Here is a 57671-nt window from a genome sequence, read left to right as displayed (position 1 = left end):
CACGCAAGGTAGGCGCGGCCGCCATCGCCCTGCTTTCGCCCGACAAACGCGACTCCACGCGCCACGCTCTTGATCAGGCGATAAACCTGGGTATCCAGTCACACTCGTCGATAAACCATGGCACGGACGCGCGATGAGCAAACCCTCCGGGAATCACTCAACTCTCAACATGCGTAGCATGCTGCCATGTCTCTCTGCGAGCCTCGTGCTTGCCGTAACCGCTGTGGTGTACTGGCCGGCCGTCCACGGGCAATTCGTCTGGACCGACATTCCGGATTTTGTCGAGATGGGGTGGCTACGCGCAGGCGACGCATGGAAGCACTTCATTTTCAGGGATTTCAACTATTGGGTAGATTACTTTCGCCCTCTGGTTGTGGGGCTCTTCACACTGCAGCTGCGCCTGTTCAATGGTCATCCCGCCCCCATGCATGGGGTGTCCATCGCACTGCATCTGCTCAATACCTCGCTGGTGGGATTGCTTGCATGGCTATGCAGTTCCAACGCAACCCGGGGAATGAGATCTCGAATCGCATGGCTGACTGGATCCATGTCGCTTTACGGACTTCATCCGGTGCTGGCCGAGTCGGTTTCCTGGATCGGATGCCAGTTCGATCTGGTCGTCACACTGTTCATGCTGCTGGGATTGCTGCTCAACGCATGTATTCGGCGCGCCGGCCGGCGCGCCATCGCGGTAGCCGCCTGCTTCCTTCTTGCAGCCTGCGCGAAAGAATCCGCCGCCGCGTTTCCGCTCACCCTTGCGGTGTTTGAATGGGGTCGGCAGACCTGCGCTCCGAGCGATACGTTCAGCGCACGGTTTCAAGCCTTTGTTGCGCGGCACTGGCAAACCTACCTGGCGCTATTGGCTGCGGTTGTCGCCTATCTCGCGTTCCGCCGCTGGGGATTGGGGCAAATTATTCATGGCGCATCGGCGGGAACATCGTCGGCGTTCTCGTCCTTGCAGGAAACCTGCTTCACCTACCTGCACTACTGGAGCATGTTGCTTGTGCCCATGCACGGCATGGCGCCCAATCACGATTTCAGCGCCACGCAATTCACCGCGGTCACGCCCATGTCTCTGCTCATCGATGCGGCGGCGATCGGCCTAGTGGTATCCAGCACCTACCTGGCGATTCGCCGCGTCTCACCGGTTGCGTGCATCGTCACAGCCATGACGGTAACGCTGTTGCCAGTCTTGCGCATACTTCCAGCGGCCTTCGCGCCCAGTCTTTACCACGAGCACTATGTCATGACCTCGCTCGCGGTCGTCTGCGCCATGCTGCCGCTTGTGCGTCTGCCCACGCTGCCAAAGCTAGCCGAGGTGAAGCTGCTTCGTCCCTTGGTCGGCGTCGCCTTGTGCTTCTGGTTTATCGTCTCGATCATCGATATACGGATGATCATTCCGTTATGGGCCAACAATATTTCTCTCTGGCAATGGGCTTTGGCCACCGCGCCCGATTCGGTAACCGCCAAGGATGAACTGCTGGCTTCCTATATTTACGCCCGCGACTACCGGCATGCGCAGCGGTTGGCCGACCTGATTCTGGCCGAACACCTGCCTTGCACCAATTGCATGCTCAACGCAGCCACGCTTGCCCTGGCAGAAAACCAGCCATTGCGGTCGCAAACGGCACTGGATGCGCTAAGAAATTTCAAAAATCTCAGGACCGACCCCCAGTTGTTTGGCCAGTACCTGATCTTGCGCGGCAGGACGTCGGGGATGGAGGGCAGGCTGGCGGATTCCGAGGCCGATTTGCGTCAAGCCGTGACCTTGCTGCCGTTCGATGCCAAACCTTCCATGTACCTGACCATGATCCTTGCGCTTGAGGGCAAGGAGGAAGAGGCCCGCGCAGCCGCCGCCACGAGCGTTGCGCTGTCCCCGCCTGAACAACGCGACGTCATCAGGCTGTCGCTGGAAAAGGCCATTTCGCGGAACCTCAAGCTGGCACCGACGCCTGGGCAAAAATCATCAAAGTAGCGCCCCACCCGCAAAAGCTTACTTGGGTCATGGACTCATGAGGGGCAATACTCGCTTCACATGATGCGTCGCTTTCTTGCCCCATTCCGTGCAAATGGATGTGCGGTGAATTTCTGCGCATCGCCTAACTATTTTGTACCCTGGCTTGCGCCTTCGGCGGTCCACTTCTTCAACCATGCGTTCACCGTGTCGTGCCAAAGCACGCTGTTCTGCGGCTTGAGCACCCAATGATTTTCATCGGGGAAGGTGAGGAATTGGCTGGGAATGCCCCGCCGCTGCAGTGCCGTGAACGCACCCAGTCCCTGGGTGATCGGAATACGATAATCATCGCCCGAGTGGATCACCAGCATCGGCACACGCCAATCTTTCACGTGGTTCAGTGGGTTGAATTTCTCGTAGTTTTCCGGCACGTCGTATTGCGTGCCGCCATTTTCGTGCTCTTCAAACCACAACTCGTCGGTGGCGTAATACATCATGCGTGCATCGAACACCCCATCGTGATCGACCAGGCACTTCCAAGGCTTGTTCCAGACTCCGGCAATCCAATACGTCATGTAGCCGCCGTAACTGGCGCCAAGCGCGCAGGCTCGATTCGCATCGAGGAAGGCGTATTTATCCAGCGCCGCCTGCCAGCCTAGCTTCAGGTCCTGCAGGGGCTTGCCGCCCCAATCTCCTGAAATGGAATCGGTGAAGGCCTGCCCATAACCAGTCGAGCCATGGAAGTTGACGGTGACGACCGCGAAGCCCTGTCCCGAGTAGGTCTGCGGATTCCAGCGGTAACTCCAGTCGTTGGTCATCGCCCCTTGCGGGCCACCGTGGATGATAAAGGCGACGGGGTATTTGTGGCCGGATTTGTAATCCGCCGGCTTCACGACATAACCCTGCACCGTCTCGTTGTTCCAACCCTTGAAGGTGAAGAACTGCACATCGCCCATCCTGGACTTCTTCAGGCGTGCTGCATTGAAATGCGTCACTTGCTTTAAGTCGCTGCCATCCAAATCCGCGGTGTAAAGATCGGCGGGATGCTTGAGATCGTCGCGCGCCAGCAAGATACGCTTGCCCGCGATGGAATACCCCTCCACAGAACCCTCGCTGACCAGCTTTTTAACCTTGCCACTGACAACGTCGATGGCAAACAAAGGATGTTGCCCCTCATCGTCGGCGGTAGCGAACAAGGTCTTTCCATCCGCGCCGACCTGCATGCTGCCGGGAGAACGATCCCAGGAAGGATCCACCTCACGCCTCACGCCGGTTGCCAGATTAAGCGCCATGATGGCGAAACGGTCAGCCTCGAAGCCCGGGGTCTTCATCGCCAGGTAGTAAAGCGTCTTGCCGTCCGGAGATGGCACTGGATAAGCGTCCCACGCCTTGTTGTCGGCGGTGAGGTCGGTAGGTGCCGCGGAACCGTCGGCGGGCACTTTGTAAACATCGAAGTTAGTCGACCATGGTTCGCTGTTGCCGGCGATGCGTACGCCGAAGTACACCGTCCGGCCATCCGGCGAAAAGGCCCATTCGCTATCGTCGCCGAACGGCTTGCTCGGCACATCGCCATCGATGCCGCGTGACAGCAGCGTTGGTTCTTCCGGCAACTGCCCGTCCTCTCCAAAACGCGCGATGTAGAGTTGGTCGCGGCGGCCATCGGCCCAGGTGTCCCAATGCCGCACAAAGAGCTTGTCATACAGCGTGCCTGAGGCCTTGTTCGCAGCGCGGCCATCGAGGCGCTCCTTGGTGCACGCCAGGCCGCGGCAATCGGTAAACACGGCATAAGCCAGCAGCACGCTTTTGCCGTCCGGCGACAGCTTGTAGTCGTCAATATCCAACGGTCCGTGACTTACCTGCACGGGGGGCTTTGTCGCAGCCAGGTTAAGGGCGCCTTTGATCGACTCAAAATCCAGCCGCCATAGCTGCGTGACGCCCGAAGCGGACGCCGTGTAATAAAGGCTATGCCCATCGGACGACCAGCGCGGCGACGAGGCGCCCTTGTCCACCACCTTTACCGGCTGGCCGCCATGCGCCAGATCCAGAACTTCGATCGCGTTGATGCCTTTGTTGGCGGCATAGTCGGTGCTGCGTACGCCAAACGCGGCATAGCGCCCATCGGGCGACAGCTGCGGGTCGCTGACCCGATCCATCATCACCAGGTCGCGCACATTGAAGGGATGCGGCTCGCTGCTTTCAATCGGAGTGCCGCCGGCTGGCAAATCCGACGCCGCGGCTGGCACTGCCAGCGCCAGCAGCAACGCGGCAATCAGAAGCTTCATGGTCGACCCCTTGCGATTGGCAAAGGGTCACAGTACGAGCGTATCCCGGGCGGATCAAGCTTGACGGCAAACCGTGAAGCGTGTCACGCCCGCCTTTGGGAACTGGTACGGAACATGCCTGCCTTTAGTTTAACTTCAGGGGGAATCCAACCATGTCACGCCAGGGCAGTTCCGCCGGCTTTACCTTGATCGAGCTGATGATCGTGGTGGCAATCATCGCGATCCTCGCCGCCATTGCCATCCCGGCTTACCAGAATTACCTCATTCGGGCACAAGTGACCGAAGGCATCACCTTCGCCGACGCCGCTAAAACAGCCGAGTGGGATTTCCTTTCCAACACCGGGCGTTTTCCTGCGAATAACGCTTCGGCAGGATTGGCCTCCGCAACGTCCATCGCCGGCAAATATGTATCAAGCCTCACCTTGGCCCCCGCCGGCCAAATCACCGTGACGTTCAACGGACCGCAAGCAAATGTCGCGATCAACAATCAGACATTGGTCTTTTCAGCCATCACATCCGCCAATACCATCAATTGGACCTGCACCAACAGCACCCTAAGCAACGTGTACCTGCCGTCAACCTGCAGGCGCTAAACCTTGCGCACAAACTGAACCAGACAGATAAAAACTGACAAAAAGTGTCAACCCGTGACAATTTCTGACCAAGGCTCATTCGGGCCAGTCTCTTTGGCCGGATTTCCTTGCAAAACCTTGACGTACGTTGCTTGTCGGGTTGCGTGACCCAAGCCACAATGGCAATCGCCCGGTACATCAACCGATGCATCGAGGGCGAACATGGCACACAAGGTGCATCGATACCGCGAGCTTCCTGGTCGTTCCTGGCTAAGGATGAGGGTCCGATCCCACCTAGGGGGATATGGGACTGGGGCTCAGGGGGCATCACTACGGTTAGCTAACCAAGAGGAACCATCATGAAGAACGTCCAGAAAGGCTTTACCCTGATTGAACTGATGATCGTGGTCGCGATCATCGCCATTCTCGCTGCTATTGCGATTCCGGCCTACCAGAACTATCTGATCCGCGCCCAGGTCTCTGAAGGCATGGTGCTGGGTAGCTCCCAGGAGACGGCGCTGGCCGAGTTCTATCAGAACACGGGCCGTTTCCCCGGCACTGCGGCGTCCGCCGGCCTACCCGCTAACGCTGGCAGCACCACGGGCAAGTACGTGACGGGTGTAACCCCGACGAGCGCCGGCATCATCGAAGCGACTTTCGGTGGCGCTCAGGTCAATACCGCGATCTCTGGCGACGTGCTGGCCCTGTCGCCGGTCACCAATGGCGGCACTGTTGCATGGTCCTGTGATGTGGCCGCCACCACGGTTCCCAGTAAATACCTGCCGACCAGCTGCCGTACCGGCGGTTAATATTCCACCATCTAGGGTAGTCGAAGGGCCGCCTCGCGCGGCCCTTCTTTTTTCGGAAGGCCGTGATGCAAAACCGCTACACCCTGAGGCCACTGTACTTGCTGCCAGCACTGCTTGCGCTGGCTTTTGCCATTTATTGGCCGGGACTCCGGGGCGGGTTTCTGTTCGACGATTTCGCCAACTTGCCCAGCCTAGGGGACACCGGACCGATCGATAACTGGCCCGCGTTCTGGCGCTATATCACCTCCGGAACGGCCGACCCGACCGGGCGTCCATTGACGCTGCTTACCTTTCTGCTTGATGCGCACAGCTGGCCCGCCAACCCGTTTCCATTCAAGCGGACCAATGTGATGCTGGGCGTGCTCAACGGCGCGCTGCTGTTCTGGTTGCTACAGAAACTTGGCCGCCTGCTTTTTCCGGACGTCGATCGGCGCCGCACGGACATGGCCGCGCTGTTTGGCGCTGGCTTTTGGCTGATGCATCCGTTGTTCGTCTCCACCACTCTGTACATCGTGCAGCGCGAAGCCATGCTGCCCGCAACCTTTACGCTGCTCGGCCTGTTGTCATGGCTCCATGGCCGAGCCGAATTGCAATGCGGGCGGACCGTTGCCGGTATCGTCTGGATCGGAACTGGATTGGGCATCTGCACAGCACTCGCCATGCTGAGCAAAGCCAATGGCATCCTGCTTCCGGCATTGGCGCTGGTGATCGAATACGTCTTGCTGCGCACCGCATTGAACGAGCATACGCGCAAGCAAAGCAGCTTCTATAACAAAACCATGTTTCTGCTGGCATGGGTGCCCACACTGGCAGTGGCTTGCTATTTGTTTCACGAAGGATGGAACGGTCTCGTCCACGGCATCTCATCGGCGCGCCCATGGACGCTGGGCCAGCGCATGCTTACCGAGCCGCGCGTCCTGCTGGATTACCTGGATTTGCTTTGGTTTCCCCAACCGTTCACGCCAGGACTCTTCAACGACCATATCCAAGTGTCCACCTCCCTGTGGTCGCCACCGACGACAGTACCGGCGCTGCTGGGGGTGGTTGGATTGATCTTCGTCGCCTGGAAATGCCGCTACCGGCGGCCCGCATTGGCGGCGGCGCTGTTGTTCTATTTCGTCGGGCAGTCGATCGAGTCCAGCACCGTTCCGCTGGAGCTGTATTTCGAACATCGCAATTACTTACCCGCCATGCTGATGTTCTGGCCATTGGCGTTGTGGCTGTGCAACGTAGGCCCAGTCGCCCTGAGCGCTGATAGAAGCGTACAAGTCCGCCCCTGGAGCCCAGACAATGCACCATCCGCTCCATTGCACGCGTCGACTTCAACGCCCGAAAACCGTTCGCGAAAGGAGTGGCACAAGGCCAAGTTGATGCTCGCCATCGTCGTGCTGCTGGGCTTGGGCCTGATGACCCACATGAACGCCCAGCTGTGGGGCGACACCCACGACCAGGCACTGCTGTGGGCTGCGCTCAACCCCGACTCCCCTCGCGCGCAAGCCAACGCTGCCGCCGCGGAGAGGATCGCCGGACACCCTGAGCTCGCCGTCGTACGTTTGCGGCGACTACTGACGAAGGAGCCGGATCAAGTACAGCTGGCCTTGAACCTTTTCAGCGCGGAGTGCCAGACGGGCCAAGTCGACTCGAGCACCATCATCGCCTCCCGTACCGCCTTACGCATCAGTCGCGATACGGGCAACGTATTGGTCCATTGGTTTGATGGGCTGATGGCACAAGTCGCACGACCGCCATGTCCGCAGGTTACCTTGCAAACGGTCGCCGAACTGCTTGATGCTGCGCAATCCAATGCCTATCTGGCAGCAGATACGGGGCGTTCACAGGATCTCCTTTACTTGCAGGGCCACCTGGCATTGTTGCGGGGAGACCCCAACGCCGCGCTCGCAGATTTCAACCAGGCACTGGATCTACAGCCGCGCGTCTCCACTGCGCTAGCGCAAGCAGCACTGCTGGGTTCCATGGGATTCCCGCGACAAGGACTCGCACATCTTGATCATTACGAAATGGTCAAACATCTGGCCAAACCCGCAGCTTTCGGCATGCCACGCCTGCATGCGTGGGTATTGGAAAAGCAGCTGTATTGGCCTAAAGAACTGGCGCATCTGAGCGCTACACTAAGCGGCGACGCCACCGCGCAGGCCCCCAGCAAAAAATGATATTCGCAAACCTAAGGAAGTCGCCCTTGTCGCGCACGTGGATCGGTTGGTGCGGGCTATGCATCGCACTCGCATTCACCTGCGCCGTATATTGGCCAGGCTTGTCGGGCACATGGCTTTTCGACGACTACCCCAATATTGTCGAAAACGAAGCTGTGCAGCCCAACCATGCGGACCTGCCGTCACTGGTCAATGCGGTGATTTCCTCACCCGCCAGCGAATTCAAGCGACCGCTCGCGTCGCTGAGTTTTGCCGTGAACTATCTTGCGACCGGCCTCGATCCGTATTGGATGAAGCTAACAAATGTTGTCATCCATTTACTGAACGGACTGCTGGTTTTTTTGCTGGCGCGCCGTCTGTTGTGGGCCGTGCACGAGCAGCAAAGAAACAGTACATCGACAAGCGGGGATTTTCGAAAACGCGAGGACGCGGCCTCGGATAAAGACGCAAGACAAACCGGCCTTACGGCCGCACTGATCGCCGCAGCGTGGATGTTATTGCCGATCAACCTCACTGCCGTGCTCTATGTCGTGCAGCGTATGGAGAGCATGGCGAATCTGTTCGTACTTCTAGGGTTGATCGGCTACGTTGCCGGCCGCTATCGCATGCTGGGGCTGCTTGCCTTGGGTTCGAGAAAGCCACCCGAATCACTTTCACGAGAAAATAGGGAGGGCTGGAAAGGATTCATGCTGTGCGCGATCAGCATCACGCTACCCACCGCGCTAGGCGCGACGGCCAAGGAAACGGCGGTGATGCTCCCTCTGTATGCGATCCTGATTGAATGGTCGCTGTTCCATTTCAGGATGCGAACCCACGGAACCGATCACCGATTAAGCGTCCTGTTTGCGGTGGTACTGGTGCTTCCGATGATCGCGGGCCTGGCATGGTTGCTTCCGCACGTGCTCCCCCCTGCCAACTGGGCCACCCGCGACTTCACCCTCGGCACACGACTGCTGAGCGAAACCCGTATCGTCATCGCCTACATCGTCTGGACGCTGCTGCCTGAGCCGCAGATGCTTTCCTTCTACCACGACGATTTCCACATCTCGACGGGACTGTTCACGCCCTGGACAACCTTCACCAGCATCGTTGGACTGGTTGTACTAATAGCGTTGATACTCTGGCTTCGCAGGCGCCGTCCGCTGGTCTCGCTAGGCATTGCCCTGTTTCTTGGCTGCCAGCTGCTTACAGCGACTATTTTGCCGCTCGAATTAATTTATGAGCACCGTAACTATTTCGCCAGCTTTGGCTTGATGCTAGCGATAGTGCCGTGGCTCACAGCCCTTTCTTCAGGGTCAGCGCCGTTTGCGTTGCCGCGTCGCGCCCTGCTGGCTAGCCTACTGTTGCTCTGGTCCGGCGAAACGTTATTCACCGCCATGGCATGGGGCAATCCACTGCGTCTGGCCCAGGCACTTGCTGCAAGAGCACATGAATCGCCTCGCGCCCAATACGAATTGGGGCGCACTTACATCATTTATTCGCAATACGATCCGCTATCTCCCTTCGTACAACTGGCTTACGCTCCGCTTGAGCGTGCCGCCGCACTTCCCGGCTCATCGATCCTGCCCGAACAAGCGCTTATCTTTCTGAATGCGCGCATGCATAGGCCACTGAAAGCCCAATGGTGGAACAGCATGATTGTCAAACTGAAGTCACACAAACCAGGCGTGCAGGACGAAAGTTCGCTGGGAGCTCTGACGCAATGCGCAACGCGCCATGAATGCGATCTGCCTAAGCAACCAATGACAATGGCCTATCTCGCAGCGCTTTCTCATCCCAATCCGAGCGCGCGCCTGCTCGCGATGTATAGCGACTATGCTTGGAACGTGCTTGGAGATCACACCCTCGGCCTACGTATGATCGAATCGGCCGTTGCAGCCTCACCCACCACCGCCGCCTATCGCATCACCGAGGCGCGCATGTATATCGCGCTGGGCCAAAGGGTACAGGTGGACCAGGCCATCGGCGCTCTCGAAAAACTAAATATCGGGGGTAGCTTGACCTCCGAGATCAGTGAGCTGAAACATGCTTCCGAATGAAATGGGAGCTCACGTCGCATTTCACGCACGGAGTACTAGCGCCCACTGTATGGCGTTGATTCCAGAATGAAAAACCCCATCGCCCGAAATACGTTCCACACCAGCGTCGTATTGGGCTTACGCCTCCTCGTACAGGCCGGGATACTGTTACTGGTTACCCGACTGCTTGGCCCTAATGACTACGGCCCTTTTGCCGGCATCACCGCGCTCGCGGTGATGCTTGGCACATTGTCGACACTTGGCACTCACATCGTACTGCTGGCGACCATCTCTCAAAATCCCGCCAAGCGTTCAGACATTCTGCCATTCGCCGTCACCACGACACTCCTGTGCGGCAGCATTTTATTTGCCGTATACACGCTTATAAGCCCTATTGTTCTGGGCAGATACAACCTCGACATCGGTGCTAGGTGCGCCATCGGCATAGCGGAGTTGCTAATCCTTCCGCTATTGACCATCCCCAGCGCAGAGCATCAAGGCCATGGCCGCATTCCGCTTTCGCAGGCACTTCTTAGCCTTCCTCTCGTGTTGCGCCTGGCGGTAGTACTCGGCGTGCTCCTCTTGCATGCACACTCGCCCGTAACAACTTACGCCTATGGCTACCTGGCCACCGCGATATTGGCACTGACCATCGCGACATTCAGCCTGCATGACGCGTGGCCGCCGATTTCAAGATGGCGCATGCCGACCACGTCTGAACTGAAGCATTCGGCTGGTTATGCGGTGCTCAACATAACGGCTGCCGGCCCCACCGAACTGGACAAGACGCTTGCACCACGCCTGTTGCTTCCCGTCACAGCAAGCGTCTATTCCGCCGCGGCCCGCGTGGTTGGCTCCCTCACTGTGCCGGTGATCGCGATGATGCTGTCGGTGATGCCAAGGTTGTTCCGGGACAGTCAGGTAAGTGGTCGGCAAACGCAGCGATTTCTGCTACAGGTGCTTGCGGCAGCACTCGGCTATGGCCTATTGCTTGGGGCCGCGCTCTGGCTGACGGCACCCGTCTTTACCTGGTTGTTTGGCTCCAACTTCGCGGGCATGCAGCGTGCCGTTCGCTGGCTATGCGTAGCGGCCCCAGGAATGAGCTTGCGTATCGCGTTGGGAACTACACTCATGTCCCTGCAGCACCCGTGGCTTCGGGCCACATTTGAGCTTGCAGGACTGGCGATACTGTTTATCGCAGCAACGATGTTGGCACCCCGATATGGTTTAGCGGGCATGGCACTCACCCTGGCATGCTCCGAGTGGGGCATGGCGATTTTCGGCAGCATCATTCTGGCAAAGGTTCGGCAGCATCCTATAGCTTCGCCATAAGCCGGTATGCGGAAAAGAGATCAAAACCCTGCTCCTAGGAATTGCAAAGCCGGCTATACATGTTGATGTAGCTTTGCAGCGCCGATTCCTGATTGAAGCGCTGGAGCGCCGCTTCCCGTCCGGCCCGACCCAATTGAAGGCCAAGCTCCCTGTTGCTTCCGATGCGCTCGCACAATCTCACCATATCCAAAGTATCTTCCTGTTCCGCGAGAAAACCAGTAACGCCGGGGATTACGATGTCGCGAATCCCGGTCACATCGAACGCCACCACGGGTTTCGCACACGCCATCGCTTCAAGCGCGGTATAGCCGAACCCCTCATAACGACTCAAACTGACCAGCATGTCCGCCGCATGGTACTCGGCTACCAGCTGTGCTAGCGACAAGCCGGTCTTGAAGGTCACGCCCAAGTGCATCTTGCGCTGCTCGGCCCGCAGCCCGCCTATAACGGTTATCGAAAACTGCTCGCCCAGTTGCGCGCGCAGTTGGGGAAGCAGATCCATGCCCTTGCGCTTTGAGCTGTTACCCACGATAAGGATGCGTGTCGTAGCGTCATGCGCGCGGTACGTTTCTCCTGGCTTGAACAGGTCTGTATCGACCCAGCCATGAATCAGCCGAAGCCCAGGCAAGGTAAATCGGTGGGAAAAATCTGCCGCCGCCGATGGCGTCATCGCCACCACTGCTGCGGCATGGGCGAATGACAGCCGCTCAAAATGACCGATCCAGTTATTGTGATAGATCGACTGAAGCCTTGTTTTCCAAGATGGGAAGCCATTGCGGTAAACGCAATGGAACGCCGTGATGACCAATGGCAAACCATGATGATGAAATACAAATCCGTTCCAGCTGTTCGCATGGACAAGATCCGTACCCGCAGGTGGATTAATGCGTCGCAACGCCCACGGATACAACTCAAAACGATGGTCAAACCATTGCAAACAGGCATCTATGCCATGTTCGCGCAAACCAGAAACAAGCCTCTCTACGTAAACGTCGCTACCGCTACCGGCACGCACCGTAGGAAACCATATGCGCATGTTCGAGCCCATGAGTTTAGTTTGCCGCCCTACGGAACGCTTCGGCCATGACCATCGCCGCTGTCGACCAGTCATGAGTGGGAGACCTCGGACTGGGCCGTGGCATTGTCAACACGGCGTCCAGTCCCTGACCTATCCCGAGCGGGGTAGGTTCAACGTAAACCGCACCGGGACCCCCGGCTTCTTTTAGCTCTGGCATATCCGTCGCAACGACTGGACAGCCATAGGCAAGCGCCTCGCTTACAGGTATGCCGTAGCCCTCATATACGGAGGGGAAGACGAAGGCATCGGCCAGCATGTATAGCGCTACAAGTGTGCGATCCTCGACATAACCCATCGGCTTTATCCACGCCGATTGCATCAGTTGAGCATCTTTGCGCGATTTGCCCCCCCACCCCGCAGCGCCGGCCACGACCAGCTGATGGCGAGCGAGATGCCCTTGCTCTTTTTGACTCGCCAGCGCATGGACGACTGCACCAAGGTTCTTGCGCGGCTCCTGCGTACCCACGGTCAAAATGTAGGGTTTGCTCACATCAAGCCTTTGGAGCGTCCGCTCCGCCTCCTCCTTCGTCGGCAAAGCACCGCGAAACGGGATGGCAGGCAATGCCACGCCATCGGCCGGGCGTCCAAATGTCGACTGAAGCCTCGAAGATGTCCCGTGTGAAATAGCGACTCGATAATTTGCCGAATGTACGGCCTGCGCAAACCAAGCCCGGTAGGCGAAGCGCGTCAGCGGCGCCATGGTCTCGGGCGCAAGAAGATGATTCAAGTCATAAATAGTAGCCACGCACGGCACGACTCCGATACCCAAGGGAAGCAAGGTGTTGGCGGCCCAAAAAACGTCGAGCTCATCCTTGCGCGCCAATGCCCCCATTCTGAAACGCGTCCAAAATACGGTTGGCAGCCTGCTCCAAACGGGGTGCGCATCGCACCGCAATACCCAACGCTCGGAAGGCAAACTCAATTTGAAGCCGGATCGCGTATAAAGGAAAAACTTCGCCGCGGGAAGCTCGGCATCGAGTGGCGCAAGCAAGTTGTAGATGTAACGACCTATGCCGCTCATCCCGCCACGCAAACGACTGGCGTCGATACCTATCCTCATAAGCTTCTGGGAGTGCCTCGTCAGATTCGATAATCCAGCGTGATATCCATTTCATGGGCCATCCGATTCGCCCTATCAAAGATATGCGCATATACGATGAAATGGCGCGACCCTCGGGTATTCAAGCTCCTGGTAATGCGGCTGCGGATACGTGCCGAAATAGTGCGTGATGCCAACCGCCACGGTGCCGATCTCAGACACCGCAGCGACCAGGTTCGGTCCGAGAACGGCAGCATGCGTGTCAGGCTCATTCAACCCTTGCCGCCGCTTTATTGCCAGCGAGCCCTTGGAATATACGCGCGTATCGCTCGCTGACCGATTTCCAGTCAAACCGCGCGCATAACGACGCCCTGACCCCAGCCGCCACAACTGGGGTCGAAGGATCGGTCAGCACGGCACTGACGGCTTTTTCTATGTCCGCAACCGAACCCGGCGCCACCAGGCGGGCATTCATCGGTCCAAAGACGCTGCGCACCGCCGGCAAGTCACCTAACACGACGGGACAGCCACAACCGGCAGCTTCGACCGAGACCAGCCCCAGACCCTCTTGGTCTCCCGAAATAGCCTTTACGAACGGTGCAACAAATACCGCGGCACGCCGATACAAGGCTGGCAACTCCGGCTGTGGCACAGCACCCAGGAAGCGGACTTTGGTGAGAAGATCCAGCCGCCGGACTTGTTCAACCAAGGCTTCTTGCTCCGGACCAAAACCCACAATCGTCAGATAGGCCGTAGGATGCGCCTGCAGAATGGCCGGCATGGCATCGATCAGATGGCGAAGCCCCTTTTTCTCCACAAGCCGTCCGACAAACAGAATTTCATCGCGCGAGCGCTGCACCACCGGGTCGGGCGTGAAGAGTTCCGATAGATCCACACCCATCGGCTGCACGCTGACTTTGTTCGCATCTGCGCCGATGACCTTTAACTCGCCGCGCATGGGTTCGCTGACGACCGTGACCGCCGCCGCCTTGCTGACCACAAATCGCTTGAAGGCATTAAGCGCCCTTCCCTGCAACGCAAACAAATCGGCGCCATGGGAAGTAACCAGAAACGGCGGGAACCCGCGCGACAAACCGCTTACGAAGGTCGCAACCAACCCCTGTGGGAGCAACCAGTGCGCATGCATCACGTCAATCCGACGCCTGCGAACCAGGCGCCAGGCGTGCCATGCCTGGGCCAGCACGAAAGTGGGAAGCAGCAGCGTCTTCCAGCGATGGCGGCGCAAGTTGGCGATGATGCCGCCATCGTTTACGAGCGTCTCCAAGCGGCGAGGCGCATAGCGATAGCGAATCACTTCCACGCCATCGAGCATTTCGCGCGCAGCGGCGCCGGGCGCACCAGGCACCAGGGCAATCACGTGGAAGCTCCCGGTCAGGCGTCTGGCAAGCTCGTGCACGAATCCCGGCTCCGGATCGCCGTGCCAACGCGGATAAGTCGAAGCGAGCACTAGGAGCGTCGGCCGGTTGGGGCGGGACGCTTCAGGCATCACGTCGGTAGGTCAGCGCAGTAATCTGCTCCGACACCAGCCCAATAAGAAACACGATGACCGCCGCACTCCACATGAGGGTGCTCATGTTGGTAAGCCTGCCCTCTCGTACGAACGTCCAGGCATAATTGGCACACCCCAACAAGAAGAAAATCACGCTCGCCGGCACGAATAGCTTAAGCGGCGAATAGAGCGTGGCGATCTTGAAGATGATCAACAGGAAGCGCAAACCATCACGCAGTGGCTTGATGTGGCTTTTGCCGATGCGCTGGGCCGCCTTGATATCCACGTACGCCACCGGATAGGCACTACGGAAAAATGCCATGGTGCTGGTGGTCGGGTACGAAAAGCCGTTCGGCAGCAGGTATAGAAACTCGCGAAATCGCTCCGCGCGCACGGCGCGGAAGCCCGAAGTGAGATCGGCCACCACGTGCCCGGTCATGCGCGAAGCCAGCCAGTTGTAGAGCGTATTGGCCAGTCCCCGCCCCACGCCGGCCTGGCTGCCCCAGTCGCGGGCGCCCACCGCCATGTCATAGCCCTGGCCCAGCTTTTCGACCAGCCGCTCGATGTCGGCAGGGTCGTGCTGGCCATCGCCATCCATGAAAATCAGGATGTCGCCCGTGGCCACCCGTGCCCCACGTTTGATGGCCGCGCCATTGCCCATCGAATACGGCGAGCTGAGGCACTGGACCCCATGCTTAAGACATAACGCGCGCGTGTCGTCGGTCGAACCATCATCCACGACGACGATTTCCGCTTCCGGCTGCGCCGATCTAAGGCGCGGCAATAGCGTGGCCAATGCAGGCGCTTCATTCTTGGCCGGTAAGATGATGCTGAGCTTATTCAAGCAGTTGGCTTCCCCAATTGACGCATGATCATAGCGCGTCATGGTCGCTTCACCTATGACGCCACGGTAACAACTAACACCTCGGCGGGGAATCGTGGACTGATTCTCGGCCTCCGCTTGCCTGCCCTTCCTTGACTCCGCCGCCACCCCCCGACTGGGGGCCCAGCAGGCGGATAGCCTACGATCCCAATGTGCGCTAAATTCGAAGCCAATCAGGGGCCTTAGGCAAATTTCGTATGTCATCGCAGCCGCAACCCACCACCCAAGGTTTGTCGGGCATGGCCCGTCGTCTGGTTTCCGAAGGGTTGCTACCCGAGGCCGACGCCCGCAAGGCGGTTGCCGACTCGGGCCAGCAGAAGAAGACGCTCACGGCCTGGCTGCTGGACCAGGGCCTGGTCGACAACGCGCGCCTGGCCCAGATCGCCTCGGCTGAATTCGGCATGCCGATGATGGACGTCAGCGCATTGGCACCGGCGAGCATGCCGCTCAGCCTCATCAGCCAGGAACTGATCAGCAAACACCAGGCCCTGCCCCTGCTCAAGCGCGGCAAACGGCTGTTTGTCGGCATCGCCGACCCCATGCAACTGCATGCCCTGGACGAAATCAAATTTCACTCCAATTGCATGGTGGAGCCCATTCTGGTGGAGCGGGCCCAGCTAGTCCGGGCCATCGACAGCGCCATCAGCACCATCAACCAGGTGGCTCCCGATCTGGGTGGTGGCGAACTGGAGGAACTGGCGCTTGAGACCGTCGACGAGGATGGAGAATCCGCCGGCACGGGCGTCGATGTGGGTGCCGACGATGCGCCGGTCGTTAAATTTGTTAATAAAGTGCTGGTCGACGCCATCCGCCGTGGCGCCTCGGACATCCATTTCGAACCCTTTGAAACGCAATATCGCGTTCGTCTGCGCATGGACGGCATGCTCAGGGCGGTGGCCAGCCCGCCCATGAAACTGGCCAATCGCATTTCTTCGCGCCTAAAGGTCATGGCCGGCCTGGACATTGCCGAGCGGCGCATACCGCAGGACGGCCGTATCAAGCTCAACCTGTCCAAAAGCCACGCGATGGACTTCCGCGTCAGTACGCTGCCGACCCTGTTCGGCGAGAAGATCGTGCTGCGTATCCTCGACAGCTCGTCGGCCAAGCTGGGCATCGACAAGCTCGGCTATGAGGAAGTCCAGAAGCAGCTTTACATCGACGCGATTCACAAGCCTTACGGCATGGTGCTGGTCACCGGCCCTACCGGCTCGGGCAAGACGGTGTCCCTGTATACCGCCCTCAATATTCTCAACACGGCCGAACGCAACATCTCCACGGTCGAGGATCCGGTGGAAATTCGCGTCGAGGGCATCAACCAGGTCCAGCAGAACGTCAAGCGCGGCATGACCTTCGCCGCGGCCTTGCGCTCCTTCCTGCGCCAGGACCCTGACGTGATCATGGTGGGCGAAATTCGCGACCTGGAAACGGCTGAAATTGCCATCAAAGCGGCGCAAACCGGCCACATGGTGCTTTCCACCCTGCACACGAACGACGCGCCGCAAACGGTTGCGCGTCTCATGAACATGGGTATTGCGCCTTACAACATCACCTCCTCGGTGACCCTCATCATTGCCCAGCGCCTGGCCCGCCGCCTGCACAGCTGCAAGAAGCCGATGACTTTGCCGGCGCAGACCCTGCTCAGCGCCGGATTCACCCAGCAGGACATCGACGAGGGCATGACCCTCTACGAAGCGGCCGGTTGCCCCGACTGCAACGAAGGTTACAAGGGCCGCGTAGGCATCTACCAGGTCATGCCCATGGTCGAGGACATCCAAAAAATCGTGCTTCAAGGCGGCAACGCGCTGCAGATTGCCGAAGTGGCGCGTTCCATCGGTATCAACGACTTGCGCGCGTCGGCGCTGCTGAAGGTGAAGTCCGGGGTGACTAGCCTGGCGGAAATCGACCGCGTCACCAAGGACTAACCCAGGCTCAGGCTGCCCTGGAACCATTCTCGTGCTGGACTTGCGTCGGAGACCACGAAAATGGCGACTGAAAGTAACGTAAGCTTGACGTTGTCCCGCCTTTAGCACCCGCGACGGCGCCGGACCGGATCATTTTGGGGGAACAGACGCATGGCCACGGTTACCGCTGCCACCAAGAACACCCGACAGCAGGGCGCTCAACGCGCGCAGGTCAGCCAGATGCCCACCTATGAGTGGGTGGCGCTGGATAAACGCGGCAAGCGCATGAAGGGTTCGATGCCTGCGAAGAATGCTTCGCTGGTGAAGGCCGAGTTGCGCCGCCAGGGCATGAACCCGCAGACGGTGCGCGAGCGCAACAAGCCGATGTTTGGCGGCTCGGGTTCCACGGTCAAGCCGCGGGACGTGGCTATCTTCAGCCGCCAGATCGCCACGATGATGGCATCGGGCGTGCCGATGGTGCAGGCGTTCGACATCATCTCCGACGGGCAGAAAAACCCCCGTTTCAAGACCATGCTGGTCGACGTCAAGCAAAGCATCGAGGGTGGCTCCACGCTGCATGAGGCGCTGGGCCAATACCCGGTCCAGTTCGACGAGCTTTATCGCAACCTGGTTCGCGCGGGCGAATCGGCGGGCGTTCTGGATACGATTCTGGATACGGTCGCCACCTACAAGGAAAAGACCGAAAGCATCAAAGGCAAGATCAAGAAAGCGCTCTTCTACCCCATCATGGTGATGGTGGTCGCCGTGGCCGTGATCATGATCATGCTGCTGTTTGTGGTGCCGGTCTTTGCCAAGACCTTCAAGGACGCCGGCGCCGAGCTACCCGCCCCGACCCAAATGCTGGTGAACATGTCGCAGTTCATGCAGCAATACTGGTTTATGCTCCTAGTGGTGATTGCCGGCAGCATCGTGGCGCTCATCATGGCCAAGAAGCGGTCGGTGAAATTCGCCCATTTTCTTGACCGCTTGACGCTCAAGCTGCCGGTCATGGGCAACATCCTCCGGCAATCGGCCGTAGCGCGTTTCGCCCGTACGCTCGGCGTCACCTTCCGTGCAGGCGTTCCCCTTGTGGAGGCCATGGACGCGGTGGCAGGCGCTACCGGCAGCATCGTTTATGCCGAAGCCGTGCACCAGATGCGCGACGACGTCGCGGTCGGCCATCAGCTGCAGCTGGCCATGCGCCAGACCGGGCTGTTCCCCAACATGGTGACCCAGATGGTAGCCATCGGCGAAGAATCGGGCGCACTGGACCATATGTTGTTCAAATGCGCGGAGTTCTATGAGGAAGAGGTCAGCAACGCCGTTGACTCGCTCGCCTCGTTGCTCGAGCCACTGATGATGGTGATCCTGGGTACCCTGGTGGGCGGCATCGTAATCGCTCTGTACCTGCCGATCTTCAAACTCGCCGGCACGTTCTAATCCATTACCAAGCGCGCCACATGGTTGCCGTCCTGCGGCAATAATGTGGCGCGTTTTTCATGACCAGGATCCGGGCATGCCCGATTTGCCGTTGACAGGGTGGATAGTTGTCGCAGGCGTGCTTGGCCTGCTGGTCGGCAGCTTCCTCAACGTCGTGATACTTCGCCTGCCGGCGCGGCTGGAAGCGCTCTGGCGCCGGGAGGCCCGTGATGTACTGGGCCTGGATGCCGCACCCGAATCGTTGCCGCCGGGGATTGTGCGCGAATCCTCGCACTGCCCGCATTGCAAGCATCCGCTGGCCGCTTACGACAACATCCCCCTTTTCAGCTGGCTGTTGCTCAAGGGCCGCTGCCGCCATTGCAAGGCGCCGATATCCATCCAATATCCGCTGGTGGAGCTGATGACGGGCGTGCTCAGCGCCGTCGTGGTCTGGAAATTCGGTCCCAACGGAACCGCCCTGGCGGGGCTGCTCCTCACCTGGGCGCTGGTCGCTTTGTCGGGCATCGACCTTCGTACCCAGTTGCTGCCGGATCAGATAACGCTGCCGCTGCTGTGGGTCGGCCTGCTGCTTAGCCTGGATCATGTTTTTGTCGAGCCGAAGCTTTCCATCCTGGGCGGTGCGATCGGCTATCTGAGCCTGTGGAGCGTGTATTGGGCATTCAAGCTGCTGACGGGCAAGGAAGGCATGGGCTTTGGCGATTTCAAGCTGCTCGCCGCGCTCGGCGCCTGGATGGGGCCGCTAGCGCTGCTGCCGATCATCCTGCTTTCTTCGCTGATCGGCGCGCTGGTCGGTGGCACGATGATCGCGCTGCGCAAGCACGGCCGCGACGTACCGATGCCGTTTGGCCCGTTCATCGCCATGGCCGGGTGGGTATGGTTCATCGCCGGTGAACCGCTGTGGCACGCTTACATGAGCGTGACCGGACTAAGGTAACCCAGCGCATGCCTTTCACCGTGGCCCTTACGGGCGGCATTGCTTCCGGCAAAAGTGTGGTGGAGCGCTGCTTCAGGACGCAGGGCGTGAATGTGTACGACGCCGATCACGCCGCGCGCGTCGTGGTGGAGCCGGGCAGCCAGGGCTTGGCGGCGATCGTCGCCGCCTTCGGCGAAGACGTCCTGAACGCCCAGGGTCAACTCGACCGCCCCGCCATGCGCCAGCGCGTGTTTGCCGACCCCACGGCGAGGCGAACGCTGGAGGCGATCGTGCATCCGCGCATCCGGCAGTGGATGCTCGAGCACGCGCAGGCGGACGAAGGGCCCTACGCCATCCTTGCCATTCCGCTGCTGGCCGAGAACATCGGCCACTACCGCTGGGTGGACCGGATTGTGGTGGTGGACGTACCCGAGGCCATCCAGGTCCAGCGCCTCATGGCGCGCGACGGCGTCGACGAGACGCTGGCCAGCCGCATCTTGGCCAGCCAGGCCACGCGCGCGGCCCGCCTGGCGCTGGCCGACGACGTGATCGACAACAGCGGCCCGGACACCGCGCTGGACCCCCAGGTGGCCGCCCTGCACCGCCGTTACCTGGCATTGGCGGCCGCCAGGGGCTGAAATCGGCGGCTTGGGCCTGCGGTTCCGTAATGACTTGGACCGGTTAAACTTGGGGGTTCCCGCCACCCTCGTGCGAATGTTGATCTGATGTCCACCCAATCCGCCGCCAAGCCTGCCGACACCCCCGAGACCGACGCGCCGCGCGATTTCGTCCGCCAGATCGTTCGCGAAGACCTGGCCCGGGGCAAGCATGCGGCTATCCGCACCCGTTTCCCGCCCGAGCCCAACGGCTACCTGCACATCGGCCACGCCAAGGCGATCTGCCTGGACTTTGGCATCGCCCGCGAATTCGGCGGCTGGTGCAACCTGCGCCTGGACGACACCAACCCCGGCAAGGAAGACCCGGAGTTCGTCGAGGGCATCAAGGATGACGTACGCTGGCTCGGCTACGACTGGCATGACCTGCGCCACGCGTCGGACTATTTCGAGGTGCTGTACCGTGCCGCGATCAAGCTGATCGAGGACGGACACGCCTACGTGGATGACCTGACTGCCGAGCAGTTGCGCGAATACCGCGGCACCCTCACCGAACCGGGCCGCAACTCACCCTTCCGCGAACGCAGCGTGGCCGAGAACCTGGACCTGTTCACCCGCATGCGCGCGGGCGAGTTCGCCGACGGCAGCAAGACCCTGCGCGCCAAGATCGACATGGCCTCGGGCAACATCAACCTGCGCGATCCGGCGATCTACCGCATCCGCAAGGTCACCCACCAGAACACCGGCGATGCGTGGCCGATCTACCCGATGTACGACTACGCGCACTGCCTCTCGGACGCGCTGGAAGGCATCACCCACTCGCTGTGCACGCTGGAATTTGAAGACCACCGCCCGCTCTACGACTGGTTCGTGGACAACGTGGATCTGCCCAATCATCCGGAGCTGTGGCAGCACATGCGCGACAAGGGTTTCCGTACGGAACCGGCCAAACCGCGCCAGATCGAGTTTTCGCGCTTGAACTTAAGCTACATGATCACCAGCAAGCGCAAACTGGCGCAGCTGGTGAACGATGGCCTGGTCGACGGCTGGGACGATCCGCGCATGAACACCCTGCGCGGCCTGCGCCGCCGCGGCTTTACCCCGGGCGGCATCCGCCTGCTGATCGAGCGCTTGGGGGTCAGCAAGCAGAACAGCGTCATCGACTATGTCATCTTCGAAAACTGCGTACGCGAAGATCTCGATGCCAGCGCGCCGCGCCGCATGGCGGTGATCGATCCGGTCAAGCTGGTCGTCACCAACCTGGCCGAAAGCCACGAGGAAACGCTGACTTTTCCCAATCATCCCAAGGACGAAAGCGCCGGCATGCGCCAGGTACCGTTCACGCGCGAGGTGTGGATCGAGCGCGAGGATTTCGCCGAGGTGCCGCCCAAAGGTTTCCATCGCCTCAAGCCCGAGGGCGAGGTGCGCCTGCGCGGGGTGGGCATCGTCAAGTGCGAGCACGTCATCAAGGATGCCGCCGGCAACGTCACGGAACTGCATTGCACGCTCGATCCGCAATCGCGCTCCGGCATGCCCGGCGCGGACCGCAAGGTAAAGGGCACCATCCACTGGGTCAGCGCCCGCCACGGTATCGCGGCTGAAATCCGCCTGTACGACCGCCTGTTCAACGTGCCCACGCCGGACGACGAAAGCGACGGCAAGACCTGGATCGAGCACATCAACCCTGAGGCCAAGCGCATCGTGCGCGGCTGGCTGGAGCCGTCCGCGGCGCAGGCCGCGCCGGAGCAGCGCTACCAGTTCGAGCGCCTGGGCTACTTCGTGGCCGACCGCATCGATCATCGTACCCAGGCGCCGGTGTTCAACCGCACCGTCACCTTGCGCGACACCTGGACCAAGCAGGCATGATGCTGCCGCTGCAGATCCACCTCACCTTGCCACCCTGGATCGAAGAGGTTGCCGATGCGCAAAAGCGCTATCTCTCCGACGAGGAGCGCGTGGGGCTGGCGATCGAGCTGTCGCGGCGCAACATCCAATACGGTAGCGGCGGCCCGTTCGGCGCGGCGGTGTTCGACGAGTACGGCCGGTTGATCGCCGCGGCAGCCAACCGCGTGGTGCCGCAGAGCTGCTCGGTCGCCCACGCCGAAATACTCGCGTACATGGCCGCCCAGCAGCGGCTGGCCAGGTACCGCCTCAACGAGCAGGGCGGCCACTACACCCTGGCCACCAGCGCGCAGCCCTGCTGCCAATGCTATGGCGCCACCGTATGGGCCGGCATCGATACGCTGCTGATCGGCGCGCGAGCCGAAGACGTAGAAACGCTCACCGAATTCGACGAAGGTCCGCTGCCCGCCGACTGGATCGGCGAACTGGAACGGCGCGGCATCGCCGTACGCCGCGACATCCGGCGAGAAGAGGCACGCAACGTGCTGGCCGCGTACGGCGCCACCGGGGCCAGCTATTGAACCGCCTGCGCGCCGCCTTGCCGCTGCTGCTGCTGATCGCCGCGGGCATTGTGCTGGCCTTTTCCGGCGTGTTCGACCAATGGCATCCGGAACAACTGGTGGCGCACCAGCAGGAAGTCCGCGCGCACATCAACGCCGACCCGTGGCTTAGCCGCCTGCTTTACATCGGCCTGCTGACGCTGGCGACCTGCACCGGCATTCCGGTGACCATCGTGCTGATTCTTGCCGGCGGCTTCGCCTTCGGCGTCGTGGAGGGCACCACCTATTCCTCGATCGGCTTGACGCTGGGCTCGCTGATCCTGTTCCTGGCCAGCCGCTATGCCTTCGGCGCCGGCAGCAAGCATCCCCCCGCCATTGCCGAGAAGCTTCACCATGGCTTCGAGCGGCATCCGGTGAGCTATACGCTGTTCCTGCGCCTGGTGCCGGTGGCACCGTTCGGACTCATCACCGTCGCGCTGGCCTGGTTGCGCTGCCCGCTATGGCTATTCCTCGGCGCGACCTGGCTGGGCGGCACGATCATGCTCGTATTCGAAACATCCGTGGGCGCCGGCCTGGGCCAGGCTTTCAGCCACGGGCAGCGGATCGGTCCGGGCCTGTTGTTCGATCCCGGCGTGATCGGGCCGCTTGCCGCGCTGGCCTTGCTGTCGCTGGTACCGTTGCTGTTCGATCGGGTCCGCACCTTGCGGCATGCAGCGGCGGAGCCCTCGCCCAAGAAGCCGCCTTCGCATTGATCGCGGCAAACATGTCAAAGCCTCCGTGCACCCGCGTGACTTGGTGCACCGCGACAAGTTTTGACAGCGCAATGCAGCGCTAAAAATTTCCCCTGCCGGCGCCGATCCAATGGCCGCCATCGCAACCTGCGCGGCTTGTGCAGCTTGCTTGCGGCCTCGCTTGATCGGAATCGTCGCGTCGTTTTTCGCCGCGCCAAACACGCGCAAACCTTTCCTCCCGCGGCGCCTTCTTTTTTGCATCGCGACATGGAAACGCGCGAATGCGCCCATCACGTGCGCGCATTTTTTTATCGGCTTCCACGCAAATCGCGCGCGACTATTCTTGCCAGCGCGACTTATCTCCGATAGTTTAGTGGTAGCGCTAACATTTTTACTGCGGATAACCCATGAGTCTTGTGGCAGGAATCGACGTCGGCACCCAGAGCGTCAAGCTCGTCGCTTACGATGCGGCGTCGCGTCAGGTGCTTGCCACGCACAGTCACGCGCTGGATCTGCTCGCCGGCGACGACGGCAGCCGCGAGCAGCAGGCACAATGGTGGATCGACGCGATCCGCGCCTGCTTCGCGAAACTGGACGCCGCCTTGCGCGCGCGCATCGTCGCCATCGGTGTATCCGGACAGCAGCACGGCTTTGTGCCGGTCGACACCAACGGCAAGGTGCTTGCTCCGGCCAAACTCTGGTGCGACACCAGCACCCAGCGCGAATGCGACCAGATCATGGCCGCCGCGGGTGGCGCGCAACGTTGCGTGGAACTGGCCGGCAATCCGATTCTCACCGGCTACACGGCGTCGAAACTGCCGTGGACGCGCAAGCACCGGCCAGACGTCTACAAACAGTTGGCCAGCATCATGCTGCCGCACGACTACGTGAATTTCTGGCTCACGGGCGAGCGCTGGATGGAATACGGCGATGCTTCGGGCACCGGCTGGCTGGATGTGCGCACGCGGCGCTGGTCGCCGGCGATGCTGGCCGCGACCGATCCGGATCGCGATCTCGCCGCGTGCCTGCCGCCGCTGGTCCAAGCGAATGCGAGCTTTCGCATCGCGCCCGCCATCGCCGACGAACTTGGCCTGCCCCGGGATGCGCACGTCTGCGCCGGTGGCGGCGACAACATGATGGCCGCCATCGGCACCGGCAATGTCGTGCCGGGCATGTTGAGCGTGAGTCTGGGCACCTCCGGCACGCTGTTCGCGTATGCTGATCGTCCGGTCATCGACCATGATGCCGGCTGGGCGGCGTTCTGCTCGTCCACCGGCGGCTGGCTGCCGCTGATCTGCACGATGAACTGCACCGTCGCCACCGAAGCCGTCGCGCGCGCCTTCGGCTTCAGCGCGCGCGAGGGCGACGGCGTGATGGCCGATACCACGCCCGGCGCGGCGGGCTTGGTGATGCTGCCGTTTCTCAATGGCGAGCGCACGCCGGATCTTCCGTTCGCACGCGGCAGCCTGCACGGCATGGACCAGACCAACTTCACGCGCGGCAATGCGTATCGCGCGGCGATGGAAGGCGCCACCTACGCGCTGCGCAACGGTTACGACGCGTGGTCCAAAGCAGGCATGCAATGCAACGCCATCCGCCTGACCGGCGGCGGCAGCCACAGTGCCGCATGGCGGCAGATGGTGGCCGATATTTTCGCGTTGCCGGTGCAAGTGCCCGTGCAGGCCGAAGGCGCCGCCTTCGGCGCCGCGTTGCAGGCGCTGTGGGCGTATCAAAGCGCCAACCGTCAATCCACGGACCTTGCCGCGCTCGCACGCGAGCATGTCCTTATTGATCCGGCGCTTTCGGCCCAGCCGGATGCACACAACGTCGCGGCCTACCGCGATCACTACCGGCAGTTTCTGCGTCACCTGGAAAGCAGCACGTCGTTTTACGCGAATCGCCAGCCCTAACGTGCCTTCTGATTCGCGACACCTTGGCTCCACTTATTCATCGATCAGGATTCAAACGTCATGAGCACTCCCTTCATCGGAAAACGCGAATATTTCCCCGGCATCGGCCGCATCCCCTTCGAAGGCCGCCACTCGGACAACCCGCTGGCTTTCAAGCACTACGAGGCCAACCGCAAGATCGGTGACAAGACCATGGCCGAGCACCTGCGTTTCGCAGTGTGCTACTGGCACAGCTTCTGCAACGCCGGGCACGATCCGTTCGGCCCGGGCACGCGCAACTATCCCTGGGATGCCCAGGCGACGCCGATCGCGCGCGCCGAAGCGAAGGTCGATGCGGCGTTCGAATTCTTCACCAAGCTCGGCGTGCCCTATTACTGCTTCCACGACATCGACCTTGCGCCCGATGCCGATGACATCGGCGAATACGAGAAGAACCTCAAGCACATGGTCGCGCTCGCCAAGGAGCGCCAGCAGGCCAGCGGCGTGAAGCTGCTGTGGGGCACGGCGAACCTGTTCAGCCATCCGCGCTACATGAACGGTGCGGCGACCAATCCGGATTTCGCCGTGGTTGCGCGCGCGGGCGTGCAGATCAAGGCCGCGCTGGATGCGACGGTCGAACTCGGCGGCGAAAACTACGTGTTCTGGGGCGGCCGCGAAGGCTATGCGTCGCTGCACAACACGCAGATGAAGCGCGAACTCGATCATTTCGCGCGGTTCCTGACCATGGCGCGCGACTACGGCCGCAGCATCGGCTTCAAGGGCAATTTCCTGATCGAGCCCAAGCCGATGGAGCCGATGAAGCACCAATACGACTTCGATTCCTCCACCGTCGCCGGCTTTCTGCAAGCGCACGGCCTGGAGAAGGATTTCAAGCTCAACATCGAAGCCAACCACGCCACGCTGGCCGGCCATACCTTCGAGCACGATCTGCAGGTCGCCTCCGACCACGGCATCCTGGGCAGCATCGATGCCAACCGCGGCAACGCACAGAACGGCTGGGACACCGACCAGTTCCCCACCGACCTGTACGACACCGTCGGCGCGATGATGGTGGTGCTGCGCCAGGGCGGGCTCGCGCCCGGCGGCCTGAATTTCGACGCCAAGGTGCGCCGCGAATCCACCGACGCGGACGATCTGTTCCTGTCGCACATCGGCGGTATGGATGCGTTCGCGCGCGGCCTGGAAGTGGCGCATGCGTTGTTGACCAAGTCGCCGTGGGAACAGTGGCGCACCGACCGCTACGCCAGCTTCGACCAGGGCGCCGGACGCGACTTCGCGCAGGGTAAGCTCAGCCTGGCCGATCTGCACGCACTGGCCGTGAAAAACGGCGAACCGGCCAAGCGCAGCGGCAAGCAGGAGCGCTACGAGAACCTGATCAATCAGTATCTCGCGCTTTGACGCCGGCATGGCGCCTCCCCGGGCATGCTCGGGGAAGCGCGCAACGGGTGTGCGATGGATCGCGATAAAACACACCCATCGGGGACATAAAAACATGGACATGAGGGGAACAGCGGCATGAACGACATCGTGCTCGACCGCGCACTGCCTGCGCGCGAGGGAGAGAACACGCGGCTTATCGTGCAGATCAGTTGCGTCGCCACACTGGGCGGATTCCTGTTCGGCTTCGACAGCGGCGTGATCAATGGAACCGTGGAGGGCTTGAAGACCGCGTTCCATTCCAGCGATACCGCCATCGGCTTCGAAGTCGCTTCCGTTTTGCTCGGCTGCGCGCTCGGCGCATTTTTCGCCGGACGCGAAGCCGACCGCTGGGGACGGCGCGCGGTACTGATCGTGTCGGCCGTGCTGTTCCTGTTTTCGGCGCTGGGCGCGGGCGCGGCGACCGGCGCATCGCTGTTCGTCGCCGCGCGCATCGTCGGCGGCCTGGCGGTGGGGGCGGCCAGCGTGATCGCGCCGGCCTACATCGCGGAAGTGGCGTCGGCGCGCTATCGCGGACGCCTGGCGACGGTGCAGCAGATCGCCATCATCAGCGGCTTGTTCTGTGCGTTCTTGAGCAATTATCTCCTGGCCAAGGCGGCCGGCGCATCGACCGACGCACTATGGCTGGACCGGGCCGCATGGCGCTGGATGTTTTGGGTACAGGTGCTGCCATCGGCGCTGTTTTTCGTATCGCTGCTGTTTATTCCCGAAAGCCCCCGCTACCTGGTGGTGCGCAAGCGCGACGGCGACGCGGCCAACGTGTTGAGCCGTCTTTACGGCGATGACCAGGCACAGGCCAAGCTCGCCCAGATCCGCGACTCGCTGGCGCAGGACCGGCATCGCCCGCGCCTGTCGGACCTGCGGGACAAGGTCAGCGGCAAACTGCGCCCTATCGTGTGGGTCGGTATCGGCCTGGCCACCTTCCAGCAGCTGGTTGGCATCAACGTGGTCTTCTACTACGGCGCGGTGCTGTGGCAGGCGGTGGGTTTTTCCGAAAACGACGCGCTGCTGACCAATGTGCTTTCCGGTGCGCTGAGCATCGGCGCTTGCCTGATCGCAGTGCTGCTGATCGACAAGGTCGGCCGCAAGCCCCTGCTGTGGGTCGGCTCCCTCGGCATGGCGGTGTCGCTGATCCTGGTCACCGTCGCGTTTGCCAACGGCAGCATCGATGCGCACGGTAAGCTCGCGCTATCGCACGCCATGGGTACGCTGGCACTGGTTGCGGCGAACGTCTACGTGATCTTCTTCAACATGTCGTGGGGCCCGGTGATGTGGGTGATGCTGGGCGAGATGTTTCCCAACCAGATCCGCGGCTCGGGCCTGGCGGTGGCCGGCGCCGCGCAATGGACGTCGAACTTCGCCATCACCGTCACGTTTCCGATTCTGCTGGCAAGCATCGGCCTGGCCGGCGCCTACGGGATATACGCGGCGGCGGCGGTGGTTTCGGTGTTTTTCGTGCGGCGCTGCGTGCACGAAACGCGCGGCAAGGAACTGGAACACATGGAAGGCTAGCCCGATGCGCTGCCGCACCGACGATGCCGTGACCGCCCGCTGGGCCACGCCGGGTGATTCATCCGCCCGGCGACTTGCCCGCGGGCGCGGGGGCGGCGACCGAATCGCGCAGAATCAGCTGGTGCGCGACCACCTGGTCAACCACCACCTTGGTGTCGTTTTCCTTGCGGCGGATGGTGCGCAGCAAGATCTCCAGCGCCGAATCGGCCATGGTCGAAATCGGCTGGCGCACCGTGGTCAGCTCCGGCCACACGGTGGTGGCGGCCGAGGTGTCGTCGAAACCCACGATGGAAAGATCGCGCGGCACGTCCAACCCGCGCCGGTGTGCGACCGAGATCGCCGCGGCCGCCATGTCGTCGTTGCTGGCGAAGATCGCAGTGGGCGGCTTGCGCAGGGCGAGCAACTTTTCCACCGCGGGCAGCGCCGAACGGTAGGTAAAGTAGCCCTGCTGCACCAGCGCCGCATCCGGCGCGATGCCGGCGTCCTTCAGGGCCGCCTGATACCCTTCGTAGCGCCGCGTACTGGCCGTCTGGTTGGGATGGCCCTTGATGAAGCCGATGCGCGTATGGCCCATCTTGATGAGGTAATCGGTCACTTCCTTGCTGGCGAGGAAATCGTCGATGCGCACGCTGGAGATGTCGTGATTGAACCGTCCCGACGCGATCGCCACCACCGGTACGCCGGCGCCGACCAGTTCCTCGATCACCGCCTTGGATTCGCACAAGGGCGGCGGCAGGATCACGCCGGCCACGCCCCTGGCCAGCGCCCGCGCAGCCTTGCGCTCGCCGCCGGCGTCGAGCTCGTCCCAGTCGTCGATCACCAGTTGCGCCGCCGCGCGCGCGGCGCTGTGCAGCGCACCGAGCAGCAGTTCGCGCAGGTAGGCCGCGCTGGGGTTGGTGTAGATCAGCGCGATGCGGGCGTCCTGCGCGGCGGCCAGCGAACTGGCGGCCAAGTTGGGGATGTAGCCCAGCTCCTGCACCGCCTGCATCACCCGCTCGCGGGTGGTGTCGCGCACCTTGCTATGGCCGTTGATGACGCGCGACACCGTCATCGGCGATACCTTGGCCAGCGATGCCACTTCGTCGATGGTGACAGCGAAGCCCTTGCGGCGAACCGATTTCCTGCCTGTCTTCTTCAATGCCGTTTTCCTTCACGTGGGGCCGCGACCATCGTCATCATCGCGCGGTCGCTTCGCAAATCGATATCAGCCGTGACTTCGGACCGGATATGAACGCATTTTTACACATGTTAGCGGTAACAGGCGCACGGCATGACAACGCCAGGCGCGGCAGGTCCGCGTTGGCCACGCCCATCTGGCGCATCCTCGCAGCGGCGATGGCGGTGGCCCTGTTCGCCCTCTTCGCAGGCTCCGCGCACGCCGAGGATGGCTACGACCTGTGGCTGCGCTATCGACCGCTGCCGGCACAGCAGGCAGCGGCCTATCGAAGCCATGCCTCGCAGCTGGTGTTCGGCGCGGCCTCGCCCACGCAAACCGTCACCCGGCAGGAACTGCTGCGCGGCCTGGGCGGGCTGCTGGGTCGGGCGCCTGCGGTGTCCGATTCCGTCACCCGCGACGGTGCCATCCTCATCGGCACCCCGGCTTCCTCGCCGCTGATCCAGCATCTGCAACTGGACACCCGATCCCTGGGCAAGGAGGGCTATCTGATCCGCAGCGTGGTCGTCGATGGCCATCCGGCAACCGCCATCGTCGGCAACAGCGACGTGGGTGCGCTATACGGCGCATTCCGATTCCTGCGCCTGCTGCAGACCGCCCAATCGATCGAGCACCTGGACCTGCATGACGCACCGCGCCTGAAACTGCGTGTGCTCGATCACTGGGATTACCTCAACGGCCAGGTGGAACGCGGCTACGCGGGCGCGTCGATCTGGGATTGGTGGAAGCTGCCCGACTGGCGCGATCCGCGCTACACCGACTACGCCCGCGCCAACGCCTCGATCGGCATCAATGGCACGGTGGTCAACAACGTCAATGCCGGCGCGGAAATTCTCACACCGCGCTATCTGCAAAAAGTCGCCGCGTTGGCCGACGTGTTCCGCCCGTATGGCATTCGCGTCTACATCAGCGCCCGCTTCAGCGCGCCGATGGAGATCGGAGGGTTGAAGACCGCCGATCCGCTCGATCCGCAGGTACGGCAGTGGTGGCGGAACAAGGCCGATGAGATCTACAAGCTGATCCCCGATTTCGGCGGTTTCCTGGTCAAGGCCAACTCCGAAGGCCAGCCCGGTCCGCAGGACTACAAGCGCACGCACGCCGATGGCGCCAACATGCTGGCCGACGCCCTGGCCCCGCACGGCGGCGTGGTGATGTGGCGAACGTTCGTCTACTCGCCCAGCAACGAAGACCGCGCCAAGCAGGCCTATGACGAATTCAAGCCGCTCGACGGGCAGTTTCGCCCCAATGTGCTGCTGCAAACCAAGAACGGACCGATCGATTTCCAGCCGCGCGAACCCTTCAGCCCGTTGTTCGGCGCCATGCCCAAGACGCCGATGATGATGGAGCTGGAGATCACCAAGGAATACCTGGGCTTTGCCACGCACCTGGTGTACCTGGGCCCGCTGTTCGAGGAAGTGCTGCGCGCCGACACCATGACGCACGGCAAGGGCTCGACCGTAGCCAAGGTGATCGAGGGTTCGCTGGATGGCCAGACGCTGACCGGCATGGCGGGCGTGGCGAACATCGGCACCGACCGCAACTGGTGCGGATCGATCTTCAACCAGGCCAACTGGTACGTGTTCGGCCGGCTTGCGTGGAACCCCGACCTCTCCTCGCGCGCCATCGCCGAGGAATGGGTGCGCATGACCTTCAGCAACGACGACGCTTTCATCCATCCGGTCGTGGACATGATGATGGGTTCGCGCGAAGCGGCGGTCGACTACATGACCCCGCTGGGGCTGCATCATCAGATGGGGCCCGGCCATCACTACGGGCCGGCACCATGGGATGCCAGCGAAGCACGCGCCGACTGGCGTCCGGTCTACTACAACCGTGCCGACCGCAACGGCATCGGCTTCGATCGCACCCGCAGCGGCAGCGATGCGGTCGATCAGTACGCGCCGCCGGTCGCCGCGCAATTTAACGACGTAAAGCAAACACCGGAAAATTTGCTGCTGTGGTTCCACCACGTGCCCTGGGACTACCGCATGCGCTCGGGCCACACGCTGTGGTACGAACTGGTGGCGCACTACACGCAGGGCGTTGAAGACGTCAAGCAGATGCGCCAGACCTGGGCGCGTCTGGACGGCTATATCGATCCGCAACGCTATCAGCAGACGGCAGCGTTCCTGGCGATCCAGGAAAAGGAAGCGCAATGGTGGCGCGACGCGTGCATCGCCTACTTCCAAAGCAAATCCGGCCTGCCGCTGCCGGCCGGCTTCGCGCCGCCGCAGCACTCGCTGCAGTATTACGAGTCGCTTAAATTCGACAACGTGCCCGGCTTCTCCGCATGGTAATCCGCACCTTGCGTGCCAGGGCGAAGCGCCGCCGCGTTGCCTGTGCGGCACTCGCGCTGTTGTGCGCCGGCACATGCGTGGCACGGGCCGGCGATGCCGCTGCGTTGCTCAATCCGCTATTCCAGGACCATGCCGTACTGCAGCGCGATCGCAGCAATCCGGTGTGGGGCAACGCGAAACCCGGCGAAACGCTGACGATCACGATCGCCGGCAAGACGATTCGCGCGCGTGCCGACGGCAGCGGACGCTGGCAAGCCTTCCTGCCCGCACTGGCCGCCGGCGGCCCTTACACGCTCAGCGTGCGCGCCGATGACGGCAGCATGCAAAGCATCCAGGATCTCCTGGTCGGTGACGTCTGGCTTTGTTCCGGGCAGTCCAACATGGAACTGCCGGTCGAGCGCACGCTGGATGCCGCAGCGGAAATCCACAATGCCTCCAACGACCGCATCCGCATGTTGACCGTCAGCGACGTCAGCAGCGCTACGCCGCTGGAGCGCATCCCCGCTTCCGATCACTGGCTGGCCGCCACGTCCGCCAACGTGGCAAGGTTTTCCGCCACCTGCTACTACTTCGCGCGCGAATTGCAAAAGACCACGCCGGTGCCGATGGGTCTGATCGTCTCCTCCTGGGGCGGTTCGCGCATCGAGCCGTGGATGAGCGCACAAGCGCTGCGCAAGGTCGGCGGCTACGACGAAGCACTGGATCTGCTTGATGCCTACGTGAAGGATCCGGTGCGTGCCAGCATGCAATGGGATCGGCAATGGAAAGCGTGGTGGCTCTCGCGTCCGGGTCAAACCGCCGCCAACGCGCCATGGAATCCCGCGCACGCGGACGAACAAGGTTGGCAATCTGCGCCGATCGATCGCGGTCCCTGGCAGCATTGGGGCATGCCGGAACTGGCCAATTTCACCGGCATGCTGTGGTATCGCACCACGCTAACGCTCAGCAAGCAGCAGGCCGCGCAAGCATCGGCGTTATCACTCGGCACCGCCAACGAAATCGACCAGACCTGGATCAACGGCCATTGGATCGGCACGGCCTACGGCGGCGTGGCGCGCACCTATGCCCTACCCCCTGGCGTGCTGCACGAAGGCGACAACCTGATCGCCGTCAACGTGCTCAACACCTATCGCGACGGCGGTATCTATGGCCCGGCCGATCAACGGGCGCTACGTCTGCGCGACGGCACCAGCGTGGCGCTTGGCGCTTGGCAATACCGGGTGGTGCCGGCATCGTTCGGTGCGCCGCCGCGCGTGCCATGGCAATCCACCTCAGGCCTGACCACGCTGTACAACGGCATGATCGCGCCGCTTGGCCACTATGGCTTGCGCGGCGTGCTGTGGTACCAGGGCGAATCCAACACCGGCGATGCAGGCAGCTATCGCAAGCTGCTGGAGAGCCTGCGCGAGGATCTGCGCACACGCTTTGGCGCAAACTTGCCGTTTCTGATCGCGCAACTTTCCAGCTACGGCGCACCGCCCACGCATCCGGGCGAAAGCGGCTGGGCGGATGTGCGTGAAGCGCAACGGCTGGTCGCGGCGGAAGATGCGCATTCGGGCCTGGCCATTTCGGTGGACATCGGCGAACGCTACGACATCCATCCGGCCAACAAACAGGAACTGGGTCGCCGCCTGGCGCGCGTCGCGCGGCATGTCGTGTATGGCGATGCGCAGCCGCCGTCGGGCCCGATTCCCACCACGGCGCAACGCAACGGTGACGACGTCACGCTGACGTTCGCCGATATCACCGGCCATCTGGTGGCCTACAGCGCGGACGCGCCGATCGGCTTCGAGCTGTGCGGCAAGCAACCCGGCTCCTGCCATTACGCACAGGCCCAGATCCAGGGCAGTCACGTTGTGCTGCACGCCAAGCTTCCGGCCGACAGCATTGTGCGCGTGCGTTACTGCTGGGCCAACAGTCCCATCTGCACGCTTTACGACGACGCCGGCCTGCCTGCCGGTCCGTTCGAACTGTCACTCACCTCACAGCCTTCCACCCGGTGAACCCAACCATGAGCACCTCGTCCGCTTCCACTACTCACAGCTCGCCGCGCGATCGCGAAATCGTCGCTGCGCGGGTCATCGTCACCTGCCCCGGACGCAACTTCGTCACGCTGATCGTCGAAACCCGCTCGGGTATCACGGGCCTGGGCGACGCCACGCTCAACGGACGCGAGCTGGCCGTCGCTTCTTACCTTGAGGACCATGTGGTGCCAAACCTGATCGGCCGCGACGCCGGCCGCATCGAGGACATCTGGCAGTTCCTCTATCGCGGCGCCTATTGGCGGCGCGGCCCGGTGACGATGACTGCCATTGCCGCCGTGGACGTGGCGCTCTGGGACATCCTGGGCAAGTTCGCCAACATGCCGCTCTACCAATTGCTGGGTGGGCGCTCACGCGAGGGCGCGCTGGTGTATGGCCATGCCAACGGCCGCGACATCGCCGAAACCAGCGATGCGGTAGGCCGCTTCATCGAGCAAGGTTTTCTTGCCGTGCGCGCGCAATGCGGCGTGCCGGGCGTAAAGAAGGCTTATGGCATTTCCAGCGGCAAGGCCTATGAACCGGCCGAAAGCGAACTGCCGGTCGAAACCGTGTGGTCCACGCCCAGATACCTGGACATCGTGCCGCAGCTGTTCGAGCGCCTGCGTGCCGATCACGGCACGGATGTGCATCTGCTGCACGATGTTCATCATCGCCTTACACCGATCGAAGCCGCACGCCTCGCGCGCAGCCTGGAACCATACCGCCTGTTTTGGATGGAAGATGCGACACCTGCGGAAAACCAGAAATCCTTCGAGCTGATTCGCCAGCATTCCACCACGCCGCTGGCGGTGGGCGAAGTGTTCAACTCGATCTGGGATTGCAAGCACCTGATCGAGAACCAGCTGATCGACTACATCCGTACCACCATCGTGCACGGCGGCGGCATCACCCATCTGCGCCGGCTGGCCGATTTCGCGGCGCTGCATCAGGTGCGCACGGGTTTTCATGGCGCCACCGACCTGTCGCCGGTGTGCATGGGCGCGGCCCTGCATTTCGATACCTGGGTACCCAACTTCGGCATCCAGGAATACATGTTCCACAGCGACGAAACGGACGAAGTGTTCCCGCACGATTATATGTTCCGCGACGGACGCCTGCACTGCGGCGAAGCGCCAGGCCATGGCGTCACCATCGACGAAAAACTCGCCGCGCGGTTTCCCTATACCCCCAAGCAATTGCCCATCGCGCGCCTGGAAGACGGCTCGATGTGGGATTGGTAAAAAAGGACAGCCATGGCCACGCTACGCATCAAGACACTCATCGCCGCTCTTGCGCTCACCGCCGCCGCGCTTCCCGCGTGGTCGCAGACGGCCGTCTACCAGGATCCGAGCCGCAGCTTCGAGGATCGCGCCGCCGATCTTGTCGCGCACATGACGCTCGCGGAAAAAATCTCGCAGATGCAAAACACCGCGCCCGCGATACCGCGCCTGGGCGTGCCCGCCTACGATTGGTGGAACGAGGGCCTGCACGGCGTGGCGCGCGCCGGCCAGGCGACGGTATTTCCCCAGGCGATCGGGCTGGCAGCGACCTTCGACACCACGCTGATGGGCAACGTCGCCACCACCATCAGCGACGAAGCGCGCGCCAAGTACAACGATTTCCAGCGGCGCGGCATGCACGCCCGCTACGAAGGACTGACGTTCTGGTCGCCCAACATCAATATTTTCCGCGACCCTCGCTGGGGTCGCGGCCAGGAAACCTACGGCGAAGATCCCTTCCTCACCTCGCGCATGGGCGTGGCCTTCGTGCGCGGCATGCAGGGCAACGATCCGAAATACCGCAAGCTCGACGCCACGGCCAAGCATTTTGCCGTGCACAGCGGCCCGGAATCGGAACGCCATCGCTTCGACGTGCATCCCAGCGAGCGCGACCTCTACGAAACCTACCTGCCCGCATTCCAGGCCCTGGTGCAGGAAGCGAAGGTGGACGCGGTCATGGGTGCGTACAACCGTGTCGACGGCGAACCTGCCGCCGCCAGCCAGCGCCTGCTTGAGGACATCCTGCGCAAAGATTGGGGCTTCAAGGGCTACGTCGTGTCCGACTGCGATGCCATCGAAGACATCTACCTGCGCCACAAAGTCGTGCAGACCGCCGCACAGGCTGCCGCGATGGGCGTCAAGCACGGCGACGATCTCAACTGCGGCACCACCTACTCCGCACTGGCCACGGCCGTGCGCGAGGGGCTGGTCAGCGAAGCGGACATCGATGCGTCCGTCAAACGCCTGATGTTCAGCCGCTTCCGGCTCGGCATGTTCGATCCGCCCGCGATGGTGCCGTGGTCGAGCTTGCCGTATTCGGTCAACCAGGCGCCGCAACACGATCAACTTGCGCGCCGCGCGGCAGACGAATCGATCGTGCTGCTGAAGAACAACGGCCTGTTGCCGCTTTCGCACAACCTGCATCGCATTGCGGTGATCGGCCCCACCGCCGACGACGTCAAGGCGCTGCTGGGCAACTACAACGGTACGCCGGCCGCGCCCGTCACCATCCTGCAGGGCATCCGCCAGGCCATGCCCAACGCGCAGGTGACCTACGCGCAGGGCGCCGAACTGGTGCAGGGCTTCCACCAGCCTGGCACGGCCAAGCCGAGCCTGGACCAGGCACTGGATGCGGCGCGCAAGTCCGATGTGGTGATCTTCGTCGGCGGCTTGACCAGCGACCTGGAAGGCGAGGAAATGAAGGTCAATTATCCTGGCTTCGCCGGTGGCGATCGCACCGATATACGCCTGCCCGCCACGCAGCAGAAGCTGCTGGAGGCGCTGCAGGCCACCGGCAAGCCGGTGGTGCTGGTGTTGACCACCGGTTCGGCGCTGGCCGTGGACTGGGCCAAGCAGCATATTCCCGCGATCGTGGTGGCCTGGTATCCCGGCCAGCGCGGCGGCAATGCGGTGGCCGATGTGCTGTTTGGCAACACCAACCCTGCCGGCCGGCTGCCTGTCACTTTCTACAAGGCCGACGAAAAACTGCCCGCGTTTGACGACTACAGCATGCAGGGCCGTACCTACCGCTACTTCAAGGGCGAGCCGCTGTATCCGTTCGGCTATGGCCTGTCTTACACACAATTTGCCTACTCGGATCTGCAGCTGGATCGCACTTCGGTAGGCGACGATGGTCATCTGCATATCACGCTGAAGGTCAAGAACAGCGGCCAGCGCGCCGGCGACGAAGTGGTGCAGCTTTACCTCAGCGCGCAGGGCGAACCGCATGCGCGCGCCATCAAGCAGCTGCGCGGTTTCCAGCGCATTCATCTGCAAGCGGGCGAAACCGGGAACGTATCGTTTGACATCACCCCCCGGAACGACCTCAAGTACTACGATGACGTGCAACATGCCTACGCGGTCGATCCGGGCCATTATCAAGTGCAGATTGGTGCTTCCAGCGCGGACATCCGCTTGAGCCAGGACTTCACCGTCCACGAATGACGCAGGCACAGCATGCATAACCCATCACATCCGCAAACGCGCAAGCATCGCTGCGTTTTCTTCGGCGAATTGCTGATGCGCCTGTCGCCGCCCGGCCATGAACTGCCGCTGCAATCGCCGCGCATGGAGGTGCACTTCGGCGGCGCCGAAGCCAACGTCGCCACCTCCATGGCCATCCTCGGCCACGATTGCGCGATGGTCAGCGCATTGCCGGACAACGTACTCGGACGCGCCTGCGCGGGCGAACTGCGCCGCCATGGCGTGGACACCACGCATCTGCATTACGCCGAAGGCCGCATGGGGCTGTATTTCCTGTCGCCCGGCGCCATGCACCGTCCTTCCGAAGTGCTCTACGACCGCGTCGATTCGGTGTTCGCGCGCACAGGCGCCGATGCCTACGACTGGTCACGCCTGCTCGCGGACGCGCAAGGCCTGCATCTGTCGGGCATCAACCTGGCGCTGGGCGATGCGACGGCGCAGGCCGCCCTCGCTGCCGTACAGGCAGCGCACAAGGCCGGTGTGCCGATTTCCTTCGACTGCAATTTCCGCAGCAAGCTGTGGGGTTCGCGTATCGAACAAGCGCCTGCGCTGCTGAGCGAGATCGCCGCACAAGCCGACCTGATCTTTGGCAACGACCGCGACATCGCCCTGATCCTGGGCCTGGATTTTCCCCACGCCGACGCAACCGACCGCTTCCGCGCCGCAGGCACCGCCGCGTTTTCGGCCTGGCCGCGCTTGCGGCGCATTGCCGCCACCGGGCGCCACCTCCACAACGTATCCGATCAAGCGCTGTTCGGCCTGATGGCGACGCGCGATCGCATGCTGCAAACCAGCACGCACGCGTTGACCGGCATCGTCGATCGCATCGGCGCGGGCGATGCGTTTGCGGCCGGTTTCCTCCATGGCCTGGCGCGTAAGATGAGCGACGAAACCACGCTCGATTTCGCCATCGCCGCAGCCTGCCTGAAGCACGCGATTCCCGGCGATGCCAATCTTTCATGCGAGGCGGACGTGCTTGCCCTGATGGCGCAAGGCGGTTTCGAGGTGAAGCGCTGATGGCTTGCGGGTCTACGCGGCGCCTGTCGGAACTGTCACTGGCGAGCCTGCCCGCCGCGGTGATTCGTCCGGCTTATGAACCTGCCCGCACTCGCATCGGCATCGTGCACATCGGCGCGGGCGCATTTCATCGCGCGCACCAGGCGGTGTACATCGACGACCTGCTCGCGGACCGCCCGGACTGGGCCATCTGCGGCGTATCGCTGCATAGCGCCGACGTCAGCAACGCGCTGATGCCGCAGGATGGTCTCTATACCTTGCTGCTGCTCGGGCAAGAGACGCGGTTGCGCGTGATCGGCTCGATCCGCGAACTCTTGTGCGCGCGCGAAGAACAACCCGCCGTGCTGGCCCGCCTCGCCGACCCGGCCGTGCGCCTGGTCACGCTGACCATCACCGAGAAGGGCTATTGCCTGGCGGGCGAGGATCTGGACACCGCACATCCGGACATCGCGCACGACCTCGCCGCGCCGGAAACGCCGCGCAGCGCGATCGGCTACCTCGTTGCCGGCCTGCGCACGCGGCGGCGGCTGGGCATGAATCCGTATACCGTGCTCAGCTGCGACAACCTGGCCGACAACGGTCACCGCCTGCGCCGCGCGGTGTTGCAGTATGCGCAGCACGTCGATCCCCGGCTGGCGGACTGGATCGACGCGAAGGTCGCGTTTCCCTGTTCGATGGTCGATAGCATCACCCCGGCCACCGACGATGCCTTGCGTGAACGCATCAACGCCGAACTGGGTTGCGAGGATGCCTGGCCGATCCAGCGCGAGACCTATACCCAGTGGGTGATCGAGGACCGCTTCTGCAACGACCGTCCGCCGTTCGAGCGCGTCGGCGCGACGATGAGCCATGACATTGCCGGCTATGACCGCGCCAAGTTGCGCCTGCTCAATGGCGCGCATTCGAGCCTGGCCTACCTCGGCTCGCTGATGGAGCTGGAAACCGTCGGCGACGCCATGCAGCAACCGCAGCTGGCCGGCTTTGTGGAGCGACTGATGCGCCACGCCATCGCACCGGCGATCGTGCTGCCTGCGGACATGCGCGCCGATACGTATATCGACGCCATACTCGCGCGCTTCCGCAATCCCGCCATCCGCCACCGCCTTTCGCAGATCGCCTGGGACGGTTCGCAGAAGCTGCCCGTTCGCCTGCTCAGCACGATCGGCGACGCACTGGCCGCCGGCAAGCCGATCGATGCGCTATGCCTGCCCATCGCGGCGTGGATGCATTACGTGGGCAGGCAGGCGCGCCACGGGGTGGCGCTGGTCGATCCCCTCAACGACACGCTGTCGGCCATCGGCCTGGCCTGCACGGGCCAGGCGCAGGGGGACGTGGATGCGTTTCTCGCGCTCGACGCGGTGTTCGGGCCACTGGCCCACCAGGCGCGCTTCGGCGAGGCGCTGAGGGCGGCCTACGCGCGGCTGGGCGAAGCGACACCGACCCCGGTGTCGCGCGCGCTCGCCGCCTTCGACGCCTAAAGCTTGTAGGCGCGCTTGGGCAGATTGTACGCAAGGTCAACGGCAAGTTCGGCCGCTTCGTCCTCGTCCAGACGGTGCTCGGTCACCAATTTGGCCAGGAAGGCGCAATCGACCCGGCGCGCCACATCATGGCGCGCCGGAATGGACAGGAACGCGCGCGTGTCGTCGTTGAAGCCGACGGTGTTGTAGAAACCCGCGCTGCTCAGCGTCCATTCGCGAAAACGCCACATGCCTTCGGGCGCGTCGTGGAACCACCACGCCGGCCCCAGGTGCAGCGCCGGGTAATGGCCGGCCAGCGGCGCCAGTTCGCGGCTGTAGCTGCTCTCGTCCAGCGTGAACAGGATCAGCTTGAAATCCGGTGCGTTGCCGAAGCGATCCAGCAGCGGCTTGAGCGCGTTGACGTACTCGGTGCGCAACGGAATGTCGGCGCCCTTGTCGCGGCCGTAGCGTTCGAACAGCGTGCGGTTGTGGTTGCGAAAGCACCCGGGGTGGATCTGCATCACCAGCCCGTCGTCCATGCTCATCGCTGCCATTTCGGTGAGCATCTGAGCTCGGAAGCATTCCGCTTCCTGCGCGCTGAACGTGCCGCTCACCACCTTCCCGAACAGCCTGGCGGCGTCCGCTCTGGACAGATCGGCCGTCGCCGCGGTGGGGTGCCCGTGGTCGGTGGAGGTGGCGCCGGCCTGGGCAAAAAAGGCGCGCCGCTGCCGGTGCGCACGCAAATAGCCATCCCAGTGGTGGACATCCTCGCCGGTGATTTCGCCAAAGGCCTGCAATGCAGCGGTGAACTGCTCGTGTTCCGGATCGATCACCGGATCGGGCCGGTACGCGGTAATCACGCGTCCGCCCCAGCCGCTGGCACGGATCGCTGCGTGGTGTTGCAGTGGATCGAGCGGCGATTCGGTGGTCGCGATCAGCTCGATGTTGAAGCGCTCGAACAAGCTGCGCGGAAGATATTCCGGCCGCTGCAGGGCCGCGGTGATGTGATCGTAGTACTGATCGGCCGTGCCCGCATCCAGGCGCACGCGCAAGCCGAACACGTCATGGAACACATGGTTGAGCCACATCGATGACGGCGTGCCACGGAACAGGTGGAAATGATGGGCGAACACGCGCCACGCCTGGCGCGGATCGACGTCGTTGCGCGATCCGTCCACGCGCGCAATGCCCAGCGCGTCCAGCGATATGCCCTGGCTGTAGAGCATGCGAAACACATAGTGGTCGGGTACCAGCAACAATTGCGTGGCATTGGCGAATGGCTGGTTGCCGGCGAACCACGCCGGATCGGTGTGGCCGTGCGGACTGATGATCGGCAACTTGGCGACGTGCGCGTACAAGCGGCGCGCGATCGCCCGCTGCGTGGGCTCGGCCGGAAACAGGCGGTCGTCGTGAAGCGTCAGGGGATGCGTTGCAGAATTCATAAGCATGTCGTCAAAAAAGGGGATGTAATGCCTTGGAGTAAAGTGTAAGCCCGGCCCGAGGCACGTTCAGCGCAGCGTTTTTGAAGCGGCCGGCCCATCGTCCAGCCGTACCGGTTCCATGCGCGGAACCAGCAACTGCACCACCGCAAGCGCAACGAAATAGGCCATGCCTGCAAGCAAAAACACCGGAACGTAACTGTGCGTGGTCTGTAACAGCACGCCGATGACGGTGGAAATCAGCATGCCGCCCACTGCACCGGCGAAACCGCCGATGCCGACCACCGAAGCCACTGCTTGACGCGGAAACAGATCGGAAGTGAGCGTGTACACGTTCGCCGACCAGCCCTGATGCCCTGCCGTGGCCAGCCCCACCAACGCCACTGCCAGCCAAAGATGGCTGGCCCGGGCCGCAAACATCACCGGTACCACCGCCAGTGCGCAAGTCAGCATGGCCAGCTTGCGCGCGCGATTGACGCTCCATCCGTGCTTGATTAGCCTGCCCGCAAACCAGCCGCCCGCCACGCTGCCCGCATCGGCAAGCAGAAAGATCACGATCAGCGGCAACCCCAGGTCCAGCAGGGTGAGACCATAGGTCGCATGCAGGAATTTCGGCAGCCAGAACAAAAAAAACCACCAGATTGGATCGGTGATGAACTTTGCCGCCACGAACGCCCATACCTGCCGGTAACCAAGCAGCCGCGACCACGGCACCCGCGGCCCCGCCACCGGCTCCTGCCCGATATACGCGCGCTCGGCCGCAGACAACCTGGGCTGATGGTCGGGAGTGCGATAGGTGACCAGCCACACCGTCACCCACATTGCGCTCAGCACGCCGGTGAAAAGAAACGCGGCCTGCCAGCCCCAGCGCGATGCGACGAACGGAACCACCAGCGGCGCGACGATCGCGCCGATGTTCGAGCCGGCATTGAACACGCCCGCGGCCAGCGCGCGCTCCTTCTGCGGAAACCACTCGGCCACCGCCTTGATCGCCGCCGGGAAATTGCCCGACTCCCCCAGCCCCAACGCGAAGCGCGCGAGGGCAAAACTGGCCACGCCCACGGCCAGCGCATGGCCCATCGCCGCCAGGCTCCAGATACCGATGGCCATGGCGTAGCCGATACGCGTGCCGAAGCGGTCGATCACCGCGCCGGCGCACAGCAGACCGATCGCATAGGCGGCCTGGAATGCAGTGACGATGTTGCTGTAGTCGATTTCGCTCCAATGAAAGGTGCCCTGCAGAAATGGCGCAAGCACGCCCAGCACCTGGCGATCGATGTAGTTGATGGTGGTCGCCGCCAGCAGCATGGCGCACACGCGCCAGCGGTATCTGCCGATGTTTCCGCTTCGCATCGAAGTCGTAGCGGTAGAGCTGGCTGGGTCCATGTCACTTCCGGGCGGTTTATGTGGACTGGCAACGGCGAACTTACTTCCGCTTTGCGCCAGCGGGTGTTGCCGGTGTGCTCGAGCGTGTTCTTGTTAGCGCTATCATTAACACAGACGCAAATTCAAATGCCACTCCGTCCGACCCGGCCCCATCGCGCCCCTGCCGCGCTCATCGTTCGGCAGCAAATTTGTCGGACTTTTTCCTCGCTTCGGGCGCTCCGTGAAATTTATGTTGCCCTGCAGCGTGCGTGCCGAAAATGTTAGCGCTACCGTTCCGGCGGACCGAAGGACAAAGGTCGCCCAAGACAGTCGTCGCACCGGGGGGAAGTAAGGGCCGGTTGCGCGACGGGGACTACCAGACACAAGAATCGGGAGGGGAGTAAGGTGCAAAGCCCATTTGCAAGAACGATGTTGTCGCGCGCATTAACACTGGCCCTGCTGAGTGCGGCGGGGATCGCACAAGCACAGGATTCATCGCAAAGCCCCGCGGCAACCGCCGCGCAAAACCAGGCGCCGGCGCAAGGCCCTAAGCAAAACCAGACGCAAACCGGCGCGCAGGCAAGCAACACGCAAACGCCCAACGCCAAGCCGCCGGTAAAGCAGCTTGGCGCCGTCAACGTCAACGGCGGCTATCGCAGCAGTATTGAGTTTTCGACCGAAGCCAAGCGCGACGCCACCAACGTGGTCGATACGGTCTACGCCGAAGACATCGGCAAGTTTCCCGATACCAATATCGCCGAATCGCTGAACCGCATCCCGGGCGTGCAAATTTCGCGCGACGTGGACGGCGAGGGCATGAACGTGCAGATTCGCGGCCTGGGCACCGATTTCACCAAGATCCTGCTCAACGGCGACCAGATTGCCGTGGCCTCTTCCGGCACGCTGGATTCGCAAAACCAGAACCGCGAAGTCGATCTGGATCTCTTGCCGAGCGAATTCTTCACCCAGTTGACGGTAAACAAGACGCCGCAGGCGGATATGACCGAAGGCGGCATCGCCGGCGTGGTGGACATGCGCACCACGCGCCCGTTCGACAATCCGGGCACGCACCTGACCTATTCGGCGCAGAGCACCTACAACTCGATCGGCGACGACGTCAAACCGCGCGGCGCTTTCATCGGCAGCTGGACGAGTAAGGACAACACCTTCGGCGCCTTGATCGGCCTCACCGGATCGCGCAGCGATTATGACGTGCGCGGCTTCGAAACCATCGGCTGGACCACGCCGCACCTCAGCGCCGCCCAGTGCGGCATCGCGTCGGGTTCGTGCAGCCCCGGCGCGGGCAGTTGGACCATACCGGCCACCGTTCCGGCCGGCGCGGGTGCGGGCCTGATTCCAGGGCAGACGATCGACAACGCGTGGCTGCTGGCCCATAACCCGGGTCTGACCACCTCGCAGATCGCCAACGCACTGATTCCGCGCCTGGGCCGCGATGCGTACATCCAGGGCACCAACGACCACCAGTCGGCCTTGATGTCCTTCGAATTCCGCCCCGATGAGCGCGCGCATTTCTACCTTGATACGCTGTTCTCCAAGCAGGAGCGCGATTTCAATCGCACCGACATGGATCTGATCGGCCGCAGCGGCCAGTTGATCCCCACCAATATGCAGGTGGACCAGAACGATGTGGTGACCAGCGCCACCTTCGCCAACGCACAGTACTTCCTGGAAGAACGCCCGTACCAAGAGCATGTGCACTTCTACAACCTCAACCCGGGCGGCGAATTCCTGTTCGGCGACGACGAGAACATCAAGCTCGACTTCCAAGGCTACTCACAGCGCAGCTGGTATGAGAACGAGCAGCCGACGCTGGCGGTGATGTCGCCGATCACCACCGTCACCTACAACAACAAAGGCGGCAACTACCCGACCATTACCTCCAGTGTCAATCTCAACGATCCCAACGCCGGCTGGACCTGGTACCGCCTGAACGTGGACAACGAAACACGTGTGACCGACAACAAGGGCACGCGCGAAGACCTGCAGATCGGCGACGACGACAACAATGTCAAGGTCGGCGTCGCCTATGACGATATCGCGCGCCAGATCAAGGCCTATGTCGATACCTCTGCCTGGCAAAACTATGGCGAAGCCGCGGTGCCCGCCTCGGCGCTGCCGTCCTACCTCTCGTCGGGGCCGGCCGGCTTCATCGCGATGAACTACTCCGCGCTGATGGCAGCCACCAACTACGGCTACTACGAGTCCATCGCGCCGCTATCGTCCGCCGCGGCCACCGGCGCCAGCTCCGGCGACATCGAGGAAAGCACCTGGGCCTGGTATGTGCAGGGCAACGGCAAGTTCGACCTGTGGGGCAACGAGTTGCGCGTCAACGGCGGCGTGCGCCACGCCTACACCGACCAGACCGTGTCCGGCCCCGTGACGCTTAACGGCCAGACCGAAGAGGTGACGCTCAAGCACGCCTACGGCTACTACCTGCCGTCGTTCAACGCCGCCTACAACGCCACCGACAACATCATCGTGCGCCTGGCCGCATCGCGCTCGATGACCCGTCCGGACCCCAGCGCGATGGTGCCGGGCCTCAACTTCAGCGACCCCGCGGCGGAAATCGCCAGCGAAGGCAATCCGAAGCTGGCGCCGTACCTGTCCACCAACCTCGACTTCGGCGGCGAGTGGTATACCGGTAACGAAGGCTATGTCGGCGTGGATCTGTTCGGCAAGCGCATCACCGGCTTCACCGTCAACGGTACCAACCTGGTTCCGTTCACGGCGCTGGGCGTGCCCTATGCGGACCTCACGCCCACGCAGCAGCAATCGCTGCAGCTGCGCGGCGGCCCGAATTCGGCGATGGTGCAGGTGACCCAGCAGGTCAACGCCGACGGCACACTGTTCATCAAGGGCGCGGAACTGACCTGGGTGCAGCCGCTGGATTTCATCTACAAGGGCCTGGGCCTGCAGGCGAACTACACCGTCGTCTCGCAGAAGAACATCGGCGCCGGCGTACCGGCGCAGGCCGTGGGCATTTCGCCGCATACCTACAACCTCACCGGCTACTGGGAGGGCTACAACACCACGATCCGGCTGTCGTACGTGTGGAATGCGGCGCAGATCAGCTCCACCGCCGACCAGAACGGCCTTGAGTTCGGCCAGATCAAGACCGATGCGCGCGGCCAGCTCGACCTGGGTGCGAGCTATCAGTTCCCGCATCTGCCGTCCAAGCCGATGATTACGCTCGATGCCACCAATATGACCAAGGCGGACTTGCGCACCACGTTTACCTATTCCAACGCCGCCTACACGTACTACACGCCGGGCTTCGCCATCATGCTCGGTATCCGTGGCACGTTCTGATCGCCGCTGCAACGTCTAAACCCCCTCGGCCCACCCGGTCGGCGTCATGCCCGGTGGGCCGTTTTTTTTAATGCTGCGGACCGTAGCCCACACGCGATACGCTGCGCGTTCCGCACAAGCCATGATCGAGCGATGAACAGCACCCCCCAGACACTCAGCGTGGTGGAGAAAATCGGCTACAGCCTTGGCGATCTTGCCGCCAACCTGATTTTTCAGACGCTGGTGACGTTTCTTGCCTTCTTCTACACCGACGTGTTCCGCATTCCCGCCGGCACCGCGGCCACCATCATCTTTGCCGTCGGCATGCTTGGCGCGTTCGTGTTTACGCCGGTCATCGGCCTGATCGCCGACCGCACGCATACCCGCTGGGGCAAATTCCGTCCCTGGATTCTATGGACGTCCATTCCCTTTGGCGCCCTTTCCCTGCTCGCCTTCAGCACCCCCTCACTGGGCGAGCAGGGAAAGGTGACGTACGCGCTGGCGACCTACTCGCTGCTGGTGCTGGTCTACGTCGCCAATAACCTGCCCTACTCCGCGTTGAGCGGCGTATTGACCGGCAGCATGGCCGAGCGCAACAGCCTTTCCTCGTACCGCTTCGTGGCGGTGATGGTGGCGCAATTCATCATCCAGGTGTTGCTGCTGCCGCTGGTACTGATTCTCGGCGGCGGGGACAAGGCGCGCGGGTTCCACAACACCATGACACTGTTCGCCATCGTCGGCACGGTGTTCTTCCTGATTACCTTTCTCACCACGCGCGAACGCATCGTACCGGCGCGCGGGGAGGCTTCCAGTGTGCGCGATGATCTGCTGGACCTCGTGAAAAACCGCCCCTGGCAAATCATGCTGGCGGTGACGGTGCTGCTGTTCATCAACCTGGCCCTCAAGGGCGGCATGTACATCTATTACTTCAAGTACTACATGCATGAGGCAGCGCTGGCCACATTCCTGCAACATGTCGGTTTCAACAGCTTTATCGCCGGTTTGAACAAGGTATTGGACGCTATCGGCCTGACCGATTTCCAATGGCCCAAGGACGCACCCACCTCCGCCTTCAGCTTGTTCAATGCACTAGGCATCATCTTCATGATCGTAGGCATCGGCTTTTCCAAGCGGCTGGCCGATCGTTTCGGCAAGCGCGACGTGTTCGGCGGCGCCTTGTTCGCGTCCACGCTGTTTTTGCTGGCTTTCTATGTCTATTCGCCCGACAGCGTCGGCCTGGTGGTGCTTTCCTACGTCTTTCACGGCTTCTTCTACGGCATCACCATTCCGCTGCTATGGGCCATGATCGCCGACGTGGCCGATTATTCGGAATGGAAGAACCGCCGCCGCGCCACCGCCATCATTTTCTCCGCCATGCTGTGCGGATTGAAGGTGGGGCTGAGCATCGGCGGCGCGTGCGTGGCCGGCATCCTTGCGCTCTACGGCTACCATGCCGATGCGACGGCGCAATCGGCCGACGCCGTGCGCGGCATCCATCTCACGGTCAGCGTGCTGTGCTCGCTGCCCTTCCTTGCCGCCGTGGCCTTGATGTTCCTGTACGACATCGACAAGCCGATGGAGCTGCGCATCGAACGCGAACTCGATGCGCGCCGCCTGCAGGCCGCCGTGGTGCCCTGATGTCCCATGCACCCTTTCACACGGTTTATTCGCCATGTCCGATGAAATGCTGGAACACGATTCGCGCGCACTAGCCGCGCGCGCGATATCCAAGCCGCTGGTCACCCACATCTATACCGCCGACCCCTCGGCCCATGTGTTCGACGGCGCGATCTACATCTATCCTTCGCATGACATCGAGGGCGGCGTGCCGTTCAACGACAACGGCGACCATTTTTGCATGGAGGATTATCACGTCTTGCGCATGGCCTCGCCCGACGACGAAGCAGTGGACTGCGGCGTCGCCCTGCACGTCAAAGACGTGCCATGGGCCGAGCGGCAGATGTGGGCACCCGATGCCGCCTGCAAAGACGGCCGTTATTACCTTTACTTTCCGGCCAAGCGCGCCGACGGCCTCTTCCAGATCGGCGTGGCGCTCTCCGATCGCCCGGAGGGCCCGTTCACGCCCGAACCGGAAGCGATCGACGGCAGCTACTCCATCGACCCTGCCGTGTATGCCGATGACGACGGCACCCACTACATGTACTTCGGCGGTATCTGGGGCGGCCAGCTGCAGAAATACCGCGACAACGCCTACGCCGGCACGCACCAAGAGCCGCCTGCCGACCAGCCCGCGCTGGGCCCGCGCGTGGCCAGACTTGGCCCGGACATGAAGCAATTTGCCGAAGCGCCGCGCGAAGTGGTCATCCTGGACGAACACGGCCGGCCACTGCTGGCCGGCGACCACGAGCGCCGCTATTTCGAAGCGCCATGGATGCACGCCTATCAGGGTCGGTATTACCTTTCCTACTCCACCGGCAATACGCATTTTCTGTGCTATGCCACGGGCGACAACCCCTACGGTCCATTCACCTATCAGGGTAGGATCATGAGCGAAGTGGTCGGCTGGACCACACACCATTCCATCTGCACGTTCGCCGGCAAGTGGTACCTGTTTTATCACGACGCCATTCTGTCCGGCGGCGTCACCCACCTGCGCTCGATCAAGATGACCGAACTGCACTACGACGAACACGGCAAGATCATCACCATCGCTCCCTATGGCAAGTAACGCCGATTCCGCCTCATCCGCCACCTGCCACGCGCAGCGCCCGATGCACCCCGGCCCCTTGGTGCGCATTGCCCACGGCAGCCTGACCGTCGATATAGCGCCCTCCGCTGGCGGACGCATCGCGCAGATCACTACCGACCACGACACCTGGCTCATCGGCCACGATGAAGGCGACGAGGCGATGATCGCCTGGGGGAGCTATCCCATGCTGCCATGGGCGGGGCGCATCCGGCACGGACGCTTTCGCTTTCACGGCCGCGATATCCAGTTGCCGCGCAATTTTGGCGAACATGCGATCCACGGCATCGCCTTCGCCCTGCCGTGGTGGATCGACGGCCACTCGCCCACCCACATCGATCTCTCGCTGCCGCTACCCGAGGACGAAAGCTGGCCGTTCGGCGGCATCGCGCGGCAGCGCATCGAAGTAGGCCAGGACGGCTTGCGCATGACGCTTTCCATCACCGCCGGCGAACAGCCGATGCCCGCCACGCTGGGCTGGCACCCCTGGTTTCGCAAGCCTGATCGGCTGGAATTCGCACCCACGCGCATGTACCCCCGCGACGCCCAAGGCATAGCGACATTGCCCGTGATCGATCCGCCACCACCGCCGTGGGACGATTGCTTCCTCAACGACAAACCGCTGGTGATGCATCGCGCCGGCCAGCGCATCCGGCTAAGTTCAAGCTGCGATCATTGGGTGATCTATGACGAGACTGCGCACGCCACCTGCATCGAACCGCAAAGCGGACCGCCGGATGCGTTTAATCTGACGCCCTCACGACAGTTGTCGCCTGGAGAGACGTTGTCGGTGTGGTATGCGATGGAGTGGATGCCGTAGCGTTGCGACCGGCTCATTCGACTGCGAGTACGATGCCATCGGACTCGGCTTCCGTTTCGGCATACGACCATTTGAATTTGCAACATAGCTCTTGCAAACCATCGAGGTGGCAATCTCGAAAAGCGGCGTTGCCTATTTATCGTAACAACCCGCGCGCAACTTGCAGCCTCAGACTTCCGAACAACTTTCCCTTGCCTTGATGATCAAATGATAAACCATTTGAACATGGTCGATCCCTTCTAGCTCATATCCCCCGAGGCCAGCCAGCGCCGCGACTGATCATCTGGCTGTGGCAGGGTTCGATCTTCGCATACTGCGCGCGCAATAAAGGATGCCTCTTGTTTATCTTCAGTTTCCAGTTAGCCACAATTGAGCTAGTGCAGCTCGCAACTCTCCCCCTCCACTGGAAAGGAAATCAAGTTGGAACTGAAGGAAACCGGTAGCGCGCGCTCGAATAGAAGAATTCCGAACGCAAGATGCTTAAGGGTGTTCAAGCCCTTAAGCCGTACAAAAATAACTTCTTCATCAAATTTGTAGATCATGCTTGACGCTTGCAGCTATTCAGAGACAGATATATAGCTAAATCTTCCATCTCTGAAATAATAAAGCGTAGAACCGGCCTCAATTGCCTCATACAAGACGGAGTCCAAGGAGACATCAACTTTCCTTCCATCTACGCCCCAGTACGCGCCTGGCGACATCTTTGAAACAACAGATAGGTAGGCAACTTTCCGCGGACCATCTAAAACAGTAACAGGATGAGAGCCTTTACCTTCGTCCACGATAAGCAATATCTGTTGCAATTCTCTATTTTTTTTGAAAATGGTCAGCACAAAGCTTTTATAGGTCTGTGACTTTAGATGCGCTTCAAAAATGCCGGGGCAATCGATGCCGTGTTGCTTAACCCAAAGATCACGATCCTCGGAGCGAAGATCTTCCAACCGGACTACTTGCCATCCCGGGTAATTTTTTCGGAGCTCAAGTTGAACTTCAGACCCATTACACTGGACTCCCGCGTGCGACAAGCGAGTGATTGATCCACAGCTCAGAATAACCATTTGCAAAATAAGTAGCGGCGAGTTCTTTTTGCGGTTCATAGGTTCCACTCAGTCGTGGGAGAGAGCTGGCAGAACTGACCCCAATGGTTTGAACAGCGAAGCCCGGTCGGATAAGTGCCTAGCCTGCGTGGTTTAAGCTATTTAGAAAGTCGAACCCGACCCGTGTTTTGAACTGAACCGCCCCGGTTTTCGTGGAGGCTGTTTGGCTTAAGTCAGGCCGCCGCGGAGGCTGCCTGACTGGCGAGTTGCCGGTAGTAGTTTGCCTCGGCCTCTGCCGGCGGGATATAGCCGATCGATCCGAGCAGGCGGTGGTAGTTGAACCAACACGCAACGCATTGATGCTGCTGCGCAATCCCGATCCTACTTATCAAAATTACACGTATCTCGGCTTAACCCCTAGAACAGGCTTTTTACCCACTGCGCGAGGGGGCTCAACAGCGGAACGTCGTGCATGCGGTGCGCGACCACGAATAAGCCGCAAATGGCCAGGATAAGGAACCCCAGGATTTTCCCCGCGATCGCGGCGGCTTTCGATAGAGCCTGTTTCATCCCCTCCCCAGGGTCAGTTTTCGCGGCGAAAACTCTGCCTATGGCTTCGGCGTTTTGATGATAGCGGTGGGCAGGATGCGGTAGACCTTGCAGTCATTCCCCACCCACTTGATGACGCCGATGTAAGGCTTACCCCGGAGCACCCATTCCTTTGTGCCTTTCTTTCGGCCGTTCACTCCGGGGTTTTTGATGGTGTAGTTCTTGGCGATGGCGTCTCGAATTTCGGTGACGTAACCGATCGGATCGGGATGGCCGATGCTCACAATGAACCTGGCGGCTTTGCTCAGATCCCTCTTTGCTAACCCCATGTAGATGAGCGCCACGGCTTACTTCGCTTTTTTGGCCGCAGCCGCGCGTGCGTGTCGCACGTTGTGCGCTGCCGTCTGTACCTGCTTGTGAATGGTGCGCTTGACGGTCGCGGCGGCCACTTTGGCTTTGGGCGCGCGATCGCGCTCGGCCACAAGCTGCGCCGTCTCGGCCAGAACGTCTTTCCACACGTCGTCGTGGGAGTGCCACGTCGCCGTGCCGTTCTTTTCCTCGGCCAAGGCTTCGTCAACCTGCTCGCGTACCCACTGATCGTAGGCAAGCGCCTGCTTCGCGGCCTTCGCGCGTGCGCTCACGTCCTTACGCGGGGCGCGCAGCAAGCCCGCTTCATATCCGGACGTGTCCAACAGGAACGACGACAGGCCCAGGCGAGTGAGCTCACGCACGGCGGTATCGGTGGTGGCGAACATCTTCACCTCACCGACCTTGTTCGCCAGGATACGGTCTTGCGTCCCCAGCTTGGCGAGCACGGCGTAGCCTCCTTTCTGGCCTAGAATCGTGGCCGTCTTCACCGCGCCCATGTTCACCAGGTCGCGGAGGTTTTCGAGCTTGATGGATTGAGTCATATCGGCGCCTCCGATATAGATAACCGATTCCAGATTATCAATAATCGGGAGTCGGCACAAACGAAAGGATAGGGGGCTATTTAACAAAGTCCCCGTTAAGCGAACAAGGCAGTCATGTTCCGGTATGCCATGTTGCGCCATGGCGCACCGTGTCTTTTGATGACGCATCAAAACGCGCCAATGAGGCCCGCTATGCCCTCGCAGTTCGACATTGCTACTGACACCCTTTGGACCATCGAGCAGATTTGCGAACGGCTCTCCATCAGCCGTCGCAGCTTCGACCGCATGCGCGGCGTGGCGGCCGTGGCTCCTATCGCCACAGCGCCACGCCCTGGCCTCGGCGCCATCGCCAGTCGTGGCGGCGGCCCTATCCGTAGCGCTTCCCAACTTAACCCGCTGCACGCGGAGGACCGCGAGCTGATCGGTGCTCCGCCCTTCCCTCCGCCGACCGTGGTGCTCGGCCGCAGCCCGCGCTGGTCGTCGCAGGCCGTCAACGAGTGGGTTGCTGCGGCGGCGGCCGCAGCTGGCCAACGCTAATCGGAAGGCGATTGGACATGAGCCGCTACGCACCAATCAAAGCCCCGCAGACTGTCCAGCTCGAATTGTCGCCGCACGTCATCCTCGATAACTGCAAAACGCCAGCCAACTGCCCACGTTTGGCACAACAACTGAACAGCTTCGCCAGCGAAACTAACTGCGGCCGACGGCGACGCAGCTATGATTTGCCATTGCATTGCTTATTCCCGGCGCCAACCCTTACCACCACCTGGGGAACTGGCAACGCTCGTCAGCAGCGCGGGGTGACCGGCCACCTTCGGAGGCGTGGCAGGCATCCACCGTGTAGGTGTACGTGCCATTGGCGGCACCGCTCGCCGACCACGATGTTCCGGTGGAGTCGTAGACCGAGGTCCCGTTCTGGTACAGGTCGTAGCTGGTCGCTCCCGTGACCGTGTTCCAACTGAGGGTATAGGTGCCGCTGCTGCTCGAAGTCGTGCTGGCCGATAGGCTCGACGCCGGAATGGTTCACCACGAATAATGAACCTGACCCCTGAGGTTCCGATCATCAGTGCTCGCGAAAGAGCGACGGATACCGCCGCTGCAGGTCAGCGTAATCGACGATTATTGCCGTAGGCAAGGGGCAAGCTCCCAAATCGATCGTGCGCGAGTTCAGATAATCGTCGATGAACTTACCTTTGATCGTGAGTGTTTGCTTGTTGAAGGCCGATGGGTGCTTATACATTGGCCCAGGGTTCGCGATCGTCAAGCAATATTTGTCCCATGCTCGCGGCTTGAAGTTGTCTTTTCCACCAGCGGCGACATGGCTGGCTTACTCTGCCCTCTTTTTTTGCTTCATGGATTGCCGTTGATTTTCTTAATAGACATGGGAATCACGGCGCTAGAACCATACTCAGGCTCCAATGGAAGCGGCCCAGGTATCGGAGGAGCGGGATGCGCAAGAGCGTAACTGAGGGCTGGCAAAGTCGAACGAGCCCTTGGACCAATCCTGCCAAGCGCAATAGCAGCGTAGAAACGAATTGAATCATTATCATCGCGCAAGAGTTCAGCGATCGCGTTGATTACTCGCAAATCCAATGTACCGCGCATACTAGGAGGCATGTTATCAACGTCGAGCCTAAGCTCTCGAGCGAGAGCCGTTCTTTTCTGCCTATCAGCGTTTTGCTGAATTTGCCTTACCAAATCGTACAAATACTGCGCATTGACAGCTGGATGGATTTGGTCTGCTTCGTTTGCGCCGGCAGCGCTAACGATTGTGACGCTGGCGAAGGTAAACACCAACGCGAACGTGTGTAGGGTCCATAGGCTCTTCATTTAGATGTCTCACGGCCAAGAGGTTTGGAGTTGGCGCGCAACTGGAGCTGTCGCATTCTGTGTTGGCAGTCCGGGATCAACCGAAGTTGCTGGTAGGCTACCTGCATATATAACTGAATCTGGTTTAGCAGGCTGTTGAGAAACACCCATTGCCACACCGCATGATAGGTTTGATTGATCGAAAAGTCGTCGCGGTGTCGCTCTCCAGACGCACGTTTCCTCAGGTCGGCGAGGGATTCCACCACTCGCCGATACCGCCCAGTCGGATCAGGTTGTACGCGGCGAAGTTCCAGTGCACCCAGGCGTTGACCTTCGCCATCCCGATCAACGGCAGCTTGCGCAGATCGCCAACGGTCTTGGCCCAGCCGAAGCTCTGCTCGATGCGCTTGCGCACTTTCAGACTTACCGCGTAACCCTTGCTGCGTGCTGTGCGCGCATCGGCGGCGCTGCGCCGGCCGTGGCTCGTGTTGCGGACGATATGCGCCTTGATGCCACGTTGCGTCAGTTGCTCGACGAACTCCCGCACGTCATACCCCTTGTCCGCGCCCAGCGTGGCGCCGGGTGACAGGTGTGCATCGACCAGCGCCAACGCGCCATCGCGTTCCCCCGTGCCGCTGGCATGGCGTACATCCACCCCCACCAGCAAGCCGTGGCGGTTTTCCATCAGGGCGTTGGCCAGGTACGCCAGGTGGGCCTGCTGGCCGTTGCCCTTGCGGGCCAGACGGGCATCCGGATCAGTGGCCGACGCGTGGGTGTCGTTACCGCGCCGCTGGTCACGAAAGTCGCTGCCGTCGCCGTCGTCCGAGCCATCCTTCGGGCGGAAGCTGCGGTGCGAGGCCCAGGCTTCGAGCAGACTGCCATCGACCGAGAAGTGCTCATCGCTGACCAGCTCGTTGAGCCGGGCCAGCAGGACCGTGCTGGCGAAGAAGCGCTGGGCGATCTCGGCATCGAACAGCCGATCCCGATTGAACGAGAAGGTGGAGTGATCCCACACCACATCGTCAAGGTTCAGGCCCACGAACCAGCGGAACAGCAGGTTGTAGTTCAACTGCTCCATCAGCGGACGTTCGCTGCGCACGCTATAGACCACTTGCAGCAGTGAGGCACGCAGCAACCGTTCCGGTGGAATCGAAGTGCGGCCGCCGACGGCATAGCGCGCGGCCAGCACCTCATCGAGCTCTTTCAGAATCGTATCGACCAGCACACGCAACTTGCGGATCGGGTGGTCGGCAGGAACACGCTCGTCCACCGACACATACGAGAACATACCAAGCTGCCGGATATCGGCTCCGCGCACTGCAAACACTCGATCATTGATGGAGACTATGATTGTCGCTGCTGCGAGGCGTTTCTCAACAGCCTGCTAGTACCGTTATTGCAAGGCACAACCCAGGAAAGTCTGAACCCGAGCCCAGGTCTGCTCATTTGCCGCCATAAATGTAGTAAGAATTCTCAATTTCCACCGCTGACTTGCGAGCCCGTGAATTTATGTCAAGTAGCCTTGTGCGCTCCAGTTTATCGTCATGGCCAATTAAGCAAATGAATCTGTATTTATCTCCATTTACGAAATCAAGGCGAACATATACGGCAGTCTTGCCCGACCATGCGGCTGCACTTCCAAGATGCAAAGCAGCAGGAGCGCTAACGAGTATTCCATTGGCGCTAAGCAACGCATTCGAATTCGCGGAACACTCAGCCTCTGCTCGAAAAAACGCCTCTCCCTTTGGTGCGCCCCCACCATACTTAGTTGACTGATACAACTCCATATCCAGCCTGCCTGAAGCCTCTGCGACAAGCTTTTCCCAATTCGTAGATTCTCTCGATACTGACGCATAACTTTTGCCAGCCAACATGATTGCCAATAGGAGGCCGATGCTAGCTATCATTTTTCTTACGACGAATCTCATCATCACATTGCCTCGATATACTTAACGAATCACGGTTTTTTCAAGCGCGGTTCAGCTCTTTGAATCAAAGTTTCAATATCGCCTAACCGTACCCATCTACGCCTGCATCAACTGACCGTTTAATAAGAGCCTACTGACCAAGGGGGTGGAGTGCTGGCGTAACGGAATTTCGTTGCGGCGCCTGAGGAGCTTGCGTCGCCCTATTACCTGGTGCTCGTTGAGATAAGCTTGCACTACTGGATTGGGAAGAGCTGTTGGTTGATGAGCTAGATTGGCTGTCAACGGGCTGCGTGGCCCACGGGGGCTGCCATCACCCCAACGCCTACCCAAGCCACGCGACCGAACTTGTCAGCTTCTTTTGGATTGGCATAGGCCCACTTCCCATAGGACTGCGCCATCTGATCGCAAGTCAATCCGTCGACGCACAGCCCATCCGGATCCGTGTGATTGACCGGATTGTTGTTGGCATAGGCATACCAATGTAGCAAAAATCCAGGCGCACACTACTTCTTGAGAAGAAGTGCCCCATATCGTCGCTTGAAATCGCTTTCGTCAATAATGATTGCCGTAGGCAATGGGCATGCACCGAGATCGATGTTGGAGCGTGTGCAGAATTTTGTGTAAACGGGATTTCGGTTTACGGTTGAGGGAGTCGTCCCTCGAACTGGATCGTAAATTGGTTCAACGCCGCTTTCCAGTTGTGGATCGGCATCGTCCATTTCTTGCTGATGTTGCGTAGTGCCAAGTAGAGCAATTTGATCAGGGCTTCATCGTTGGGAAACGCGCCACGATGCTTGGTCAGTTTGCGTAGGCTGTAGTTGACCGACTCGATGGCATTGGTGGTGTAGATCACCCTGCGGATCTCCGGCGAGAAGTCGAAGAACGGTATCAGCCGCTCCCAGTTACGTCGCCACGATTGGCCGATGGGTAGGTACTGCGCGTCCCATTTGGCATCGAACTCACCCAGGCACCGTTCGGCCTCTTCAGCGGTCGCGCAGGTGTAAATGCGCTTGAGATCGGATGCGACTTCCTGCCGACGTTTCCACGGCACGTAGTTCAAGCTGTATCGCACCATGTGCACGATGCACAACTGCACCGCCGTCTTCGGGAACACCGCCTCGATCGCTTCGGAGAATCCCTTAAGTCCATCGACGCAGGCGATGAAGATGTCCTGCACGCCGCGGTTTCTCAGTTCGGTCACTACTTGAAGCCAGAACTTCGCGCCTTCCGTTTGCGCCATCCACAGACCCAGCACTTCCTTCTCGCCGGCCAACGTGATGCCGATGGCCAGGTACACCGCCTTCGCGCGTACCGAGCCATCACGCACCTTCACATGGATGCAGTCCAGATAGGCGATCGGATAGACCCTATCCAGTGGGCGTGATTGCCAAATCTTGACCTCATCGACGACCGCGTCGGTCACCGAGGAAATCAGGCTTGGCGAGACCTCGGCACCGTACATCTCTTCCAGATGCGCCTGGATCTCGCGCACCGTCATGCCGCGTGCGTACAGCGACAGGATCTTATCGTCGAAGCCGTTCCAGCGCGTCTGATGCTTAGGCACCAGCTTCGGCTCGAAGGTGCCGTCGCGGTCGCGCGGTATCTCGATGGGCAGTTCGCCGAACTCGCCTTTGAGCGTTTTGCGACTGCGGCCGTTGCGGGTATTGCCGGCCGCATTGGCCACCGGCTCGTTCTTCTCGTGACCAAGATGCTCAGTCATCTCAGCATCGAGGGCCTTCTCGACTAGCAGTTTGGTCAGCTGCTTGAGCAGGCCGTTCTCGCCAATCAGGTCTTCCGGCTTGCTGTAATTGGCCAGCAGGCTATCCAGCAGCTCGCTGGGC

At 61.5% G+C, this 57671-nt stretch carries 43 protein-coding genes (1 of these 43 running past the window's edge); 28 read left to right on the top strand and 15 right to left on the bottom strand.

The features are described from left to right. Together VME63_RS03790 and VME63_RS03785 are read left to right on the top strand one after the other, a co-directional pair. On the top strand, positions 1-137 hold the 3' portion of the coding sequence (locus tag VME63_RS03790; protein ID WP_325430398.1) for a hypothetical protein. The gene continues 1669 nt to the left of window position 1, outside the view; only the last 137 of its 1806 coding nucleotides appear in the window; its start codon lies beyond the left edge, outside the window; it ends in the stop codon at positions 135-137. After that, complete coding sequence (locus VME63_RS03785) at positions 134-1975, top strand: hypothetical protein (protein WP_325430397.1); 1842 nt, start codon at positions 134-136, stop codon at positions 1973-1975. The genes VME63_RS03790 and VME63_RS03785 overlap by 4 nt, the downstream gene beginning before the upstream one ends. Positions 1976-2103: 128 nt before the next feature. Here VME63_RS03785 and VME63_RS03780 read toward each other — a convergent pair whose 3' ends face one another. After that, positions 2104-4236 (bottom strand): S9 family peptidase, encoded by a 2133-nt coding sequence (locus VME63_RS03780; protein ID WP_325430395.1) that lies wholly within the window; start codon positions 4234-4236, stop codon positions 2104-2106. 152 nt (positions 4237-4388) lie between these two features. Here VME63_RS03780 and VME63_RS03775 point away from each other — a divergent pair, with 152 nt between their 5' ends. The 5 genes from VME63_RS03775 to VME63_RS03755 all read left to right on the top strand — a co-directional run bounded on the left by VME63_RS03775 (position 4389) and on the right by VME63_RS03755 (position 11138). Beyond that, positions 4389-4829, top strand: a complete 441-nt coding sequence (locus VME63_RS03775; protein ID WP_325430394.1) for a pilin — start codon at positions 4389-4391, stop codon at positions 4827-4829. 338 nt (positions 4830-5167) lie between these two features. Further along, entirely contained in the window at positions 5168-5617 is a 450-nt protein-coding gene (locus VME63_RS03770) for a pilin (RefSeq protein WP_325430393.1), read from the top strand. Positions 5618-5682: 65 nt separating this feature from the next. Beyond that, positions 5683-7788 (top strand): tetratricopeptide repeat protein, encoded by a 2106-nt coding sequence (locus tag VME63_RS03765; RefSeq protein WP_325430391.1) that lies wholly within the window; start codon positions 5683-5685, stop codon positions 7786-7788. Next, a complete protein-coding gene (locus VME63_RS03760) occupies positions 7785-9827 on the top strand; it encodes a hypothetical protein (protein ID WP_414648199.1) in 2043 nt (680 codons plus the stop codon). Before VME63_RS03765 ends, VME63_RS03760 begins: the two co-directional genes overlap by 4 nt. A 66-nt stretch (positions 9828-9893) precedes the next feature. Continuing rightward, positions 9894-11138 (top strand): lipopolysaccharide biosynthesis protein, encoded by a 1245-nt coding sequence (locus VME63_RS03755; RefSeq protein WP_325430387.1) that lies wholly within the window; start codon positions 9894-9896, stop codon positions 11136-11138. A gap of 34 nt (positions 11139-11172) precedes the next feature. Here VME63_RS03755 and VME63_RS03750 read toward each other — a convergent pair whose 3' ends face one another. The 4 genes from VME63_RS03750 to VME63_RS03735 form a co-directional block, all read right to left on the bottom strand. After that, positions 11173-12186 carry a glycosyltransferase family 4 protein gene (locus VME63_RS03750; RefSeq protein WP_325430385.1) on the bottom strand — a complete coding sequence of 338 codons (1014 nt, stop codon included), beginning with the start codon at positions 12184-12186 and terminating at the stop codon, positions 11173-11175. Positions 12187-12190: 4 nt separating this feature from the next. Then, positions 12191-13276: a glycosyltransferase family 1 protein gene (locus tag VME63_RS03745; protein WP_325430383.1), complete on the bottom strand. Its 1086-nt coding sequence runs from the start codon at positions 13274-13276 to the stop codon at positions 12191-12193. 247 nt (positions 13277-13523) lie between these two features. Further along, complete coding sequence (locus tag VME63_RS03740) at positions 13524-14672, bottom strand: glycosyltransferase (RefSeq protein ID WP_325430382.1); 1149 nt, start codon at positions 14670-14672, stop codon at positions 13524-13526. A gap of 82 nt (positions 14673-14754) precedes the next feature. Next, positions 14755-15609, bottom strand: coding sequence for a glycosyltransferase family 2 protein (locus VME63_RS03735; protein WP_325430380.1), 855 nt, complete (start codon positions 15607-15609; stop codon positions 14755-14757). 236 nt (positions 15610-15845) lie between these two features. On the opposite strand from VME63_RS03735, the gene pilB reads away from it, so the two are divergent. The 10 genes from pilB to VME63_RS03685 all read left to right on the top strand — a co-directional run bounded on the left by pilB (position 15846) and on the right by VME63_RS03685 (position 28508). Next, positions 15846-17570 (top strand): type IV-A pilus assembly ATPase PilB, encoded by a 1725-nt coding sequence (pilB, locus tag VME63_RS03730; protein WP_325430378.1) that lies wholly within the window; start codon positions 15846-15848, stop codon positions 17568-17570. 150 nt (positions 17571-17720) lie between these two features. Further along, positions 17721-18989, top strand: coding sequence for a type II secretion system F family protein (locus tag VME63_RS03725; RefSeq protein ID WP_325430375.1), 1269 nt, complete (start codon positions 17721-17723; stop codon positions 18987-18989). Positions 18990-19065: 76 nt separating this feature from the next. Further along, the gene (locus tag VME63_RS03720) at positions 19066-19923 is read left to right on the top strand and encodes an A24 family peptidase (RefSeq protein ID WP_325430373.1); all 858 of its coding nucleotides are present in this window, start codon (positions 19066-19068) and stop codon (positions 19921-19923) included. Between the two features lie 8 nt (positions 19924-19931). Then, complete coding sequence (gene coaE / locus VME63_RS03715; RefSeq protein ID WP_325430371.1) at positions 19932-20540, top strand: dephospho-CoA kinase; 609 nt, start codon at positions 19932-19934, stop codon at positions 20538-20540. Positions 20541-20627: 87 nt separating this feature from the next. Beyond that, positions 20628-22382, top strand: a complete 1755-nt coding sequence (locus VME63_RS03710) for a glutamine--tRNA ligase/YqeY domain fusion protein (RefSeq protein ID WP_325430369.1) — start codon at positions 20628-20630, stop codon at positions 22380-22382. Further along, entirely contained in the window at positions 22382-22939 is a 558-nt protein-coding gene (locus VME63_RS03705; RefSeq protein ID WP_325430458.1) for a nucleoside deaminase, read from the top strand. The genes VME63_RS03710 and VME63_RS03705 overlap by 1 nt, the downstream gene beginning before the upstream one ends. Beyond that, positions 22936-23670, top strand: coding sequence for a TVP38/TMEM64 family protein (locus tag VME63_RS03700; protein WP_325430367.1), 735 nt, complete (start codon positions 22936-22938; stop codon positions 23668-23670). Before VME63_RS03705 ends, VME63_RS03700 begins: the two co-directional genes overlap by 4 nt. A gap of 386 nt (positions 23671-24056) precedes the next feature. Next, a complete protein-coding gene (xylB, locus tag VME63_RS03695; RefSeq protein WP_325430365.1) occupies positions 24057-25559 on the top strand; it encodes a xylulokinase in 1503 nt (500 codons plus the stop codon). 60 nt (positions 25560-25619) lie between these two features. Then, positions 25620-26957 (top strand): xylose isomerase, encoded by a 1338-nt coding sequence (gene xylA, locus VME63_RS03690; RefSeq protein ID WP_325430363.1) that lies wholly within the window; start codon positions 25620-25622, stop codon positions 26955-26957. A gap of 117 nt (positions 26958-27074) precedes the next feature. Then, complete coding sequence (locus VME63_RS03685) at positions 27075-28508, top strand: sugar porter family MFS transporter (RefSeq protein WP_325430361.1); 1434 nt, start codon at positions 27075-27077, stop codon at positions 28506-28508. 58 nt (positions 28509-28566) lie between these two features. On the opposite strand, the gene VME63_RS03680 is transcribed toward VME63_RS03685, so the two are convergent. Further along, positions 28567-29646 (bottom strand): LacI family DNA-binding transcriptional regulator, encoded by a 1080-nt coding sequence (locus VME63_RS03680; RefSeq protein WP_325430358.1) that lies wholly within the window; start codon positions 29644-29646, stop codon positions 28567-28569. Positions 29647-29753: 107 nt separating this feature from the next. Here VME63_RS03680 and VME63_RS03675 point away from each other — a divergent pair, with 107 nt between their 5' ends. From VME63_RS03675 to VME63_RS03650, 6 genes are read left to right on the top strand one after another with little or no spacing between them, the layout of a single operon-like run. After that, a complete protein-coding gene (locus VME63_RS03675) occupies positions 29754-31979 on the top strand; it encodes an alpha-glucuronidase family glycosyl hydrolase (protein ID WP_414648198.1) in 2226 nt (741 codons plus the stop codon). Continuing rightward, complete coding sequence (locus tag VME63_RS03670) at positions 31973-33982, top strand: sialate O-acetylesterase (protein WP_325430356.1); 2010 nt, start codon at positions 31973-31975, stop codon at positions 33980-33982. Before VME63_RS03675 ends, VME63_RS03670 begins: the two co-directional genes overlap by 7 nt. An 8-nt stretch (positions 33983-33990) precedes the next feature. Beyond that, positions 33991-35241, top strand: a complete 1251-nt coding sequence (gene manD / locus VME63_RS03665; RefSeq protein ID WP_325430354.1) for a D-mannonate dehydratase ManD — start codon at positions 33991-33993, stop codon at positions 35239-35241. 12 nt (positions 35242-35253) lie between these two features. Further along, positions 35254-37443, top strand: coding sequence for a glycoside hydrolase family 3 C-terminal domain-containing protein (locus VME63_RS03660; RefSeq protein ID WP_325430352.1), 2190 nt, complete (start codon positions 35254-35256; stop codon positions 37441-37443). Positions 37444-37455: 12 nt separating this feature from the next. Next, positions 37456-38499: a sugar kinase gene (locus VME63_RS03655; RefSeq protein WP_325430350.1), complete on the top strand. Its 1044-nt coding sequence runs from the start codon at positions 37456-37458 to the stop codon at positions 38497-38499. Next, positions 38499-39977 (top strand): mannitol dehydrogenase family protein, encoded by a 1479-nt coding sequence (locus VME63_RS03650; protein WP_325430348.1) that lies wholly within the window; start codon positions 38499-38501, stop codon positions 39975-39977. Before VME63_RS03655 ends, VME63_RS03650 begins: the two co-directional genes overlap by 1 nt. On the opposite strand, the gene uxaC is transcribed toward VME63_RS03650, so the two are convergent. Both uxaC and VME63_RS03640 read right to left on the bottom strand, forming a co-directional pair. Beyond that, the gene (uxaC, locus tag VME63_RS03645) at positions 39974-41398 is read right to left on the bottom strand and encodes a glucuronate isomerase (protein WP_325430346.1); all 1425 of its coding nucleotides are present in this window, start codon (positions 41396-41398) and stop codon (positions 39974-39976) included. The genes VME63_RS03650 and uxaC overlap by 4 nt on opposite strands. A gap of 66 nt (positions 41399-41464) precedes the next feature. After that, positions 41465-42781, bottom strand: a complete 1317-nt coding sequence (locus VME63_RS03640; RefSeq protein WP_325430344.1) for an MFS transporter — start codon at positions 42779-42781, stop codon at positions 41465-41467. A gap of 384 nt (positions 42782-43165) precedes the next feature. Between VME63_RS03640 and VME63_RS03635 the strand changes: the two genes are divergently transcribed. The 4 genes from VME63_RS03635 (at position 43166) to VME63_RS03620 (ending at position 49596) form a co-directional block, all read left to right on the top strand. Continuing rightward, positions 43166-46090, top strand: a complete 2925-nt coding sequence (locus VME63_RS03635; protein WP_414648197.1) for a TonB-dependent receptor — start codon at positions 43166-43168, stop codon at positions 46088-46090. Between the two features lie 132 nt (positions 46091-46222). Continuing rightward, positions 46223-47707 carry an MFS transporter gene (locus tag VME63_RS03630; RefSeq protein ID WP_325430339.1) on the top strand — a complete coding sequence of 495 codons (1485 nt, stop codon included), beginning with the start codon at positions 46223-46225 and terminating at the stop codon, positions 47705-47707. A gap of 34 nt (positions 47708-47741) precedes the next feature. Beyond that, positions 47742-48758 carry a glycoside hydrolase family 43 protein gene (locus tag VME63_RS03625; RefSeq protein WP_325430337.1) on the top strand — a complete coding sequence of 339 codons (1017 nt, stop codon included), beginning with the start codon at positions 47742-47744 and terminating at the stop codon, positions 48756-48758. 43 nt (positions 48759-48801) lie between these two features. After that, entirely contained in the window at positions 48802-49596 is a 795-nt protein-coding gene (locus VME63_RS03620; protein WP_325430335.1) for an aldose epimerase, read from the top strand. A 557-nt stretch (positions 49597-50153) separates the two neighbouring features. On the opposite strand, the gene VME63_RS03615 is transcribed toward VME63_RS03620, so the two are convergent. From VME63_RS03615 to VME63_RS03605, 3 genes are all read right to left on the bottom strand, one after another. Continuing rightward, the gene (locus tag VME63_RS03615) at positions 50154-50693 is read right to left on the bottom strand and encodes a hypothetical protein (protein ID WP_325430333.1); all 540 of its coding nucleotides are present in this window, start codon (positions 50691-50693) and stop codon (positions 50154-50156) included. 548 nt (positions 50694-51241) lie between these two features. Further along, the gene (locus tag VME63_RS03610) at positions 51242-51526 is read right to left on the bottom strand and encodes a type II toxin-antitoxin system RelE/ParE family toxin (RefSeq protein ID WP_325430331.1); all 285 of its coding nucleotides are present in this window, start codon (positions 51524-51526) and stop codon (positions 51242-51244) included. A gap of 3 nt (positions 51527-51529) precedes the next feature. Continuing rightward, positions 51530-52261 carry a hypothetical protein gene (locus tag VME63_RS03605; protein ID WP_325430329.1) on the bottom strand — a complete coding sequence of 244 codons (732 nt, stop codon included), beginning with the start codon at positions 52259-52261 and terminating at the stop codon, positions 51530-51532. 24 nt (positions 52262-52285) lie between these two features. Between VME63_RS03605 and VME63_RS03600 the strand changes: the two genes are divergently transcribed. Continuing rightward, positions 52286-52630 carry a hypothetical protein gene (locus VME63_RS03600; RefSeq protein ID WP_325430327.1) on the top strand — a complete coding sequence of 115 codons (345 nt, stop codon included), beginning with the start codon at positions 52286-52288 and terminating at the stop codon, positions 52628-52630. An 813-nt stretch (positions 52631-53443) separates the two neighbouring features. Here the strand turns inward: VME63_RS03600 and VME63_RS03595 are convergent. From VME63_RS03595 to VME63_RS03580, 4 genes are all read right to left on the bottom strand, one after another. Beyond that, complete coding sequence (locus tag VME63_RS03595; protein WP_325430325.1) at positions 53444-53923, bottom strand: hypothetical protein; 480 nt, start codon at positions 53921-53923, stop codon at positions 53444-53446. A gap of 220 nt (positions 53924-54143) precedes the next feature. Beyond that, entirely contained in the window at positions 54144-55220 is a 1077-nt protein-coding gene (locus VME63_RS03590) for an IS5 family transposase (protein WP_414648196.1), read from the bottom strand. Positions 55221-55344: 124 nt separating this feature from the next. Next, complete coding sequence (locus tag VME63_RS03585) at positions 55345-55833, bottom strand: hypothetical protein (RefSeq protein WP_325430321.1); 489 nt, start codon at positions 55831-55833, stop codon at positions 55345-55347. A gap of 634 nt (positions 55834-56467) precedes the next feature. Then, complete coding sequence (locus VME63_RS03580) at positions 56468-57661, bottom strand: IS256 family transposase (protein WP_325430454.1); 1194 nt, start codon at positions 57659-57661, stop codon at positions 56468-56470. Positions 57662-57671 lie beyond the last annotated feature (10 nt).

Source organism: Dyella sp., assembly GCF_035503745.1.
In the GTDB taxonomy this organism is placed as follows: domain Bacteria; phylum Pseudomonadota; class Gammaproteobacteria; order Xanthomonadales; family Rhodanobacteraceae; genus Dyella_B.
The sequence above is the reverse complement of the archived record's forward strand: the minus strand, read 5'-3'. Positions and strand labels throughout refer to the sequence as shown.

Bases quoted from the DNA above. Each gene is read 5' to 3' on its own strand.
- VME63_RS03785 (WP_325430397.1), top strand. From the start codon at position 134: ATGAGCAAACCCTCCGGGAATCACTCAACTCTCAACATGCGTAGCATG.
- VME63_RS03780 (WP_325430395.1), bottom strand. From the start codon at position 4,236: ATGAAGCTTCTGATTGCCGCGTTGCTGCTGGCGCTGGCAGTGCCAGCC.
- VME63_RS03775 (WP_325430394.1), top strand. From the start codon at position 4,389: ATGTCACGCCAGGGCAGTTCCGCCGGCTTTACCTTGATCGAGCTGATG.
- VME63_RS03770 (WP_325430393.1), top strand. From the start codon at position 5,168: ATGAAGAACGTCCAGAAAGGCTTTACCCTGATTGAACTGATGATCGTG.
- VME63_RS03765 (WP_325430391.1), top strand. From the start codon at position 5,683: ATGCAAAACCGCTACACCCTGAGGCCACTGTACTTGCTGCCAGCACTG.
- VME63_RS03760 (WP_414648199.1), top strand. From the start codon at position 7,785: ATGATATTCGCAAACCTAAGGAAGTCGCCCTTGTCGCGCACGTGGATC.
- VME63_RS03755 (WP_325430387.1), top strand. From the start codon at position 9,894: ATGAAAAACCCCATCGCCCGAAATACGTTCCACACCAGCGTCGTATTG.
- VME63_RS03750 (WP_325430385.1), bottom strand. From the start codon at position 12,186: ATGGGCTCGAACATGCGCATATGGTTTCCTACGGTGCGTGCCGGTAGC.
- VME63_RS03745 (WP_325430383.1), bottom strand. From the start codon at position 13,276: ATGAGGATAGGTATCGACGCCAGTCGTTTGCGTGGCGGGATGAGCGGC.
- pilB (WP_325430378.1), top strand. From the start codon at position 15,846: ATGTCATCGCAGCCGCAACCCACCACCCAAGGTTTGTCGGGCATGGCC.
- VME63_RS03725 (WP_325430375.1), top strand. From the start codon at position 17,721: ATGGCCACGGTTACCGCTGCCACCAAGAACACCCGACAGCAGGGCGCT.
- VME63_RS03720 (WP_325430373.1), top strand. From the start codon at position 19,066: ATGCCCGATTTGCCGTTGACAGGGTGGATAGTTGTCGCAGGCGTGCTT.
- coaE (WP_325430371.1), top strand. From the start codon at position 19,932: ATGCCTTTCACCGTGGCCCTTACGGGCGGCATTGCTTCCGGCAAAAGT.
- VME63_RS03710 (WP_325430369.1), top strand. From the start codon at position 20,628: ATGTCCACCCAATCCGCCGCCAAGCCTGCCGACACCCCCGAGACCGAC.
- VME63_RS03705 (WP_325430458.1), top strand. From the start codon at position 22,382: ATGCTGCCGCTGCAGATCCACCTCACCTTGCCACCCTGGATCGAAGAG.
- xylB (WP_325430365.1), top strand. From the start codon at position 24,057: ATGAGTCTTGTGGCAGGAATCGACGTCGGCACCCAGAGCGTCAAGCTC.
- xylA (WP_325430363.1), top strand. From the start codon at position 25,620: ATGAGCACTCCCTTCATCGGAAAACGCGAATATTTCCCCGGCATCGGC.
- VME63_RS03685 (WP_325430361.1), top strand. From the start codon at position 27,075: ATGAACGACATCGTGCTCGACCGCGCACTGCCTGCGCGCGAGGGAGAG.
- VME63_RS03675 (WP_414648198.1), top strand. From the start codon at position 29,754: ATGTTAGCGGTAACAGGCGCACGGCATGACAACGCCAGGCGCGGCAGG.
- VME63_RS03670 (WP_325430356.1), top strand. From the start codon at position 31,973: ATGGTAATCCGCACCTTGCGTGCCAGGGCGAAGCGCCGCCGCGTTGCC.
- manD (WP_325430354.1), top strand. From the start codon at position 33,991: ATGAGCACCTCGTCCGCTTCCACTACTCACAGCTCGCCGCGCGATCGC.
- VME63_RS03660 (WP_325430352.1), top strand. From the start codon at position 35,254: ATGGCCACGCTACGCATCAAGACACTCATCGCCGCTCTTGCGCTCACC.
- VME63_RS03655 (WP_325430350.1), top strand. From the start codon at position 37,456: ATGCATAACCCATCACATCCGCAAACGCGCAAGCATCGCTGCGTTTTC.
- VME63_RS03650 (WP_325430348.1), top strand. From the start codon at position 38,499: ATGGCTTGCGGGTCTACGCGGCGCCTGTCGGAACTGTCACTGGCGAGC.
- uxaC (WP_325430346.1), bottom strand. From the start codon at position 41,398: ATGAATTCTGCAACGCATCCCCTGACGCTTCACGACGACCGCCTGTTT.
- VME63_RS03640 (WP_325430344.1), bottom strand. From the start codon at position 42,781: ATGGACCCAGCCAGCTCTACCGCTACGACTTCGATGCGAAGCGGAAAC.
- VME63_RS03630 (WP_325430339.1), top strand. From the start codon at position 46,223: ATGAACAGCACCCCCCAGACACTCAGCGTGGTGGAGAAAATCGGCTAC.
- VME63_RS03625 (WP_325430337.1), top strand. From the start codon at position 47,742: ATGTCCGATGAAATGCTGGAACACGATTCGCGCGCACTAGCCGCGCGC.
- VME63_RS03620 (WP_325430335.1), top strand. From the start codon at position 48,802: ATGCACCCCGGCCCCTTGGTGCGCATTGCCCACGGCAGCCTGACCGTC.
- VME63_RS03615 (WP_325430333.1), bottom strand. From the start codon at position 50,693: ATGAACCGCAAAAAGAACTCGCCGCTACTTATTTTGCAAATGGTTATT.
- VME63_RS03605 (WP_325430329.1), bottom strand. From the start codon at position 52,261: ATGCGTCATCAAAAGACACGGTGCGCCATGGCGCAACATGGCATACCG.
- VME63_RS03600 (WP_325430327.1), top strand. From the start codon at position 52,286: ATGCCCTCGCAGTTCGACATTGCTACTGACACCCTTTGGACCATCGAG.
- VME63_RS03595 (WP_325430325.1), bottom strand. From the start codon at position 53,923: ATGAAGAGCCTATGGACCCTACACACGTTCGCGTTGGTGTTTACCTTC.
- VME63_RS03585 (WP_325430321.1), bottom strand. From the start codon at position 55,833: ATGATGAGATTCGTCGTAAGAAAAATGATAGCTAGCATCGGCCTCCTA.